The organism is Algihabitans albus (genome assembly GCF_003572205.1).
GTDB lineage: Bacteria > Pseudomonadota > Alphaproteobacteria > Kiloniellales > DSM-21159 > Algihabitans > Algihabitans albus.
In genome coordinates this window covers 727,253-784,020 of the sequence record NZ_QXNY01000004.1, presented here as the reverse complement: position 1 = coordinate 784,020, position 56,768 = coordinate 727,253, and the positions used below count along the sequence as shown (strand labels likewise).

Sequence of the window (56,768 nt, the reverse complement as noted above, 5' to 3'; positions counted from 1 at the left end):
GGCCTGCGCGAGCTTTCGGAAACCGAACCCGACACGGCCGGCCCGGCGGCCCAGGCCTTTTCCAGCGCCATGGCGCTCGGTCCTCACCAGGCGCTTTACGACGTGGCGCTGGCGCGTGACGCCCAAGCCGCGCGGGAACTCTTCAACGCCCATTCCAACCTGTCGATTCAAGCCTTCGAACATCTCGTGGCGCTGCTGCCGGATCAGGTCGGTGTCGCCCCGCAGCGCCCAAACCTGACGGAGGCCACCTTGTGACCAGAGCCTATGACTCCGCTGGCGACGGCGCCAAAACATCTTCTGCCAAGGGCATGAGCTATAGCGACTACCTATCGCTCGACCCGATCCTAGGGGCGCAGAACAGAAGATCGGATGCCCACGACGAGATGCTGTTCATCATCCAGCATCAAACGTCGGAGCTGTGGATGCGCCTGGCATTGCATGAGCTGTCAACCGCACGGGAGGAGCTCACTCAAGGCCAGTTCCCCGCGGCCTTCAAAATGTTGACCCGCGTGGCCCGCATATTCGAGCAGTTGAACAATGCTTGGGATGTGCTGCGAACGATGACGCCAAGCGAGTACACCGAGTTTCGCGCTGAACTCGGAACGTCGTCCGGGTTTCAGTCGCATCAGTATCGGTTGATCGAATTCATTCTCGGCAATCGCAACCGGGCGATGCTGAAGGTGCACGAGCACCGGCCGGAACTGCGGCATATGCTTGCCCAGGAGCTTGAGACGAAATCGCTTTATCACGTGGCGCTGGATAGCCTGGCCAAGCAGTTGAACACTCGCTTCGACCCCGCGATCTACCGGATGGATCGGCCGCATACCGCAAACGATCAGGTGATGGATGCCTGGACCCGCGTCTACCGGGCCCCACACGATTTCTGGACCCTTTACGAACTGGCGGAAAAGCTGGTGGATCTGGAAGATTACTTCCGCCGATGGCGCTTCAACCACGTCACGACCGTGGAACGCATCATCGGATTCAAACCCGGCACCGGCGGCACCTCAGGAGTGAAGTATCTGCGCAAGATGCTGGAGGTCGAACTGTTCCCCGAACTCTGGAACATGCGAGGCCAGCTGTGATGAAAGACAAGCCGTGACGCTCCCCATCAAGGATCGATTCGTTCTGCCCGAAGGCATGATCTATCTCGACGGCAACTCGCTGGGGCCGATGCCCAAATCCGTGGTCGGGCACCTGTCCGCGATGATCGAGGAGCAATGGGGCCAGCATCTGATCACCGGATGGAACGTCGACGACTGGATGGGGCAGCCCCTGCGCGTCGGCAATCTTGTGGCCCGTCTGATCGGCGCTCCCGAGGGCTCGGTCGTGCTGGGCGACACGCTGTCGATCAAGGTCTACCAGGCGCTCTCGGCCGCCCTGCAGATGCGCCCTCAGCGGAAGGTCGTCCTGTCCGATAGCGGGAATTTCCCCAGCGATCTCTACATGGCCGAAGGGTTGATCGCCCAACTGAATGAGGGTCATGAGCTGAGGATCGTGGCGCCGGAGGATGTGGCTGACGCTGTCACCGACGAGGTTGCGGCGGTGATGATCACGCAAGTGGACTACCGCACCGGCCGGATGCATGACATGACCGAGATCACCGAGCGCGCACGAGACGCAGGCGCGGTGACGATCTGGGACCTCGCCCATAGCGCTGGCGCGGTGCCGGTCGATCTGACCGCCGCGGGCTGCGAATTCGCGGTTGGCTGTACCTACAAATACCTCAATGGCGGCCCCGGCGCGCCCGCCTTCATTTATGCCCGGCCCGACATCACGGCGGATATCGTGCCTGCGCTCAGCGGCTGGCTGGGTCATGACGCGCCCTTCGCCTTTGAACAGTCCTATCGGCCCGCGAAGGACATCGAGCGGATGCGCGTGGGCACCCCGCCCGTTCTGCAAATGACCGCGCTGGAGGCTGCGATGCAGGTCTGGAGCGACGTCGACATGCAAGAACTGCGTGCCGCCAGCTTGGCGCTCTGCGATCTCTTCATCGCCGAGGTCGAGGCGCGTTGTCCCGACCTGACGCTCGCCAGCCCGCGCGAGAGCGCACGACGCGGCTCCCAGGTCTCGTTCGCCTTCGAGCATGGCTACGCCGCGATGCAGGCGCTGATCGCCCGCAACGTCATCGGCGATTTCCGCGCCCCCAACATCATGCGCTTCGGCTTTACGCCGCTTTACATTGACGAAGGCGACGTCCGCCGCGCAGTGGACGTGCTGACCGATGTATTGGACAATCGGCTATGGGACGATCCGGCCTTCCGGAGAACGAGCCGCGTGACCTAAGCGACGGTGTTGCCCGTTCCTCCAGCAGTGTGCCGGCCGACCTGGCGATAGTCTGGCGGCTCCCGCCACGAATGCGAAAAATTATCGATTTCAGCTAGTTAAGTGGTGGGCGCACAAGGACTCGAACCTTGGACCCGCTGATTAAGAGTCAGCTGCTCTACCAACTGAGCTATGCGCCCACCGTGCCCTCGAGCCCTGTCCCAGGCCCGGGAGGCCGCGTAGATAGCAACAGCCCCTCGGCTTGTCCAGCCCCCAGAGCCACCTGCCTGGCCACCTGCTGAGCCCATCCGGCGCGAGGGCACATCCGGGCCGGCTACCTCCTCCGGCCAGGCTTCGGAGACCAAGGGCAGCGGACACTTACCTGTGAGGTCGATCACGGCGGCAGAATTTATCTCGTATCATATGCAAAAGTGAGACTTCGGAAAGGAATGCCGGAGCAATATCGCGTATCACCTCCGCAGGATACTTCGGCCATGCAGACCGCCGCTGACAGACAGCAAACCCTCCCAGTTTCGACGCCGCTGGCGCCGACGGAGGCCGGCCTGCGGTTGCCGAGCAATGCGGCGCTGCGAGCATCTTTGCTGCGAGCCTTGCTCCTGACCTGCGCCGTCGTCCTGTGGTTGTTGCCGACGCTCTAGAATCAGATCGCCCCGGCGATCGGACTCAAGACGCGGCTCCGTCTTTCATCGAAACGGATGTGGAGAGGCAGGCAACCTCTAGGATCGCGAGATGAAACCTAGAGGTCACGACCTGCTTTCAGGGGTCCACCCGGTAGATTCCGCCCTCGAACTCGTCATTGAGAAGATAGAGCCGGCCATCGGGGCCTTGCCGCACGTCGCGTATGCGGCCGATTTGGCCATCCAGAACGTACTCGGTGCCGGCGACCGAGCCATCCGCGTTCAGCATTACGCGCAGAAGCGCAAGCTGACTCAGGGAGCCGGCGAAGAGATCGCCGGTCCAATCCGGAAAGTCCTCTCCGCTGTAAATCTCGAGGCCTGATAGGGAGAGCGTCGGGGCAACGCCCCATGTGAAGACAGGGTCCACGAAATCGCCTGTCGTCGCGGCGCCCGGTTCGCCGTTCAAATCGCCAAAGGTCCGCAGTGGCCAGCCATAGTTCGCTCCGACCGCAAGCAGGTTGAGTTCACCACCGCCGCGCGGCCCGTGATCGGTCAGCCAGACGGCGCCCGTCGCCGAATCGATGGCCAAACCCTGCGGATTCTTGAAACCGTAAGCCAGGATCGCCGGATGCAGGGCGCCGCCGGGATTGCCAGCCGCCGGCGTTCCATCGAGATTGAGCCGAACCAGAGTCCCCGCCTTGCTCTCCGGATTCTGAGCCTCCATCGGGACGGCATGGTCGCCAACGGTCACGAGCATCGTGTCTTGGCTGTCAAAGCGGATCCGCGCGCCGAATCCCTCCAGCTGGTCGACCTTCACCTCCGAGCTGAAAATCGTCTGGAGATCCTCGAAACCGGTTTCGCCGAGACGCGCCGCCGCAATCTCCAGCCAGCGCATTTCGACCTCGCCCTCCAGTTCGACCTTCGAGTAGGCGAGATAAACCGTTTGATCCTCGGCGAATTTCGGACTGACGCCAACGTCGAGAAGGCCATCACGGAAGCCGCTGCTGGTCTCGGGCGCACCGCTCAGCGGCTCCGAAACCGTTCCGTCCTGCTCGACGAGCCGCACGCGGCCGGGCCGCTCGGTCACGATGATCCGGCCGTCGGGCAACCAGTCCAGACCCCAGGGATTCTCCAAACCCGTGGCGACCGGTGTCAGCTTGAAGGCGTACTGGGCGGTGACGACATCGATCTGCCGCTCTTCGGCAGTCGCCAGCAAGGGCATTGCCAAAAGAACGCTCGCAAAGCTGGCTGCCTTGGCGATGGATTTCATCTGTGACTCCCATGAGCTGGAGGTTCGTCTTGCGCGAGCCCTGTGGCAGTGAAAAGAGACTCCTCCGCTTGTCCCCCGCGCGGGGACCTGCGACCGGCTCACAAAGCCTGCGTCGACCTTCGCGTAATTGCATGCCCTGCCTTTCGCCAACCTGCTGGCCCGGTCGGAAATTCATGTGATCCGCCGCAGAAGTTCAACCGCAGAAATTCAACTTGTGCCGTTCGCGATGATTTGTAAGCCCATTATCCGCCTCTTCGGCGGTACGCGCCCGTTCCGACCGGAATCCCGGAAGGGGGCTGACGAGCAAACTCGGGCGGCACCGTGCCACAGCTCAGGAGGCGACTAGAGACATGAGCGCCAGGACCTCTGGCCGCGGGACGGATACGAGTTGCTGCCGATCGGCGGACCCGACGCGGACAAGATTCGCACGGCGGCGGCGATGCCGAGCAGAGACCTGCCCTCGCGCCGGCCCACCGGCCGACTGGACGTTCTGGAGCTAGTCTTCTCGGGGTCCGCGGCGGGGGATGCGAAGGTCGCGGTGAATCGAGACACTGAGCAGGAGGCCGAGACCGATCAGCGTCGCCAGCATCACCGTTCCACCGTAGGACACCAGCGGGAGCGGGACGCCGACCACCGGCAGTAGACCCATCACCATCGCGATGTTGATGAAGACGTAGAGGAACAAATTGACGGTCAGACCCATCGCAAGCAGCCGGCCGAAGTGACTGCGGCTGCGGAGCGCGATGGCGAAACCATAGACGAAGACCAGCAGATAGAGCCCCAGCAGACCCAGCCCGCCGACCATTCCCCATTCCTCGGCCAGCATGGTGAAGATGAAGTCGGTCTGCTTCTCGGGCAGGAAGTTCAGATGGCTCTGCGTGCCCTGCAGGAAGCCCTTGCCGAAGATGCCGCCGGAGCCGAGGGCGATCTTGGATTGCAGGATGTGGTAGCCGGCGCCGAGCGGATCTGACTCCGGATCCAGGAAGGTCATCACGCGGTTCTTCTGATAGTCGTGCAGGAAGTTCCAGGCGACCGGCAAGGCCGCGCCCGCGGCGGCGATCACCAGAAGAAACTTCCACCAACGCACCCCGGCGACGAGGAAGAGCGCGCCGCCGACCGTCAGCAGCATCCCGGCTGTCCCGAGGTCGGGCTGCTTCAGCACCAGAAGCGCCGGCGCGCCCACCAGCAGAAGCGGCACGATCAGATAGGTCGGCCGGCCGATATCGGCATAGGTGATGCCGTGAAAATAGCGCGCCAGGGCCATCACCAGCGCGATCTTCATCAGCTCCGAGGGCTGCAGCTGCATGACGCCCAGATCGATCCAGCGCTGCGCCCCCATGCCGACGGTGCCCATCACCTCCACGGCACCCAGCAGCGCCAAGGCACAGAAGTAAATCGGATAGGCGACCCGAAACCAGAAGCGGATATCGATCAGGGCGACCACGAACATCAGAAGCAAACCGCCGCCGAAGCGAATGGCCTGGCGTACGGCCCAGGGATCCCAGCTTCCGCTCGCGGCGGAGTAGAGCATCGCGAAGCCGATGCCGGCGAGCAGAAGGACCAACAGGACGAGACCCCAGTTGAGCTGCCAGATCTTCTGTCCGAGCTGCAGCTCCGGATTGCGTCTGAGGGTGATTTCGCTGAGGACGGACATGACCCGTGGCGTCCCGGCTCAGGCCTGGTCGCCGCTGCGTGCGACCAGCGGCAAGGGAGAGGTGCCGAGGGGATCGCGCCGCTGGGCTTCGAGCAGAATGTCCTTGGCGATCGGTGCCGCCGCACTGGAACCGCCACCGCCGTGTTCGACCACGATGGAGACCGCATAGCGCGGGTCGGAGATCGGTGCATAGCCGACGAACAGACCGTGGTCGCGCCGGCGCCAGGGCAGGTCCTCGTTCTTGATGACGCCGGCCGCGCGCTCCGCCTTGGTGATGCGGCGCACCTGGCTGGTGCCGGTCTTGCCGCCCATCTCCCAGCCTTCCTCGGTGATCTTGGAGCCCCGGGCGGTGCCGCGCCGGCCGTTGACCACGGCATCCATGGCCACCCGCATGATCTCCAGTTCCGGCCCGCCGATCCTCATATCGGGCGCCGGGGCGACCAGCGGCTCGTCGCCGGCGCCGGACAGCTTGAAACCGCGGGTCATGCGCGGGGTCACGGCACGGCCGCCGTTGACCAGACGCGCCGTCATCACGGCGAGCTGCAGCGGTGTCGTCAGGACGAACCCCTGACCGATCGAAGTGACCAGTGTCTCGCCGCCCTGCCAGGGCTCGCCGATGTTCGCCAGCTTCCAGGCGCGGGTCGGAATCACACCGCCGCGTTCGCCGGGCAGATCGATCCCGGTCGGTAAGCCCAGGGCGAAGCGCTCCGACATCTCAGCGATTCGGTCGACGCCGAGCTTGCGCGCGACATCGTAGAAATAGACGTCGCAGGACTGGACGATGGCGTCGTGCATGTCCATCCAGCCATGGCCCGGCCGTTTCCAACAGTGGAAGCGATGGTTGCCGAGGGTGTAGTGGCCGGGACACCAAACGCGAAAATCGGGGTCGATGCCCTGCTCCAAGGCCGCCAGAGCCACCAGCATTTTGAAGGTCGATCCAGGGGCGTAGATGCCGGCGATCGACTTGTTGGACAGCGGACCGAGCGGGTCTTCCGTCAGACGCCGCCATTCCGCCGAGGAGATCCGATGGGTGAAGACATCGGGGTCGTAGGAAGGCACCGAGGCCATGGCCAGAACGTCGCCATTGGCCGTGTCCATCACCACGGCAGAGGCGCTGCGCTCGCCCATCAGACGCTGATGCACGTAGTTCTGCAGGCCGGCATCCAGGGTCAGCACGACGTCCTGACCCGGCGTTCCCTCTTCGCGCCGCAACTCCCGGATCACCCGCCCGTAGGCATTGACCTCGACGTGGCTGGTTCCGGCCTCGCCGCGCAGCCGTTCGTCATGCAGCCTCTCGATCCCATTCTTCCCGACACGGAAGCCCGGCAGTTCCAGCACCGGGTCGCCGGTCAGATCCTTTTCCGAGACCGCGCCGACGTAGCCCAGGACGTGCGACATGGCACCGCCGTAAGGGTAGGTGCGAATTTGCCCGACATCGATCGAGACACCGGGCAGATCCGGTGCGTTCACTTCGACGGCGCCGACCTGATCCCAGGTCAGGTTCTCCGCGACGGTCACCGGGACGAAATTGCGCTTGCGGGCAACCTCCCGATGGATCCGGGCGCGATCCGCAGCGGTCAGGGGCAGGATGTCGGCGAGCCGGTCGAGCGCGGCGTCCAGATCGCGCGCCTGCTCGGACACCAGCAACACCCTGTAGTTCTGGCGATTCGCGGCGACCGGAGCACCGAAGCGGTCGAGAATACGGCCGCGCAAGGGCGGCAGCAGACGCAGATTGATGCGATTGTCTTCCGCCAGCATGGCGAAGCGATCCGACTGCTCGACCTGCAGGACGTACATCCGTCCCGTCAGGGCGGCGAGCATCAGCGACATGCCTCCGCCCAGCAGCAGCGTGCGACGGGTGAAGCTGCGATGACGCATCTGTTCTTCGTGGCGGACTTTCTGCATCACGGCAGCCCTACTTCAGAAAGGCCTGCTGCGCCCGGCCGAACAGCCAGGCGAGACAGGGATAAGCGGCAACGGTGGCCGCATAGCGCAGCAGTGTCTCCAGAGGATCGACCAGACGCAGTTGAAGCAGCGAACCGAACAGCCACTCGACCGTGAGCGCCATGGCGGCGACCAACAGAAAGCCCGCCCAAAGCATAGCGAAGGTCGCATGGGCGAAGAAACGGCGTTGGGCGGCAACCGCAAGATAGGCCGTCAGAAACACGGCGGCGCCGAGACCGAGCGGAGCACCGGTCAGCAAATCGTGAACGATGCCGAGCAGGAAGACCAACCAGATTGGAAGCAGATCGGGACGGAAAATGGCCCAGTAATAGACGGCCGTCAGGACCAGGGCCGGCATCACGGGTGCGATCTCGGGCGTGCGCGTCGGCAGAACGGTGGCGATCATCAGGAGGAACGTGATGGAGAGCGGTGCAAGCCCGCGTGCCATCAAATCCAAACGCTGCCAAATACTGACCTGTTCCATCTGTAGCGTAGGTCCCACACCCTCGGGTGTCGCCGCAGTCCGGCCTCAGTTAGGCGGTCGGGCCGCAGTTGAGGAACAGACAGGCAAAGGCAAAGCCGCCGGTTCCTATGGATTCACAACCGCCGCGCCGTTGGTCAACGGCCCCAGCAAATCGGGCAGTTCATAGTCGATCAGCTGCAGGAACTCCATGTGCGACCAATCGGCGAAGGACCGTACGCGTACACCCTGCTCATCCACGGCCGCGACGATGCCGACCGATAAACCGGCCGGAAACACGCCACCGTGGCCCGACGTCACGACCCTGTCCCCGGGAGAGATCGACGTTCCGGGCGACAGATAGAGAAGTTCCGGATGCTCCGAGTTGTCGCCTGCAAGAACGGCGCGATCCCTGGCCTGTCCGACCAGAACGGGGATCCGGCTGTTGATATCGGTGATCAGGAGAATGCGAGAAGCACGCCACCCGACCTCGATCACGCGACCGGCCAATCCCGAACCGGTCAAGGCCGCTTGGTTCTTACGAACCCCCTCCTGCGAGCCGGCCGTCACCAGAACCGAGCGTACGTACGCGCTCCCCTGGTCACCGACCACGCGTGCGGCGATCGTACGGTGCTGCGGATCCGGCGCGAGATTGACCAGACTGCGCAAACTGCGGTTCTCGTCCGATAGGCGCTGGGCCTCTTGGTACCAGCCAGCGAGACGGCGGACTTCTTCCTGAAGCGCCGCATTCTGTTCGCGGACGGCCGCCAGACTCTGCGCCTCGTCGAAGGCATGATTGATGCTGGAGACCGGCCTTGAAGCCACGTCGAGGATCGGTGCGACGGCATCCAGAACAGCGATCCGGGCCCGCTCCACCACAACGGTGTCAACCTTACCGAGCATCATGAGGGAAAAGGTGGCGCCGATCAGAAGAAAGACCGCGAAGCGCTGCGCCCACGCCTTCAATGGCGTGGCTAAGCGCACCACCGTGCCGGGTCTTTGTTTCACGAACCCCCTCCGAGATCGCCGCACGACCAAAGGTCGAACCGCGAAGTCTTGAATCACCAAAGCAACCTAGATGCTAACCCAGAGAAGATAAAGAATTGCTTTCAGATTCGCTGGGATTTAGTACATCGTGATCAGAACATTTTTAAGCGTTTTCATTTCCTCGAGGCAGCGGCCGGTCCCGAGCGCGACGCAAGACAGCGGATCGTCGGCCAGCGAGACCGGCAAACCGGTGGCCGCACGCAAGACGAAATCGAGATTTCCCAGCAGCGCTCCACCGCCGGTCAGGACGATACCCTTATCGACGATGTCGGCGGCCAGTTCCGGCGCCGTGTGCTCCAATGCAACCTTGACCGCCTCGATGATCGCCGAGACGGGCTCGGCCAAGGCTTCGGCGATTTGGCGTTCCGAAATCACCAACTCCTTGGGAACGCCGTTCATCAGGTCGCGGCCCTTGATTTCCATCGTCGAGCCTTCGCCGTCTTCCGGCGGACAGGCCGAGCCGATTTCTTTCTTGATCCGCTCCGCCGACCCCTCGCCAACCAGGAGGTTATGGTTCCGGCGGATGAAAGCGATGATCGCCTCGTCCATCTTGTCACCGCCAACGCGCACCGAGCGCGAGTAGACGATACCCCCCAAGGACAGCACGGCCACTTCCGTGGTCCCGCCCCCGATGTCGACCACCATGGAGCCGGTCGGCTCCGTCACCGGCAGACCGGCACCGATCGCGGCCGCCATCGGCTCCTCGATCAGGAACACCCGGCGGGCGCCGGCCGCATCGGCCGACTCCTGGATCGCGCGGCGTTCGACCGCGGTCGAGCCGGAGGGAACGCAGACGATGACCTGCGGACTGGCGAAGGAGCGGCGATTGTGCACTTTGCGAATGAAGTGCTTGATCATCTCCTCAGCGACCTCGAAGTCGGCAATCACGCCGTCGCGCAGAGGCCGGATAGCCTGAATGTTGCCGGGCGTGCGGCCCAGCATCATCTTGGCTTCGTCGCCCACGGCGAGGACTTGCTTCTTGCCCTTCACTTCGGCAATGGCAACCACGGAGGGTTCGTTGAGAACGATGCCGCGACCTTTGACGTAGACCAGCGTATTCGCGGTCCCAAGGTCGATGGCCATGTCGGCGGAAAGTACGCCAAGAAGGCGAGACATCATATGGCGGGGATCCTCGACCCGAAGGCTTGTGGAAGGGACGCGACGACCGATTTCTAGTTTCGGTTCGACGCGCTGGACACGTGCGGACGAATAGGACCGACGCGCCCTGAGCGGATAGCGTCTGCGCTTTCTATTTGCAAGGCAGAGCCTAACGGCAATCTTTACCAAAATGGTTAACGCTTCGCGAGCGTTGCCGAAGAATTTGCATGCACACGTCCGCGACCGCCTGTCAGAGCCCGCCGTGACGGCTGCAGTGACTCCCGAACCGGAGCGAGCCACCCCGGATTGCTTTGGCGGTCGGGTGCTGTGGCTCCGCTCTAACGGCTATCGGACGGACCGATCGGACGCTCGCCCTTCGGACGGCTTCGCGTGCAGTCGTCCGACTCGTCGCAGGCCGATCCGAGCCAGTTGCCCAGCGTCGCTTGCCAGTTCCAAGTGGAGCAGCCGGTCAGCGACAGAAGCAATGTCAGCGAGATCACGAGGCGCATGCCCGTCCCTCCACTTCCTGTTGCTCCTCTCCAACCCGGCTCTCTGGCGACAGAGGAGGCGATCAGACTACTCCGCTGCCAGGCTACTCCGCGGCCGGGGCGCTGCGATCCACATCGTCGGGCGCGCTGCGTTCGCGCTTGACCAGCAGCTTGTTGAGCGCGTTGACGTAGGCGCGGGCCGAGGCGACGAGAGTGTCGTAGTCGGCGCCTTGGCCGTTGACCGTCTTGCCCTGCTCCTCCAGCCGCACGGTCACCTGAGCCTGAGCGTCAGTTCCGCCGGTCACCGCATGCACCTGATAGAGCTGGAGCTTGGCTTCGTGGGGCACGATCGCGCGAATCGCGGCGAAGAGCGCGTCGACCGGGCCGTTACCTTGGGCGGTGGCATGCCGCGAGGCCCCCTCGACCGTCAGCTCCAGGTCCGCCGACTGCGGGCCGTGACTGCCGCAGCGCACACCCAGAGCGACGAACTGCACATGATCGTTGTGACGGACCGCCGCGTCGTCGACCAGAGCCAGGATGTCTTCGTCATAGACGTCCTTCTTGTGGTCGGCGAGATCCTTGAAGCGTCCGAAAACGTCCATCAACTGGTTGTCGGACAGGTCGATGCCCAGTTCCTTGAGCTTGGTCTTGAAGGCGTGGCGCCCGGAATGCTTGCCCATGACCAGGTTGGACTTGGTCAGTCCGACCGACTCCGGGGTCATGATTTCGTAGGTCTGGGCGTTCTTCAGCATGCCGTCCTGATGGATGCCGGACTCATGCGCGAAGGCATTGGCACCGACGATCGCCTTGTTCGGCTGCACGGCGAAACCGGTGATGCCCGAGACCAGGCGCGACGCTCGGGTGATCTGAGTCGTATCCACGCCGGTGCCGTAGGGCATGGAGTCGTACCTTGTACGCAGCGCCATCACGACCTCTTCCATGGCGCAGTTGCCGGCCCGTTCGCCGATCCCGTTGACCGTGCATTCCACTTGGCGCGCTCCCGCCTGCACGGCCGCCAGGGAGTTGGCAACGGCGAGGCCCAGGTCGTTGTGGCAGTGGACCGAGAGAATCGCCTGATCGATGTTCGGCACCCGGTCGCGCAGCATGGCGATCAGTTCGGCGAACTCGCCGGGAATGGTGTAGCCGACCGTGTCGGCGATGTTGATCGTACCGGCGCCGGCCCGGATCGCCGTTTCGACCACGCGACAGAGGAAGTCATGGTCGGTGCGGGTCGCGTCCTCCGGCGACCACTCGACGTTGTCGCAGAGATTGCGCGCATGGCCGACACTGTCGGCGACCGCCTGGATCACATCCTCCGGATCCATCTGCAGCTTGTGCTTCATATGCAGTGGCGAGGTCGAGATGAAGGTGTGAATGCGCGGGCTGGCGGCATGTCGCAGCGCCTCCCAGGCACGGTCGATGTCCTTCCGGCTGGCGCGCGACAGACCGGCCACGGTGGCGGTCTTGACCGCCTTGGCAACCTCTCGCACCGCCTCGAAGTCACCGTTGGAGGCGATCGGGAAACCGGCCTCGATGACGTCCACCCCCATGGCCTCGAGCTGGGTCGCGACCGAGAGCTTCTCCTCCAGGTTCATCGAGCAGCCCGGCGACTGCTCGCCGTCGCGCAGGGTGGTATCGAAAACGATGACGCGGTTCGGGTCGGCGTCGACCTTGGCGCGTTCGCTATGAACGCTTGCGGTGCTGGCGGGGCCGGTCTGGCTGGTCATGGTCGGGATCTTCCTTGTCTATCCTTAGCGGGCCGCGCATCTGGTCTTGCGCTGGCCGTCGTTGCGTTCGGCTGGCTTCGATCCCCTGAGTGCGTGCCGCGCAGGCGGCTGTAGCGCTCAGGGGCGGCTAAGGAGGAGGCCGGCAAGAATAATCGGAGCAGAGACCGCGATAGACCGGCCGGCCGGCAGACGCATCTGGGCGCCGGTCGTCGGGTTTGCGGTGCTGGCGCGGGTCTCGCGCATCGTCTTTATGTCTCCGAAGACCGCCAGGAAAACATCTTCCAAGCTTGCCTTGGTCTTGCCATCCTGGGATTTAACTGTAACGAGCTTGGAATCACAAGCCCCGACATACCAGGGTCGTAACCGCCCAGGGTCCCTAGCAGCCATGCGTCGCAAAGCCTTCTTCGTCGCCTTGGTGGCGGTGGCCTTGACGGTCGCTTTCGCCAGCGGCACGCCTCAGCGCGCGTGGGAAGCGGCGCGTCTGGTCGCCGTCCTCGGCGGCGCCACCCCTCAATCGGCCGTGGTCGCCCTGCAGGAAACCGCGATCTGGTCGGAGGAAGGGGCGGCGCGCAGCGGTCTGCTCTACCGGCCCGCCAACCGCAGGGCCGAGGCCGCCCTCGTCTTGGTTCCCGGCGCAGACATGGCCGGTCAGCAGCATCCCCTGTTCATCGCTTTCGCCGAAACCCTGGCTTCGGCCGGCTTTCTGGTCCTGGTGCCGGATATCGAGTCCCTGCGGCAATTGCGACTTTCCGCCGCCGACGCCAAGCGCATCGCCGGCGCGGTTGCCCATATGGCCGAACGGCCGCTGGGCCGCGAGGGCGTTGTCCTGGCCGCCATCTCCTACGCCGTCGGGCCCGCCGTGCTGGCCGCCCTCGACCCCGATGTCTCCGACAGCGTGGCAGCCATCCTGGGCATCGGCGGTTATCACGACAGCCGGGCGGCCGTCACCTTCCTGACCACCGGATCCTACCGCGGTCCCCAGGGGGAATGGCAGGCCACCGAGGCCGCCAACCACGGACGCTGGGTGTTCCTGCGCGCCAACGTCGGCTTGCTGCCCAGCGCCAACGACCGCGCCCTGCTGCTGGAGATGGCGCGGGTGCGCCGCTCCGACCCCAACGCACCGATCTATCATCTGGTGGAACTGCTGGGACCGGAGGGCGAAGCGGTCTGGGCCGTGCTGACCAACGACTCGCCCGATCGGGTCGGTCCGCTAATCGACGCGCTGCCGCCGTCGATCCGGGAGGAACTGGCGGCCCTCAGTCTCGCGGAGCGCGACCTGTCGCGCCTTCAGGCCGAACTGATACTGGTGCACGGGCGGGACGACCCCATCTTGCCCTACACCGAAAGCCAAGCCTTGGCCGCCGCCGCGCCGGAGGCACGTTTCTATCTGCTCGACAGTCTCGCCCACGTCGAGCTGGATCTCTCGACCGTCACGGACGGCTGGCGTCTGTTCTCCGCGGCCTGGACGCTGCTGTCGGTCCGGGACCGGCTGGCTACTGGCTCTCGCGCGTGATTCGCTCTTCCGGCGGCAGTTGGGACTGCCAGGCCAAGGTGCCGAACCAGTAGTCGCGGCGGTCGCCCAGCCAACCGTCCAGGCTGCGGAAGACGATCCAGGAATCGAGATAAGCCTTCAGATCGTAGGCACCCCGGCTCAGTCCGAACCCCTCGCCGGTGGTGACCAAGGGCTGCTCGAAGGGTACGAACACCCGGTTCGGCTGTGCCAGGCGCCGCAACTCCGGAAACGGGGTCGTGGCAACGGCGGCGAGCACCCGCTTGGTCAGCACGGCAGTGGCCACTTCCTCCTCGTTGGCCAGCAGGAAGATCTCCGCCTCCGGGAAGAGCGAGCGCGCGACGTCCGACGCCGCGGTGTCGCGGACGACCGCGATGCGTGCGCTCGGATCGTTGAAGTCGCTGAGATTGCCGAGCGTCTCGCCGAGTTCCCGGTTGACCAGCATGTTGATACCGCTGGTGGCGTAAGGCTGGGAGAAGGAGATGACCAAGGCGCGGCGCGGCGTGATCGACAGGCCTGCCGCGATCATATCGATCGCGCCCTCCTCCAGTGCCGGGATCAACTGGTCGAAGGCCATCACGGCGGTTTCCAGTTCGACGCCCATGTCCTGAGCCAGCTTCGCCGCTACCTCCGCCTCGAAGCCGATCAGCGCCCCGTCCTCGGCCCGCATCGCCCAGGGTGAGAAGAGCGCCGTTCCGACACGCAGCGTGCCACGCTCCAGGACGTCGTCGAGATCGTTTGCGGCAGCCGGCCCGGCGAGGCAAATCGCCAGCAACCAGAACCAAATCACTGGCAAGAGCGCGCGAGAAGGCATGGCAGCCGTCCTTTTCAATCGATTCGGAAGAGGTCGCACGGGCACTCGAGAACGGGTTTCGAGCGCCCGGAACCACAGCAGGTCGCGGGGAATGTTAGGCGACCGCGACGGGTGCGCCCGGGGACCCGGTGGCGCCCTTGATCGGCAGTGGCGCGAAGATATAGGCGAACTGCCAGGCTTCCGCCTCGGCCAGAGCGTCCAGGTCCAGGTTTTCGTGCAGGTAGATGCCGTACTTCGTCAGCAGGATCTGATGCGCCGGAAAAGCCAGATCGGCATCCGGGTTCGGCACCACCTCGATGCCCCAGCAGTCGGCGCCGACCAGACAGACGTCCTTGGCGGCGAGCCATTCGGCAGCCTCGATGCCGATGCCCGGTTCGCCGGAATTGTAGCGCGCGTTGTCCTCCATCCAGAGATCGCCCCAGCCGGTGCGGATCACCACCGCGTCGCCCGCCGTGATGCTATCGCCGGACAGCCCCTGCCGCTCCAGCGCCGCTTCCAGGTCAGCGACGGTGACTTCGGTTCCGGCCTCCATCATGCCGCCCTTCAGACCCTTCACGTCGATCAGCACGCCCGGTGTGAAGAAGGGTGTGACATGCTCCATGCCCAGCTTATGCAGGCCATAGGGCCCCGCCATCTCCGAGAGAGGAACGCCGTTGTAGAAGCGCCGCTCGTTCTGGTCGCCCGCGTTGCCCGCCTCGACTCCGATATGGCCCAGGCCGTCGAACTGAGTGCCGACCTGCCCGATCTCCGTCGCCAGGAACTCGTCGTTCCAGATGATCTTGTTGCGACCGAAAACGCCGCCGGTCGGCGCACCGGGAATGCGCATGCCGAAAACGCGGCTGCCGAACAGCGGCATGCCGGCCTCGTAGACCCGCCCGATCGGATAGACCGTCCCGGTCGTGATGCGACTGACGGCCTCCAGAGTCTTGGCCGGCCCCATGTGATTCGCCGCGCCGGCTTGATCCTCCGCCCCCCATTTGGAGGGCCACCAGTCCTCGCCGAACAGTTCGGTCGCCGCCCTGCGGCGGTTCGGAGCGAAGCCGGCGTCCTCTGAGACGCCCCCCTCCAACGCGGCAGCCGGCGTCGCATGACTGAGCTCATGCATGATCACGCCGCCGGTGGCCGCCGCCGCCGCAGTGCCCTTCAGGAAGTTCCTTCGGCCACTGCCCTTGGAATCCAAGGAGCTGTCCTGCTTGTCACCGTCCCGCTGCTTGTCGTCACGCGAAGCCACGCTTCCGCCTCCCTCTCCGAAATCGCCCGAGGTTCGAAACGGCCACCCCAGCCGCTCGATTATGACGAGAGCTTCCGACGCCCCCGCGGGACTGTCAACGGGCAGGCTCGACAAGAGGCAGGCACGACGCCCCGGCTTGGACTACTCCGCCGCCTGTTTCCGGTCCGCCTGTTTCCCCTCCGCCGGCTCCGCGCGCTCGGCAGCCGGGCCGTAGCCGCCGCCGCCCGGCGTTTCGATGACGATGACGTCGCCGGGGCGCATCTCCGCCTTGTCGGTCCCCGACAATTCCTCGACCGTCCCGTCGGCCCGCTCCACGGCGTTGCGGCCGAGCGCGCCGGGTTCGCCGCCGGCGACGCCGAAGTTCGGCACCTTGCGGTGGCTCGAGAGGATCGAGGCGGTCATGGGCTCCAGGAAGCGCAGGCGCCGAACGGCGCCGTCACCGCCGCGCTGCCGCCCCGCGCCGCCGGAGCCGCGCCGGATCTCGAAGGAGTCCAGCAGCACCGGGAAGCGCCACTCCAGCACCTCCGGATCGGTCAGCCGCGAGTTGGTCATGTGCGTGTGAACGGCATCGGTCCCGTCGAAGTCCGGCCCGGCGCCCGAACCGCCGGCGATGGTTTCGTAATACTGATGGGTGGCGTTGCCGAAAGTCAGGTTGTTCATGGTGCCTTGGGCCCCGGCCAGGACCCCGGTGGCGCCGTAGAGGCAGTCGGTGATCGCCTGGCTGGTCTCGACGTTGCCGGCAACGACAGCCGCAGGGTAGGAGGGATTCAGCATGCAGCCCTCGGGGATCGTGATGTCGAGCGGCTTGAGCACGCCCTCGTTCATCGGAATCTCGTCGTCGACCAGGGTCCTGAAAACATAGAGGACGGCGGCGCGACAGACCGCCGAAGGCGCATTGAAGTTGTTGTCCTGCTGCGGGCTGGTGCCGGTGAAGTCGATCCGGGCGGAGCGCGCCTGCTTGTCGATCCGGACCTCGACCTCGATCTGACTGCCGTCGTCCAAGGGATAGACGAAGTGGCCGTCGGCGAGGCGATCGAGCACGCGGCGGACCTGCTCCTCGGCATTGTCCTGCACGTGGCGCATGTAGGCCTGCACCACCTCCAGGCCGAAGTGATCGGCGATGCGGCCCAATTCCTGCACGCCCTTGTTGCAGGCCGCGATCTGGGCCTGCAGATCGGCGACGTTCTGGTCGGGATTGCGCGCCGGATAGTCGCCGGAGGCCAGGAGGTCCCGCAGGGCCTGCTCGCGGAAGGCGCCGCGGTCGACCAGCTTGAAGTTGTCGATCAGCACGCCTTCTTCCGCAACGGTCTTGGAGTCCGGCGGCATGGACCCCGGCGTCAGTCCGCCGACGTCGGCATGATGGCCGCGGCTGGCGACGTAGAAAAGGACCGAGGCGCCGTCCGTGTCGAACACCGGCGTGATCACCGTAATGTCCGGCAGATGGGTGCCGCCGTTGTAGGGCGCGTTGAGCACGTAAACGTCGCCGGGCGCCATCCGGCCGTCGTTCTGGCGGATCACCGTGCGGATCGACTCGCTCATGGAGCCGAGGTGAACCGGCATGTGCGGGGCGTTGGCGACCAGATCGCCCGCCGGCGAAAAGATGGCGCAGGAGAAGTCGAGCCGCTCCTTGATATTCACGGAGTGGGCGGTGTTCTCCAGAACCGAGCCCATTTGCTCGGCGATCGACATGAAGAGATTGTTGAAGATCTCCAACATCACCGGGTCGACCTGGGTACCGACCGCCAGCTCGCGCTCGACCGGCACGCGGCGCTCCAGCACCAGATGATTGCGGTCGGTCAGCTCCGCCTGCCAGCCGGGCTCGATCACCGTGGTCGAGTTGGGCTCGATGATGATGGCGGGGCCGGACAGGCTATCGCCGACAGCGAGATCGGCGCGGTCGTAGACCGGCGCGTCGTGCCAGCGCCCACCGGCATAGAGCGGCCGAACCGCCTGCGGCGCGGGCGCGACCCCACCTGCCGTCTTCGCCAAAATAGGATCTTCGACCGTCTCCATGGCACCGATGGCCTCGACACTGACGGCCTCGACCAGCACGGGCTTGTCGGCCATCAGGAAACCGAAGCGCTGACTGTAGGCCGCCTCGAAGCGCTCCATCAGCTCGGCGCGGCTTCCGTTCTCGACGATCAGGGCGGTGTCGCTGCCCTCGTAGCGCAGATGCACCTTCTCCAGGACGGAGATGAGCGCGTCCTCGATCTCCTGTCCGCGCAGCTCGTCGCGCGCCTCCCTGCCCAGGCGCACGAAGATCGCCGGCAGATCGTCCAGCGCCGTCTCCAGGCGCGCCTCGACCGCCTGCTCCTTCATCAGGCGCAGGTCGGCCAGGCCCATTCCGTAGGCTGAGAGCACGCCGGCGAAGGGATGCACGAAGATGCGGGTCATGCCCAAGGTATCGGCGATGTCGCAGGCATGCTGGCCGCCCGCGCCGCCGAAGCACTGCAGGGCATACTCCGTGACGTCGTAACCGCGCTGGGTCGAGATCTTCTTGATGGCATTGGCCATGTTCTCGACCGCGATGCGGCGGAAGCCCTCGGCCACCTCTTCCGGCGCCCGGCTGTCGCCGCTCGCCTCGCCGATTTCGCGCGCCAGGACCTGGAACTTTTCCTGCACGACCTCGGCGTCCAGGCGGGCATCCGCCTCGGGTCCGAAGACGGCCGGGAAGAAGTCCGGTTGCACACGGCCCAGCATGACGTTGGCGTCCGTCACCGCCAGGGGTCCGCCACGCCGGTAGCAGGCGGGGCCGGGATTGGCGCCGGCGCTATCCGGCCCGACGCGGTAGCGCGCGCCGTCGAAATGCAGAATCGAACCGCCGCCGGCCGCCACCGTGTGAATCTGCATCATCGGCGCGCGCATCCGCACGCCGGCCACCTGAGTCTCGAAGGCCCGCTCGTAGGCGCCGTCGTAGTGGGCCACGTCGGTCGAGGTACCGCCCATGTCGAAGGTGATGATCTTTTCGAAGCCGCCCATGGCCGCGGTGCGCACCGCCCCGACGATGCCGCCGGCGGGACCCGAGAGGATCGAGTCCTTGCCCTGAAAGGTCTGGGCATCGGTCAGGCCGCCGTTCGACTGCATGAACATCAGCCGCACGGTCTCCGCCCCATCCGCATTCAGTTCGCCGGCCACCAGGTCGACATAGCGGCGCAGGATCGGCGAGAGATAGGCATCGACCACCGTCGTATCGCCGCGGCTGACGAGCTTCATCAGCGGGCTGGCCTCATGGCTGACGCTGATCTGGGTGAAGCCGATCTCGCGGGCGATCTCCGCCACCCGCGTCTCATGCTCCGGGTAGCGGTAGCCATGCATCAGCACGACGGCGCAGGCCCGGATGCCGGCATCGTAAGCCGCCTGCAGGCCCTGGCGCGCGACGGCCTCCTCCAGCGCGAGCAGGACCTCGCCGTCGGCCTTCAGGCGCTCCGGCACCTCGACCACGCGCTCGTAGAGCAGCTCCGGCAGTTCGATCCGCTGGGTAAAGAGATGCGGCCGGTTCTGGTAGGCGATGCGCAACGCATCGCGAAAACCACGGGTGATCGCCAGCACCGTGCGGTCGCCCTTGCGCTCCAGCAGCGCGTTGGTCGCGACGGTGGTACCCATCTTGACCGCTTCGATCGCCGCCGACGGAATCGTCGCCCCGGACTCGATCTCCAGCAGTCGGCGCACGCCGGCGATGGCGGCATCGGCATAGAGCTCCGGATTCTCCGACAGCAGCTTGGCACTCAGCAGCCCGCCGTCGGGCCGCCGCGCCACCACGTCGGTAAAGGTTCCGCCCCGGTCGACCCAGAACTGCCAGCCGCGCTTTCCCTCGGGCATCGAAGATCCTCTTTGTCGCTCTGCAGACCAGGCGCTAAAGCAGCAGCTTGGCGCGGGAAGGTCAACGGGCCTCGGCGAGGGTCGGCGCACGGCAGGAGTCGAGACCGGCCCGCAGGCTCGCAGTCTCCAAGTTCCGTCCGATGCAGACGAGACGGCTGTACGGCGGCGCGGCAGGCGGCCAAGCCTCCAGCCACTGCGGCTCGTGGAAGACATGCTGAACGCCCTGGACCAAGAGAGGACGCGCCTCGCCGGCAACCTGGATCAGTCCCTTGACCCGTAGCAGGTCCGCGCCGCTCCGCTCCAACAGCTCACCGAGCCACTTGGTAAAGCGCGTCCAGTCGAGCGGCTCCTCCACGCTCAGGCAATGGGCCGCGATGTCGGAATGGTGACGGTGGCGATGCGGATCCTTCGCGGCATCGAGCCAGCGGTCGAGATCCGCCAGGCGGTCCGCCTCCGGCCGGCGCGCCTGGTTGAGAACGAGCGCCGGATCCAGGTCTCCCTGCAGCACGCGTTGGCGCGGGGCACCGGGATTGAGCACCGCCAGACGCAGCTCCAAGGCCGCCGTGTCGGGCTGCAGGTCGGTCTTGGTCAGCAGCAGACGGTCGGCGACACCGGCCTGCTTGACGGACTCCGGATGGGCCTCCAGCGCCGCGAGGCCGGTGACGGCATCGACGCAGGTCACCACGGCATCGAGGACGAAGAAGCTGCCGACCAGCGGATCGGCAACAAGAGTCTGCAGCACCGGCGCCGGGTCGGCCAGCCCCGTGGTCTCCACCGCCACCCGCGCGAAACGCGGAATCTCTCCAGCCTCCCGCTTCAGGTAGAGATCGCGCAGGGTGCTCACGAGGTCCTGGCGCAGGGCACAACAGAGGCAGCCCGAGGTCAGCACCGTCACCTCGTCGGTCACCGTCTCGACCAGTTCGTGGTCAAGGCCGACGTCGCCCAGTTCATTGACGATGACAGCCGTGTCGGCCAGCTCCGGCCGGACCAGCAGCTTGCGCAGCAGGGTGGTCTTGCCGCTGCCGAGAAAGCCGGTGATCAGGGTGACCGGGATCCGCGCGTCGCTCATACTCTCGTTCGCGGTCCGGCCATCACGCGGCCTGCGCCCGCGCACGTTCGAGCGTGTCCAGCGTCAAATCCGCCAAGGCCAGTGAGGCCGTCAGGCCGGGACTCTCGATCCCGAAGAGATTGACGAGGCCGGGGACGCCGTGAGCTTCGGCTCCCTGGACCACGAAGTCCCTGGCCGGCTCGCCGGGCGCCTGCAGTTTTGGCCGGATGCCGGCATAGCCGGGCTGCAGGGCGCCGTCGGGCAGCTCCGGCCAGTAGCGGCGCACCGCGTCGTAGAAGGCCAGGGCGCGATCCGGGTCGACGTCGTAGTCGTCGGGCCGCGAGACCCACTCCACGTCAGGTCCGAAACGGGCCGCCCCGCCCAGGTCGACGGTGACGTGAACGCCCAGCCCGGCCGCCTCGGGCACCGGATAGATCAGCCGCGCGAAGGGCGAACGGCCGGCGAGGGTGTAGTAACTGCCCTTGGCGAAGTAAGCCGTCGGGATCGCCGACTTCGGCAGCCCCTCGATACGCAGGGCTGTCTCCACGGCGGATAGACCGGCGGCGTTGATCACCGTCTCCGCCAGCAGAGTCATGGGTGCTTGGCCGCCGACCTCCAGGCGCAGACCCTCGGGCGTGACGGCTGCAGCTTCCAGGGGCGCATGAAAGGCAACCATGGCGCCGGCCGCCTCGGCGTCGCCCAGGTAGGACAGCATCAGGCCGTGGCTATCCACGATGCCGGAGCTGGGCGACAGCAGGGCGGCGACGCAGCTCACCGCCGGCTCCAGATCCCGCACCTCTTCCGGCGTTTTCCAGACGAGATCGGACACGCCGTTGGCCGCTGCCTTCGTCTTCAATTCGGCGAGCGTCGGGATCTGCGCCGCGTCGGTCGCGACGATCAGCTTGCCGCAGCGGGCATGGCCGACGGCGTGTTCGGCGCAGTAGCGGTAGAGCGCCTGCTTGCCGTCAAGGCAAGTTCGTGCCTTCAGGCTGCCGGTCGGATAGTAGATACCGGCGTGGATGACCTCCGAGTTGCGCGAGGAGGTCTCGCTGCCGATCTCACCGGCCCGCTCCAGAACGACCACGTCCCGGCCGGCAAGAGCCAGCGCCCGCGCCACCGCCAGTCCGACCACGCCGGCCCCGATCACCACGGCATCGATGCGGTCGACCGCGCTCATCGGACCCTCAGGTCGAAGGGCGCGGCGTCTTCCCAAAGGAAGCTCCCGTCATCCTGCCGGATCAGTTCGGGGAAGTGGCCGGGGACGATGCGGTCGGCCATTTCCAGGATCCGCCGGATCGAAGCCGTGCCGCGCTCGACGGTGTCGAAGGCCATGTCGCAGCGCCGGGCGATGGCTTCCTTGGCGTACTTAATGGCATCGCCCGCCAGTACCACGGTGCCGCGTGCCGCCGTTTCCAGCCGCAGGGCATAGCAGCCGGGCGTATGACCCGGCGCCGGGAACCAGCCGATGCGGTTGGAAAGTTGCCCCTCGCCCTCGATCAGTTCCAGGTCGTGGCGTTCCAGCTGCGCGTGAATGCCCCAGGGCATGAAGAGGTCCTTGTCGTGCGGTGCGGCGGCATAATCCCACTCGGACTTGCTGACCAGCACCTTCGCCTTGCGGAAGAGATCGACGTTGTGGGCGTGATCGAAGTGCAGGTGAGAGAGGAAGACCAGACGAATATCGTCCGGCTCCAGGCCGCGCGCCGCCAGGGCCTTGACCAGGCCCAGGCGCGAGACGTAGCCGCCGGTATCGAACAGCAGCGGGCCCTCGCCCGTCTGGACCAGCGTGATGTTGGCGATGCCGAGGAAATCGTCCTTCAGGCGCAGATTGTTGCCCTGGACGAGGATGTCGTAATCCGGTGTCATGCTCCCGAGTCTAACAGGCCTTGCATCGTCGCGTCTTGCATGTTGACCTTTGGATCCACAGGGAAAAACAGTTTCTCGATAAGCGCAACCGGACTTGCAAAAGAGGTCACAGCGCACGGGAACTGCCGAACGACAGGGGAACTTCATCGATGCGCAAAACTCTTCGCGTCGCGCAGGCCGCAACGCTGACCGTCGGCCTGATGGCAGGCCTGGCCGTCGGCCCGGCTCTCGCCGAGACCTGGGATCTGCCGACGCCCTACCCGGAGGGCAATTTCCACACCCAGAACATCATGCGATTCGCCGAGGAGGTGAACGCGGCGGCGGGCGACGATCTGGAGGTCGTCGTGCATCCGGCGGGTTCGTTGATCAAGCATCCGGAGATCAAGAACGCGGTGCGCTCCGGCCAGGTGCCGGTCGGCGAATTCCTGCTCTCGCGCCTGTCGAACGAGAACCCCGTGTTCGGCGCCGACTCCGTGCCGTTTCTGGCGAACAGCTACGACGCGGCGGAAAGACTCTGGGATGCGTCGCGCGAGGTGACGGAGGCCCTGCTCGCCCGCCAGAACCTGATGATTCTCTTCGTGGTGCCCTGGCCGCCCCAGGGCATCTACGCCGACGGCGAGGTCGCCACGCTGGACGACATGTCCGGCCTGAAGTTCCGGACCTACAACGCCGCGACGGAGCGTCTGGCGCAACTCGCCGGCGCCGTGCCGACCCAGGTCGAGGTGCCCGACATCTCGCAGGCCTTCGCGACCGGTCGCGTCGAGGCCATGATCACCTCGCCCTCCACCGGCGTGAACATCAAGGCCTGGGACTTCCTGTCCCACTACTACGACACCCAGGCCTGGCTGCCGAAGAACGTCACGGTGGTCAATGTCGATGCCTTCGAAGCCCTGTCTCCGGAGCTGCAAGAGGCTGTAAAGACTGCCGCCGCCGCGGCCGAGCAACGCGGTTGGGAGGCCTCCAGGAACGAAACCGCCGAGAAGACCCAGATCCTCTTGGACAACGGCATCGCCGTAGCCGATCCCAGCGAGTCTCTCGCGGCCAGCCTGCGCGAGATCGGCGCGACCATGGCCGACGAATGGGCCGAGCAGGCCGGCGACGACGGCGCCGCGATCCTGGAGAACTACCGGAATTGAGGCGGGCGATCGAGGCGCTTGGGGGCGGATTCTGCCGACCCGTCTCTCATGCGCCGGGCTTCGCCGGACGAACCCTCCCTTCTCGATAGGTCGCCTCTGATGCTGCGCACCGCGCTCGACCGGCTCTATCTGGCGTCAGGCTGGATCGCCGCCGGTTTCCTGCTGGCCATCTTCGCCGTCGTGCTGGGCCAGGTCCTGCTCAACCTGATCGACGTTCTGCTGCGCTGGACTCTGGGCAAACCCATCGGCTTGCTGATTCCCTCCTACGCCGAGTTCGCCGGCTTCTTTCTGGCCGCCGCCTCCTTCTTCGCCCTGGCCTATACGCTGAAACAGGGGGGCCACATCCGGGTGACGCTGGTGATCCAGCATCTGCCTGCAGGATTGCGCCGGGCGATCGAGATCTGGTGCTGCGGCGTCGGCGTTGCTGTGTCGGGCTACTTCACCTTCTGGATCGCGCGGCTCACCGGAGAGTCCTGGCGTTTCGGCGACGTCTCCTACGGCCTGGTCCCGATTCCGCTCTGGCTGCCGCAGCTTGCGATGACCCTGGGCGCTCTCGTGCTCACGGTCGCCTTGCTCGACGAACTGCAGCGCGTCGCGCGCGGCAAGCCACCGGCCTACGACCAGGGTGAAGATCTGCTCGGCCCCAACAGCTAGACGACGTCGGCAACCGGACGGCCGCGTTTAGGGATCAAAATGGACGAACTGCTGCTCTCCGGCCTTCTCGCCGTCGCCCTGCTGGCCTTCCTGGCCAGCGGCGTCTGGGTCGCCTTCGCACTGATGGCCTGCGGCTGGGTCGCCATCGCGCTCTTCACCGGCCGGCCGGTCGGCCAGGTCCTGGCCTCCAGTGTCTGGGGCGCCTCGGCGGAATGGGCGCTCGCCGCGCTGCCGCTCTTCATCTGGATGGGCGAGATCCTGTTCCGCTCGCGGCTCTCCTCCGACCTCTTCACGGGATTGGTGCCTTGGATGGCGCGGCTGCCGGGACGGCTGCTGCACACCAACATCCTGGCCTGCGGCATCTTCGCCGCCGTGTCGGGCTCCTCGGCGGCGACGGCGGCCACCATCGGCAAGATGTCGCTGCCCGAGCTGCAGCGCCGCGGCTACCACGAGCGCATGACCATCGGCACCCTGGCGGGGTCCGCCACGCTCGGCTTGCTGATCCCGCCCTCGATCATCCTGATCGTCTATGGCGTCGCGATCGAGGAGTCGATCGCCCGCCTCTTCATGGCCGGCGTCGTGCCGGGCCTGATGCTGATGGCGCTCTTCATGCTCTTCGTCGGCGTCTGGTCGCTGCTCAATACCGACAAGGTGCCACCGGCCGAGAGGATCTACGGTTGGCGCGAGCGCTTCGTCGGTCTGAGGCGGCTGGCTCCCGTGGTGGGGCTGATCCTGGGCGTGATCGGCTCAATCTATTTCGGTATCGCCAGCCCGACCGACGCGGCGGCCGTCGGCGTGGCCCTCGCCCTGCTGCTGTCCTGGTCGTCCGGCACGCTGACGTGGGAGAGCTTCAAGGCCTCGTTGCTGGGGGCGACCCGCACGTCCTGCATGATCGCCTTCATCCTGGCCGGCGCCGCCTTCCTGACCACGGCCATGGGCTTCACCGGCCTGCCCCGCGAGCTGGCCGCCTGGATCGGCGAACTGGAGCTCAGCCGCTACGAACTGATCTTCGTCCTGACGCTCTTCTTTATCGTGCTCGGCTGTTTTCTCGACGGCATCTCGGTGGTGGTGCTGACCACGGCGATCGTCCTGCCGATGATCGACGCCGCCGGCATCGACCGGATCTGGTTCGGGATCTATGTCGTCGTGGTCGTCGAGATGAGCCAGATCACCCCGCCGGTCGGCTTCAATCTCTTCGTCATCCAGGGTCTGACGGGCCGCAACATCCTTCAGGTGGCCTACGCGGCTCTACCCTTCTTCCTGATCATGGTTCTGGCCGTCGTACTGCTGGTGATCTTCCCGGAACTGGCGACCTGGCTGCCCACCCAAATGGCGGCGCGTTAGATCTCCGCCGCGAAGCGCTTGGCCGCCGTCTCGTCCCAGGCGATGCCGATTCCGGGCGCCTCGCTCGGGCGCCCGACGCCATCGGTCACCGCGAAAGGCTCGGCCAGGACCGGGGCGGCCCAGTCGACGTATTCGAGCCAGTGGGCCGTGGGCGTGGCCGCCAGCAGATGGCTCGAAATCTCCGGGAAAAGGTGACTGGAAACCTGCACGCCGCGGGCTGCGGCAAGGCCGGCGGTCCGCTGCCAGCCGGTGACGCCGCCGATCTTCATGGCATCGGGCATGAAGACGGCATCCAGCCCCGCCTCCAGGGCCTTGTCGAAGTCGCCGGCGCCCCAGCAGTTCTCGCCCTGCTGGATCGGCAGAGCCGTCTCGGCCGCCACCGCCGCGTGGCCCCGGTAGTCATCCCAGGGCAGCGGCTCCTCGATCCATTCCAGGTCGAAGTCCTCAAGCGGCGGCACCCGGTGCTTGGCTTCCGCCAGCGTCAGCGTCTGATTGAAGTCCACGAAAAGGCGGGGGTTCGGCCCGATTGTCTTGCGCACGGCGGCGGCCACATCCAGGTCCTGGGCACGGGTCGGGTAGCCGAGGCGGAGCTTGATCGCCTGGAAGCCCTCGGCCAGCAGCGCCACGGCCTCTTCAGCCGCCATAACGGCGCCGATCATGCCCAGACCCTTGCTGTTGTAGGCCGGCAGGCGCCGCGCCTCGGCCCCCAAGAGCCGGTAGAGCGGCAGGCCCTGGGACTTGGCCAGGGCATCCCAGGCCGCCATGTCGAGCCCTGCCAGCGCCATGCCGACCAGACCCGGACGCCCGAGCAGCCGGAAGGCCGCTGCCAAGCGCTCCGCGAGGGCCAGGGGCGCGACCCGCTGGCCGGCAATCAGCGGTGTCAGCTCCTCGACCTGCCGGGCCGTCGCCGCCAAGGCGCGCGGCGTGTAGGTGAAGAGGTAGGCGCTGCCGGTCACACCCTCCTCGGTCTCCAGATCCACCAGTACCAGCGGCGCCTTGTCGACCGCGCCGCCGGCCGTCACGAGCGGCAGGGCGAGCGGGACCAGGACCGGCCGGGCGGTGATGCGATGGATCGTCAACTCGGCCGTGGCGACGGCAGGCGCGGTCGGCAACTGGGTCATGGCTGGTTGGTCATGGTTGGCTCGCGGGCTCCGGTTCCTAGCGGTTTGGGTTGAGGCCCCATATTGCAGTACCCTTGCCGCGGGGGAAATGCGGACCAACAGGAAAGATCGTGCCATGAGCATCGCCGAAAGCCACATCGAGCCACCGCGCAGCGACCCGGCGCCGGCCATCGCCGAGCTGCAGGCTCTGCTGGGCGAGCGGCTCTCGACCGCCGCCGCCGTCCGCGAACAGCATGGCAAGGACGTCAGCTATCACGAGGGCGCCGCGCCCGACGCGGTCGCCTTCGCCGAAACGACGGAGGAAGTGGCGGAGATCGTCAAGATCTGCGCCCGCCACAAGACGCCGATCATCCCCTTCGGCACCGGCACCTCCCTGGAGGGTCACATCGCGGCGCTGCGCGGCGGCGTCTCCCTCGATGTCAGCCGCATGACGGCGGTGCTGGAGGTCAATCGGGAGGATCTGGACTGCCGGGTTCAAGCCGGCGTCACGCGCAAGGGCCTCAACGAGTATCTGCGCGACAGCGGGCTGTTCTTCCCCATCGACCCCGGCGCCGACGCCTCGCTCGGCGGCATGGCGGCCACCCGCGCCAGCGGGACCAACGCGGTGCGCTACGGCACCATGCGCGAGAACGTGCTGGGGCTGACGGTGGTCACCGCCGACGGACGGGTCGTCAGGACCGGCGGTCGCGCGCGCAAGTCCTCGGCGGGTTACGACCTGACACGGCTGTTCGTCGGTTCGGAAGGTACGCTCGGCGTGATCACCGAGGTACAGTTGCGGCTCTACGGCATTCCGGAGGCGACCTCAGCCGCCGTCTGCGCCTTCGCCGACCTGGAAGGTGCGGTCAACACGGTGATTTCCACGATCCAGCTTGGGGTTCCCGTCGCGCGGATCGAACTGCTGGACGAAGTGCAGATGCGGGCCTGCAACCTCTACTCCAAGCTCGACTTTCCCGAGCAGCCGACTCTCTTCTTCGAGTTCCACGGCACCGAGGCCGGCGTGCAGGAGCAGGCCGAGACGGTCGGCGAGTTGGCCGGCGAGTTCGGCGGCGCCAACTTCCAGTGGGCAACGCGGCAGGAGGATCGCAGCCGCCTCTGGCAGGCCCGGCACGACGCCTACTGGGCGGCCAAGGCGCTGAAGCCGGGGTCGGAGGGCTGGGCGACCGATGTCTGCGTGCCGATCTCGCGGTTGGCCGAATGCATCCTGGAGACCAAGCAGGACGTCCAGGACAGCGGCCTGCTGGCCCCCATCGTCGGACATGTCGGCGACGGCAACTTTCACCTGGTCTACCTGCTGGATCCCGGCGACGCCGCGCAGCACGACAAGGCCGAGACGGTCAACGACCGCATGATCGCCCGGGCCCTCCGGATGGGCGGCACCTGCACCGGCGAGCACGGCATCGGCTACGGCAAGATGCACTTCCTGCAGGCCGAACACGGCGAGGCCGTCGCCTTGATGCGTCAGGTGAAGCTGGCGCTCGACCCCGACAACATCATGAATCCCGGCAAGGTGGTACGGGTCTAAGGGGTATTGGCCGGAAACGGACCTCATCAGCCGGCCGATATCCCAAACGAGCATGTCTCACTGATAGACTGGAGGGATGCCGTCGAAACGAACCCACCGGTCACCGGAACTACCCGCAGCGACGCAACGCGCAGCCGACGCGCGCGCCCGCCGTCCGGCCGGACGGCGCGAAAGCCTCTACGCGTTCACCTACGTCGATAGTCCGCTCGGCCAGCTGCTCATCGCCGGCGATGAGCGGAGCCTGCGGCTCATCGGCTTTCCCAGCGGCAGCAGAGCGACAACCCCCGGCCCCGGCTGGCGGCGTGACGACGGGCGCTTCGCGTCGGTCGCCGAGCAGCTTCGGAGCTACTTCGCCGGCGAGTTGAAGCAGTTCGACCTGACCTTGCGAACGTCCGGAACCGCCTTCCAGACCTCGGTCTGGAGCGCGCTACGCCGGATTCCGCATGGACAGACGGTCACCTACGCGGAGCTTGCCCTGAGCATCGGGCGGCCAAGCGCGGTTCGGGCCGTGGGTGCCGCCAACGGCGCCAATCCGCTGCCCATCGTGGTTCCCTGCCACCGCGTCATCGGCACCAACGGAAGCCTGACTGGCTTCGGAGGAGGACTGGACGCGAAGCGGTTCTTGCTTGATCATGAAAAACAGGTCGCGGGCAGGTAAGCGTTGCGGCACCGCTGGCCTTCAGGGCCGCTCGTCTTCACGCCTATGCTGTTCGAGTCTGCGCCGGGCCGCATCACGCTCCGCCAACGCGAGGGCCTTCTCGGCTTTGCTGAGGCCGTAAACCGCACGGTTCTCCGAAGCTTGGAGTTGCTTCCGGTCCCGGTCCTTGGTTTTACGCACTTGGCGCAGGGACACCACCTCGCCCATCTTTCATGGTCTCCTAGGGTGCTTTGCGGCCTTCAAGCGACGACGAACGACGCCATGATAGAGGTAAAAGCGGCCTGTGCCAGCCTTTAGTTGTTAATACCTGCAGGAGTTCTACGGTTGGTTAAAAGAAGTTTGATCGGGCTCGTGGTCCTGCTGGCGCTGCTGGTCGGCGCGGCACTGGTGGTGCCGTCCTTCGTCGACTGGAACGCCTACAAGGATCAGATCGCGCGCGAAATCGAGGCCGCGACCGGCCGCCAGCTCACCATCGCAGGAGATGTCGGCCTGTCTCTGCTGCCAACCCCCCGTCTGACCGCGGGGCAGGTCAGCCTGAGCAACGTGGCAGGCGGCCAGGCACCGCAAATGGCGAGTTTGGAAGCCCTGGAGGTGCGCGTTGCCTTGGCTCCGTTGCTGTCCGGCGACATCCAGGTGCAGTCGCTGGTCCTGGTCGCCCCGACGGTCAGCCTGGAGCGACTGGCCGATGGCCGCGCCAACTGGCAGTTCGGCACCGAAACGGCCCCAGAGACAGCGGCCCCAGAGACAGCGGCCGAAGACGTCACGACCCGAGACACTACAGCGAGCGACCAGCCGGCTCAGCCGAGCGAACCGTCAAGCCAGCCGCAACCGGCAGCGAGCTCGAGCCCGGCAATTCGGCTGGATTCCGTCTCCATCGAGGATGGAACCGTCATCTATCGCGACCTGGCGACCGGAACGGAAGAACGGCTCGAACAGCTCGACGCGGAGATTTCGGCCGACAGCCTTCAGGGCCCCTTCGAGGCCTCCGGCACCGCAATTGCCCGCGGCCAGGCCGTCGCCTTCGAAACACGCAGCGGCCGTCTGGGCGATGGCGCCGCTCCGATCGCGCTGGAGCTCGCCCTGCCGGAAGCGGGCACGGCCAGGGTCAATCTGCGCGGCAGCTTCGACCGGACAGCTCAGGCCTTTGAAGGCCGGCTAGAGGCAGGCGGCGAAAACCTCGCCCTGCTGGCCGAGGCGCTCGCCCCCGGCAGCGGACTGCCGGCCCAGTTGGCGGAGAGTTTTGCGCTCTCCAGCGATATCGCTCTGGCCGGCGAGACGCTGAATCTGAACGACTTGCAACTCACCCTCGGCGGCACCAACGCCACCGGCGACGCCGAGGTGATCCTGGCGTCGCAACTGGACGGGCAAGTCGCCTTGAACGTCGCTCGCCTCGACCTCGACGATCTGCTCGAGTCACCGCTCGACGGCGGCGGCGGCCAGGCACCCGCCGGAGGCTTCGTGCTGCCGCAAGATATCGCGCTGGGCTTCGAGCTGATCGTCGACGCGCTGGTCTACAAGGGTCAGGTCGTACGGCAGGTCCTGGTCAGCGGGCGCCTGGCAGAAGGGGCCGTCACGCTGGATCAGGCCTTGGCCCTGCTGCCGGCGGGTGGCGACCTCTCGGTCAGCGGTCGACTGACGGCGGAGGAAGGAATACCGCGCTTCGCCGGGACGCTGGAGGGAGCCAGCGACAACCTGCGTGGCCTCGCCCAATGGCTGGAATTGGAGCTCCCGCCGGCCCCGAACGACCGACTGCGCCGCGCCTCCCTTTCCACCGCAGTCGACGTCACGCCGGCGCGCGCGCAACTCAGCGGCCTGGTGCTGGAAATCGACTCCACCACAGTTCAGGGCGGCATCAACCTGGCCCTCGGACGGGCCAAACCGGCCTTCGGCGCCGGACTCAGCGTCGACCGGATCAACTTGGACGCCTACCTGACCGGGTCGGGCGGCGGCGGCGGACCGGATGACCTACAGGTCGCGCAGGCCGAGCAGGCGACCCCGGAAACGGGCGAAGCGCAGCCGCAAGCCGCGAACCCGCTCGAGAGCTTCGACGCCAATCTCAACATCCTGGTCGGCAATCTGACCTACGGCGGCCAACAGACCAACGACCTCACGCTCCAGGCCCAGGTGAAGGACGCCGACCTGACCGTTCAGTCCCTCACCGTGGGCGATCTGGTGGGCGGGTCCGCCAGCTTCGCCGGCGTGATCAGCGGTCTGCCGGACAACCCCGAGGTGGCGGACGGACAGTTTCGGCTCGAGGTGCCCGACACCGAGCGGCTTGCCAGGCTGTTGGAACAGCCCGCCTCCGGCGCGCTCGCCCAGCTCGGCAGCCTCTCGGTCGACGGGACGGCAAGCGGCAGCCTCGACGCCTTCGGCACCGATCTCCGCGCACGGATCCCCGAAGGCAGCTTCGCCTTCGCCGGGCAGGTGAGCCAGCCTGCTGGCAATCTTGCCGTGGAGAACGGGCGCCTGTCTCTCGAGCTTTCCGATACCCGGCGGCTGGCGCAGATCGCCGGGCTCGCCGATTCGCCCGTGGCCCGATTGGGCGCCTTGCAGATCTCGGGTCCCCTCTCCGGAAACGCCAACGATCTCACACTGGACCTGTCGGGGCAGGCGCTGGGCGGTAACATCGCCGCCGCCGGCCGGGTGCAGCAAGGCAAGACGCTGCGCCTGGAAAATCTACGCGTGACGGCGCGGGAGGTGACGGGGAGCAGAATCGCAGACCTGATCGGCCCGGCAGCCGATCGCTTGGCGGGACTCGGCGCTCTGAATCTCGCAACCACGATGAACGGCAGTCCCGACGGCGAACTGAGTTACGACACCACGCTCGGATTGCTCGGTGGAGAGATCCGGGGCAACGGAACGGCCAGCGGCGTGACCGGCTCGCAGATGAGCTACAGCTTCGACGCCGCCGTCGACCTTCCACAGCTTGGCCGACTGCTGACCACCCTGGGTATGGAGCAGACGCTGCGCGACGGCGTCGGGCTGAATGCGACGGCTCGGATCAGCGGCACGCCGCTGCAAATCCAGGTTGGCGGCCTGACCGGTCGGTTGGGTCCGACCGACCTGGCCGGAGAGACCGCCGTCACCCTGACCGGTGCCCGGCCGGCGATCCAGGCGACCCTGCAGCTCGGTCAGATCCCGCTCGATCGGTTGCTTGACGACGGCCTTTCGGGCGGTGGCGGGCAGTCGCCCGGCCGCTGGTCGAACGAGCCCTTGCCCCTCGACGCGCTCGCCGGGCTCAACGTCACGGCCGATGTCACCGCGGCCTCGATCAGTCAGGGGGATTTGGCTTTGTCCAACGCCACGATCCCGCTGCGTCTGGAGAACTCGCTTCTGCAAATCGACGCGCTGACGGGCCGGGCGCTCGGCGGCAACCTGCGCATGGCGCTCTCTCTAGACGCCCGCGACCCGCGCGCGGCCGGGCTCGACTTCGATGTGACGGGCACGCAACTCGACAGCGCGCAGCTGGCGCCATCGGAGGGGACGGCCGCCGGGCGCGTCAGCGGTCCGATCGATCTGCGGATCACCGGCAACAGCCTGGGAGCCAGCGAAGCGCAGCTGGTCGGCAACCTGGCCGGTCAGGGCACTGTCGGCGGCCAAATCACCGTCCGGGCCACCGCGGAGGAGGCCGTCGGCAACGTGCTGCTGGGCATCCTGGGTCAGCAGATCCGGGAGTTGCGGGGACTCAGCAATACGGTCAACGCGGTTTTCAGCGCCTTTGCCGGTACCCCGGCGCAGTTGAGCGGCAGCTTCGCGATCGAGAAGGGCGTCGTACGCACCAGCGATCTTACCCTGACCGGCCGCGATGCCGTAGCCCGCGGCCAGGGCATTGCCGCCGATCTGCCGGCCTGGACACTCGACCTGCGGACCGACCTCTATCGCGGACAGGAACGACAGCCCTACCTGACGGCTCTGCTGAGCGGATCGCTGGACGAACCCGACGTAAAGGTCTCCGGCCAGCCCTTCCAGCGCGGGCAGCAACGGCCAACGACCGAAGACCAGGCACCGTCGGCGCCGCAACAGGAGCCGTCGCCGGAAGACCAGCTGCGCGAGCAAGGCGAGGAAATTCTGAGGGGCTTGTTCCGAAATCTGCAGTAGGGCAGCCATGCCGGTACAACTCGACAGCCCCCTGAGCGACGCGCTGCGCGGTCCGCGCTTGTTCGCGGGCGAGGTGTTGATCTTTCGCCAGGTGCCCGCCGCCCAGGATCTCGTCGCCTTGGCTCTGCGGCGTTTGCGGAGCTGTTTTCCCGAAACGGAAGACCCGGCGACGGCACAGCGGGTTCTGGCCGAAGCCGAGTTCCTGAAGCGTGTGGTTGCGTTGACGGCCGCCTGGCGCAAGGACCCGGAGGTGACCGTCGCCTTCGCCCGGCTTCTGACGGCACTCGGCTGCGACCCCGCCGAGACCTACGTGGACGACTTCTACCTGAGAACGCAGCCCTCGCAGCTCGGCCGGACGCACCGCCGCACGAAGCCGCTGCACGCCCACCGCGATACCTGGGGCTCCAATCTGACGGCGCAGGTCAACTGGTGGCTGCCGGTCACGCCGTTGACCGCCGGCCGAACCCTGGCGCTCTTCCCGCGCTACTGGGCTGAGCCGATCGCCAACGACAGCGCCGATTGGGACTGGGAGGAACTGAAGGCCGCCCGCCGGCGCGCCCGCGACGCAGGCCGCGATCCCGATGCCGCCTACCCGACCTTGCCGCAACCGTTGGAACCGGTGGCCGAAGGCGAAGCGCTGCTCGTGCTGCCGGAGGTCGGCGATGTCGTGGCCTTCTCCGCCGCTCAACTCCACGCCAGCGTGCCCAACCACACGGGCGTCACCCGCTTCTCGCTCGAGACACGCACAGTCTGGACGGCAGATCTGGAGGCCAACCGAGGCGCGCCCAATCTCGACGGCCGGGCACCGCGCGTGCCGCGTGAATGGTTCCGGCGTCTCGCAGACGGCAGCAGCCTGGCCGACACTTGAAGTCGCTTACGACCGGTCCTCCTTCACGCGCCGAAACACCCAGACGCGCACCGCACTGGAGAGGTTGGTCTCGCCGGCCTCGGTGCGCCGCGCATCGATCGCTTCGACCAGCGCGCTGACCGTCGTGCCCTCCGCCAGGGCGATCTCCTTGAGCGCTTGCCAGAAAGGCTCCTCGAGTGTGAGAGAGGTGGCATGCCCGGCGATCACCACGGAGCGCTTTTTCATCGCGGCCGCTCTTTCGGCTCCGACGGTGTGCTGGCGGAGCGGCCCGACTCCACCCTCACGCTTCCTTCACCTAGGCTTTCGACGGCCCGACCATCATCTCCGGCCGAACCCAGTCATCGAACTGCTCTGCGGTCAGCAGGCCGAGCGCGATGCCGGCATCCTTCAAGGTCGAATTCTCGGCATAGGCCTTCTTGGCGATCTTGGCGGCGTTGTCGTAGCCGATGTGCGGGTTGAGCGCCGTGACCAGCATCAGCGACTCGTTCATCAGGCTGGTGATCCGCTCGACGTTCGGCTCGATTCCCGCGACGCAGTTCTCGAGGAAGGAGACGGCGGCATCGCCCAGAAGCTTCGCCGACTGGAGCAGGTTGTAGGCGATCACCGGCTTGAAGACATTCAGCTCGAAGTGGCCGTGGGAGCCGGCGACCGTGATCGCGGTGTGATTCCCCATCACTTGGGCGCAGACCATGGTGATGGCCTCGGCCTGGGTCGGATTGACCTTGCCCGGCATGATCGAGGAGCCGGGCTCGTTGGCCGGCAGCAGCAGTTCGCCGAGGCCGCAGCGCGGGCCGGACCCCAGCAGGCGGATGTCGTTGGCGATCTTCATCAGCGAAACGGCAACGCTGTTGAGCGCGCCGGAAGCCTGCACGGCAGCATCCTCGCTGGCCAGCGCCTCGAATTTGTTGGGGGCGGTGACAAACCGGAAACCGGTGATCTGGGCGACCTCCGCCGCAAAGGCTTCGGCAAAGCCCTCGACGGCATTGAGGCCGGTGCCGACCGCGGTGCCGCCCTGGGCCAGTTCGTGCAGCTTCGGCAGGGACTGCTCGATCCGCTCGATCCCGTTCTCAAGCTGCTTGGCGTAGCCCGAGAACTCCTGACCCAGGGTCAGGGGCGTGGCATCCATCAGGTGGGTCCGGCCGATCTTGATGATGTCGCCGTAGGCGTCGGCCTTCTCGGCCAGGCCGGCATGGAGACGACCGAGCTTCGGCACGGTCTCGCTGGCGATCTGGCTGACGAAGGCAATGTGCATCACGGTCGGAAAGGTATCGTTCGACGACTGACCCATGTTGCAGTGGTCGTTGGGATGCACGGGCGACTTGCCGCCTCGGGTCCCGGACAGGATCTCGTTGGCGCGCCCGGCGATCACCTCGTTGGCGTTCATATTGCTCTGGGTGCCGGATCCGGTCTGCCAGACCACCAGCGGGAACTGGTCGGAGAGCCGGCCCTCGATCACCTCGTTGGCGGCTTGGCAGATTGCCTTGCCGATCTCCTCGGGCAGGCGGCCCATGGCGAGATTGACCCGCGCGGCCGCCAGCTTCTGCACGCCCAGCGCCGTGACGATGGCCGGCGGCATGGTCTCGCCGCCGATCTTGAAGTTCTGCAGCGACCGTTGGGTTTGCGCGCCCCAGTAAGCCTCGGCAGGCACCTGGACCTCGCCCATGGTGTCGGATTCGCTGCGGGTGGCGGTCGCACCGGTCGATTGCGCGGACATGTCTGTTGCGGCCCCTCGTAGTGGCTTGAGAACTCAGAGCCGGTTTGTAGCATGCCCGCAGGCGACGGGAAGAGGGCTCCGAGCGCGGCGCTCCGAGCGCACCTGTCCTGTGCGGTTCCGAGACCGCACCGCGATGGCTCGATTGCGAACTTTACGCTCTTTTAAGCATGGCGCGCCAAGCTGGAGGTCTCACTCTAACGTTCAGGAGTAGAGCGGGAGTCCGGCGCTGCGGGGAATTGCAAGTGTCGCCACGCACCTCTGCCCCGCTCTAGGAGAGCCACGATGCAGGATGACCTGACCCAGCGCGACCTTTCCGGCAAGCGTGTGCAGGACATGACCCCGGCCGAACGGCTGGAGATGAAGCGTCGCTTCGAAGAATTCGTTCAGACGATGCGCAAAACCCGCCCGACCGCGGAGAAGGCACCGGCGAAGTCGGCCCAGCGGTGGGATCCGCGCACCTTCGGCGCCAGGACTCTCAACGGAAAGAGCGGACCGGCACGCTAGAACAGGCCGACCAGGCTCTAGCTCTTGCTTTTACGGAAGCGGTCGAGGGACACCACGGTCTGGTCGCCGGTGGCTGGGGCATCGTCAGCCTTGGCCTCGTCCGAAACATTTCCTCCCGATAGATCGTCAGCCGACATATCGTTCGGTGCCTCGCCGTGCGGGAGTCCGTCCGACGACGGCCGCTGGGCCTCGGCTTCCGGCGCTTCCGCGGCCTCGCCCTCCGACTCGAGGTCCGTGAGTTGCTGACCGGACGCGAAGGTGAAACCGAACCGCACGCTGGGATCGGCAAAGGCGGCAATCGCCACGTAAGGTACCTGCAACCGCGCCGGAATCTCGTTGAAACTGAGGGTGACGCCGAAGCCCTGCTCATCGACCTCCAGATCGCTGAAGCGATGCTGCAGAACGATCGTCATTTCATCCGGATAGCGTTCGCGCAACCAACCGGGGATCTCCACCTCGTCCTGACCGGTGCGGAAGGTGATGTAAAAGTGATGCTCGCCGGGCAGCCCTTCTTCGGCGGCGCGCTCCAGCGCGGCACGAACCACGCCGCGCATGGCCTCCTCGACCAGTTGGTCGTAACGCATCAGATCTTCAGACGTCGTCATGCGTGTCTCTGTAGCGGTCGATGATCCGGACTGTCTGGAGGGTCGAGCCGGCGAAAATAAAGTGGGGCGCTTCTTGTTGACGGGTGCGCCCCGAACCCCGCCTTGAGGGGCTTAGACCTCAAGGGCTTTAAATACGTGGTTCGTGAAACCGCTTACGCGGCAGCACGAGCCTCAGCGAAGTTGTCGTTCGCACGTATTGAACGGCCCGATAACGGCGGTACCATGCCGAGCGCCGAACCAGCCTTTACCACGCGTGTCGATCCTGTTTCGCCCCCGTAGACGGACCGGGAAGAACGGTTGCGGCTGCGTGCCACGCCCGCCCCTACCCGGGCCGGTGAATGGTGGAGGCGCCGGGTACTGCCCCCGGGTCCACTGCGCTTATTTCGTTAGCCCGTTTAGCGCCATAGCCGGTTACCCGGCAGTAAAAGAGTATAAGACCCTTGGCGGCGTGGCGAAAGGCCCCGTCCGACAAGGATTTACCCCTGCCTCCCACCTCGAGAGATCCCAGCTTATGCAGATTCCCTTGATCGACGCCGCAGCCGTCGAGGACCGGCTGACCTGGACCGCCGTGGCCGACGCCATCGCGGCCGGCCATCGCGGCCCCAAGGCGGAGATCGGCGACCTGCTGCTGCGGCGCGGCACCGACGCCTGCCTGAACCGGGCCGCCTGGCTCGACGGAGTCGGTCTGGCGCTCAAGTCGGTTACCGTCTTTCCCGGCAACGTCGCGCGTCACCCGCCGCTGCCCTCGGTTCAGGGCGTTGTGGTGCTGTTCGACGACGCGGACGGCAGCGTCACGGCGCTGATCGACGGCCCCCTGGTGACCAAGTGGAAGACGGCCGGCGATTCGGTGCTGGGCGCCCGCCTGCTCGCCCGGCCGGAGTCCCGGCGGTTGCTGATCCTGGGCTCCGGCGTGGTCGCGGCCTCGCTGATCGAGGCCTACCGCGAGATCTTTCCGGATTTGCGGGAGATTGCGATCTGGAGCCGCAAGCCGGCAAACGCCGCCAAACTGGCCGCCGCCTACCCGGACGACCCGGTCCGGGTCCGCGCGGTCGAGGATCTGGAGCGGACGGCGCGGCAGGCCGACATCATCGCCTGCGCCACCATGGCGACCGCGCCGATCCTGCGCGGGGACTGGGTCGGGCCCGGCTGCCACGTGGATCTGATCGGCGCCTTCCGGCCCGACATGCGCGAGGCCGACGATGCCCTGATCGCCAAGGCCGAGCTCTTCGTCGACAGCCGAGAGACCGCGATCCACGACATCGGCGAGTTGGCGATCCCCATTGCCGCCGGCGTCATTTCGGAGAGCGACTTGCGCGGCGACCTGCACGACCTGGCCGGCGGCGGTGCCGGACGCAGCGGCCCGCAGGCCGTCACCCTCTACAAGAACGGCGGCGGCGCGCATCTGGATCTCATGACGGCGAACCTGATCGCGCAGGTGTGGAAGAGCCGGCTCTAGCCGACTCGGGTCGGTCGCGCTAGGTTCCGCTCACCATGAGTTTGACACCCGACCAACAAGCTGAAATCGAAGAGGCGCGCAACGAGACGCGCCAGACCCTGCGACCTGTCGCGCCGGCGCTGGAAGAAGTGCTCTACCAGGCAATTCCGGTGCTCGATCGGGGCTTCGTCCGGGTCGTCGACTATATGGGCGACGATGCGGCCGTGGTGCAGTCGGCGCGCGTGTCCTACGGACGCGGCACCAAGTCGCTGCGCAACGACGAAGGCTTGCTCCGCTACCTGCTGCGCCATCGCCACACGACGCCCTTCGAGATGTGCGAGATCAAGTTCCACGTGAAGCTGCCGATCTTCGTGGCGCGGCAGTGGATCCGCCATCGCACCGCCAACGTCAACGAGTACTCCGCGCGCTATTCCATTCTCGACCGGGAATTCTATACGCCGGCGCCGGAGCACCTGGCCGCCCAGTCGACGGCCAACCGCCAGGGCCGCGGCGACGTCCTGGAGGGCGAGGAAGCAACCGAAGTGCTGGCCTGGCTGCGGGACGACGCGGAGCAGGCCTTCGGCCACTACGAAACCATGCTGAACGAGACGCCCGACGGCCAGCCGCGCGATCCGAATCGCCAGGGCCTGGCGCGCGAGTTGGCCCGCATGACCTTGCCTTTGTCGACCTATACCCAGTGGTATTGGAAGATCGACCTGCACAATCTGCTGCACTTCCTGTCGCTGCGCGCCGACAGCCACGCCCAATACGAGATCCGCGCCTACGCCGACGCCATGCTGGACGTTGTCCGCCGCTGGGTTCCGATCACCTATCAGGCCTTTCAGGACTATGCCGTGGGCGGTGCGCAGCTCTCGGCCGCCGGTCTGTCGGTGGTCAAGCGCCTGCTGGCGGGCGAGACCGTCGAGCAGGCGGACTCCGGCCTCTCGCCGCGCGAATGGCGCGAGCTGATGGCGCTCCTCGAACGCGACTGAGACACGGCCTTCCGGCGCTTTGCGACTGCCGCCGAACTGTCCTGTCGCTTTCACGAAAAAGCCGGTCGTCCCTGGGATTTGCGGGTCGCAGCCCCTCCAGGAGGCGTCGTTTCTCGGAAACTCGCCCCATCGGCTCGATAGCAGTCTTCCGGAGGGTCGTTCCGCATGCCCCGGTTCGGCCAGTCCAAGGACCGCCCGCCCAGAGACCGCTGCCCGAGAGGAGCATTGCAGATCATGGCCCAGACCACCGCCCGCATGCCCACCGGCGTCGACCAGTCCGATCGCAAGGTGCCCATCAACTTGCGTCAGTCCGGCCCGACGCCGGTCGAGATGCTGATTTCCACCCGTGTGCGCAAGTCGCCCTACTGGCATCTCTCCATGGAGGCCGGCTGCTGGCGCGCCACCGTCTACAACCGCATGTATCACCCGCGCGGCTACGTTCGGCCGGAAGACGGCGGGGCGATGGTCGAGTACGACGCGCTGGTCAATCACGTCACCATGTGGAACGTCGCCGTCGAGCGGCAGATCCAGGTCATCGGTCCCGACGCCGAGGCCTTCGTCAACTATGTCATCACCCGTGATGCCAAACGCATCAAGCCGATGCACGGCAAGTACGTCATCCTCTGCAACGATCAGGGCGGCATTCTCAACGACCCCGTCCTGCTGCGTCTCAGCGAGACCGAATTCTGGTTCTCCCTCTCCGACAGCGACCTGATGTTCTGGCTGCAGGGCGTCAACGTCGGCAGGAAGTTCGACGTGGAGATCAACGAGATCGACGTCTCTCCGGTGCAGATCCAGGGACCGAAGTCAGAGGCTTTGCTGGCCGATCTCGTCGGCGAGGCGATCAAGGAGGTGCCGGTCTACGGCCTTTTGGAGGCCAAGGTCGGCGGCCGTGACGTCGTCATCTCCCAGTCCGGATTCTCCGGCGAGAAAGGCTACGAGATCTACCTGCGCGACGCCACGCTCTACGCCGAGGACATGTGGTACGCCGTGCTGGAGGCGGGTAAGGCCCACAATCTGATGGTGATCGCCCCGGCGCACCACCGCCGCATCGCCGCCGGCATCCTCTCCTGGGGCCAGGATCTCGACGCCGAGACCCTGCCGTTCCAGTGCAACCTCGGCTACCAGGTGCCGCGGCTCAAGACGGCCGACTACATCGGGAAGGCGAAGTTGGAGGAGGTCCGCGCCGAACTGGAAGCCGGTAATCCGCCCTACAAGCAGACGCTGATCGGCCTCAGGCTGGGCGGCAAGCCGATCGAAGACTACGCCAACGATTTCTGGCTGATCTCCGGCGAGGGCGGCGGCGAGGCGCTGGGCTATGTCACCAGCCCCTGGTATTCGCCGGAACTCGGCAGCAACATCGCCATGGGGTACGTTCCGTTGGCGCAAGCTACCCTTGGCACCCGCTTGAAGGTCCATTTGCCGGACCTCTACGCCGAATCGCCCGGGCAAGCGGTCGAGGCGGAAGTGGTGGAAATGCCATTCCGCCCCTCGGTCAATCCCAACGCGCGCGAAATCGCCAAGGCCGAAGGCCGCGACGCGGCCTTCTAAACGTCGGGATTATCGAGACGGGAAACCCCCGCCGGCCAAGCCGGCGGGGGTTTCTTTTTTCGCTGTGAGAGGCGATCCCGCTTAGCGGCGTGCGACGCGGGCCAGCACGGCTTGCAAGGTCCTGCCGCCGGCCAGGAACGCACCGGCCTCGTCCAGCGCGTGGGCCACGCCGTTTTCACGGATATGCGCGCTGAAGCCGCCGTCGCGGCCAGGATTCCGATCCCGAAACACAAGGGTCGTCAGGCCCGGAGCACGACCGACGCCGGCATAGGCGAATCGAGGATGCTCGGCTGCGAAGCGATAGGCCTGGGCGAGCAAAGACTGAGTGCCGCCGCGGCAGCGCTCGGTCGGAAAGCGTAGAATATTTTCGCTCATTTACGACCTCCCGAACGTCGTTTTTACACTGAAGCACTATACCGGCTCGCGGCTTATGGTCAAATCACGACGCTTTTTTCGATTTCGCGACAGCGAATCCTCTCCGGAACCGGCCTCGACCCGGGCTTCGGATCTATCGAAATCGCGACTTTTCGCGTCACTAGCCGTCGATTTCAGGCAACCGCCCCGCCGCGCTTTCCGGCTAAATACGTTGCTTGAACAGGTCGTTTCGGTCGCCGATCCGCAGTGGTTCGCAGTGCTACGAGCGGAGCCCGCAGGGCCCGGGTGCGCCGAAACCGAGGAGAACAACGGAGATCCAGATGAGCAGTGAGAAGAGTCGCGCGTTCCTGAGCAGGTTGGAGAGTGACGACCCCGTCCTGCATGCCGGCGGCTACCTTTTCGAGATGGAGCGGCGCGGCTACCTGCAGGCCGGTGCCTACGTGCCGGAAGTGGTCCTGGAGCATCCCGAAGCTCTAGAAGAGCTCCACGCCGAGTTCGCCCGCGCCGGAACCGATATCATGCTGGCCTTCACCTATTACGGCCACCGCGAGAAACTGCGGCTGATCGGCAAGGAGGACCTGCTGGAGCCGCTCAACCGCGAAGCCGTGCGTATCGCCCGGCGCGTGGCGGACCGCCATCCGAACTGCTTCGTCGCCGGCAACATCTGCAACACCAACGTCTTCGAACCCGGCGACGCCAAGAGCGAGGCGGAGGTGCGCGGCATCTTCACCGAACAGCTCACCTGGGCCTCCGAAGAAGGCGTCGACCTGGTCGTTTGCGAAACCATCGCCTATCTGGGCGAGGCCAAGATCGCGGTCGAAGTGGCACAGGCCTTCGATCTGCCTCTCGTACTGGGTTTCGCCGTGCATCGCAGCGGCGCCCTGCGCGACTTCGACGGCTCGATCGCCGAGGCCTGCGAGGTCGTGCGCGATCACGGTGCCGACGTGGTCGGCGTCAATTGCCATCGCGGTCCGGCGACCATGATGCCGCTGGTCGAGGAGATTGTCGGCAGCGTCGCGGCGAACCGTGTCTGCGCCTTCCCGGTCGCCTACCGCACGACGCCCGACGAGCCGACCTTCGGGGCTTTGCGCGACCCCGCCATGCCCTATCCGGAGCAGGTGCCGGGCGGGATTCCCTTTCCGGTCGGTCTCGACCCCTTCGTCTGCACCCGTTTCGAGATGGGCGAGTTCGCGCGCCGGACGAAGGAACTGGGCCTGCGCTACGTCGGCGGATGCTGCGGAACCGGGCCACACCACATCCGCGCGATGGCCGAAGCCCTGGGCCGCGAGACGGAAGCCAGCAAGTACAGCCCGGACATGAGCAAGCACTATGCGCTTGGCGATCATGACTCCTTGAAGCAACATAATCGTCAGTATGCAGGCGATATGACCGCCGGCAGCCGACTGTAGACCGCGGTCGCTTTCGGACGGCGGTGCAGCCACCGAAACGAGCAGAATATCTGGCACCAGAGAAGGAGGCACAGTGACGAGATCGGTAAGGAGCTTGCAGGACAGGCTGGAGGCCGAGGGCGTGATCTGCGCCGAAGGCTATCTCTTCGAACTGGAGCGGCGCGGCTACGTTCAGGCTGGCCCCTTCGTTCCCGAAGTCGTCCTTGACCACCCGGAGGTGGTGCAGGGTTTGCATCGGGAGTTCGCCCACGCCGGCTCCGACGTCGTTCTTGCCTTCACCTACTACGGGCACCGCGAAAAAATGCGGCTGGTCGGCAAGGAACACCTGCTGGAGCCCCTCAACCGCGAAGCCCTGAAGCTCGCCAGTGAGGTGGCCGAGGAGTTCGGGTCACTGGTTGCCGGCAACGTCTGCAACACCAACCACTGGAGCCCGAACGACCCGCAGTCGCAACGCGACGTGCGCGCGATGTACGAGGAGCAGATCGGCTGGGCGGCGGAAGCCGGCGTCGACTTCATCGTCTCCGAAACCAACGACTACTTCGGCGAAACCGCGACGGCGCTTGAGGTCATCAAGGCACACGGCCTGCCGGCGGTCGTCACCCTCTCCGCCCACCGCGATCCGACGCTGTGGGACGGCGTACCGGTGTTGGAAGCGGCCAAACGCCTCGAACAAGCCGGCGCCGATGTGGTCGGGCTGAACTGCATGCGCGGCCCGGCGACCATGCTGTCCCTGGTGCAGGAGTTGCGGCTCGCCGTCTCCTGCCATATCGCCGCCTTGCCGGTCCCCTACCGCACCGACGCGGCGCACCCGACCTTCCAGTCGTTGGACGATCCGACCTGCGGCTGCATTCCCGGAGAGCGGCCCTTCCCGACAGCGCTCGATCCCTTCACCTGCAACCGCTACGAAGTCGGGGCCTTCGCCAGCGACTGCTGGGACTTGGGCCTTCGCTACATCGGCGTCTGTTGCGGCGGCGCACCCCACCACGTCCGCGCCATGGCCGAGGCCTGGGGACGGCAGCCCGCCGCCAGCCGCTACTCCCCGGACATGACGCGCCACGCCTTCTTCGGAACGTCCGGCGGCAGTTCGACGGATACGACCGAGCGCAACCGCGCCCATGCAGGCGAACTCTAGAACGTAAAACCTGCGCTCTCGCCCGGTTGGAGGGGGATCGGTCGCGGGAGGCGGCTATCCCAGCGGCAGTTCGGTCGTGTACTTGATCTCCTCCATGGCGAAGGAGGAGGAAACGTCGCTGAGTTCGATCGCCGCCACCAGGCGCTTGTAAAAGGCGTCGTAAGCCGCGATGTCCGGCACGACGACCTTGAGCAGGTAGTCGATCTCCCCCGAGAGGCGATAGAACTCGGTAATCTCCTCGAAGGCCGAGACGACGCGGGCGAAGCGGTCCAGCCAGTCGGCGGTGTGATGCCTCGTCTTCACCGCGACGAAGACCGTGGTGCCGAGGCCGAGCGCAGCCGGATCGAGCAAAGCCACCCGCCGCCGCAGCACGCCGCTGGCCTCCAACTGCTTGACTCGCCGCCAGCAGGGTGTGGGCGAAAGACCGACCCGCTCCGCCAAGTCGGTATTCGCCAAGGAGGCGTCGCGCTGCAGTTCGGCCAGAATCTTGCGGTCGATTGCGTCCAAGTTTCATAGCCTCGGCATGAATAAGGAAGAAAAATCTCAAAAACTTTGAGTTCTGAGAATAATTTCACCCCAAACCCTACCCGGACGCCATAGCTTTGCAAGCACATTCCAAGCGCGCTGGCCTAGACTCCCAGGCGTTAAGTCGAGGCAGCGAGCGAGCGAGCGCGATCATGCGGATCTTCACCGAACATCCCGAAGCGGTCGGCGAGAGCTACGGCACCCACGCCCGCCATGCGGCAAGCTTCGGGTTCGCCATGGTCCTGGCCGGTTTGGCTTGCCTGGTCCACGCCGTCCTCCCGTTTCTCTTCGTCACAACGGGGAGCCGGGTGGTCTGCGACCTGCAGGCCCGCATGGGCCCGCGCAGCGCGCGTGCCGCCGGAGGCGCACCGCAAGCGACGCCGTCGCACGTCGCCTCCCTGCCGGCCGAGTAGCGCCGTCGATCTTCGGACAGAAAGCGTCGGGCGGCCTGGATCGGCTCCGCATCGACGGATCGCTCCTTATTCGTGACGCTCTGACCCCAGACTCGCTCCTGCGTGATTTGCCGCGATAGACTGGGACGTCGATCGGGGTGGCGAAATGGGGGAGCGTGACAGTGGCCGGGAGCGTACCTCCAGCCCGCGTTGGGTTGGGTATCTTTTTGATCGTTAGTGCCGTCTTCACCATGGCGCTTCAGGACGCCGTGGTGAAGTTCGTCAGCGCCGATTTTCCGCTTTGGCAGATCTACACCTTGCGATCCTTCATCGCGATCCCGATGCTCGTTGCCGTGGTGTTTCTGTTCGGCGGCGCAACGACGCTGCGGCCGCGCGCCCTGTCGTGGGCCATGCTGCGCGGCGGGCTGTTGGTTGCGATGTACATCGCCTTCTATGCCAGCCTGCCTTTCCTGGACCTGTCCCTGGTCGCGGCGGCCTACTACACCGGCCCCTTGTTCATCACTCTCTTCGCGGCCCTTCTGCTCGGCGAACATGTCGGCCGCCGTGAGATTCTCGCCATTCTACTGGGCTTTGCCGGCGTGCTCGTGATTCTGCGGCCGGGTACGGAGGCCTTTTCACCGGCGATGCTGGTGCCGATTGCGGCGGCTGTCTTCTATGCACTGGCAAATATTCTGACACGCGGGAAATGCCTCGAGGAATCGCCTCTGTCGCTCTCGCTCGCCCTCAACTTCTGCTTCATTCTCTGCGGCGGCGGGCTCACGGCGCTGCTTGCCGTGCTTCAGCTCTCTCCGAAGACGGTGGCGGTCAATCCCTTCCTCCTTGGCGCGTGGGTGCCGGTCGCCTGGAGCGAATGGGCAGTCCTGGGCGGGCTTGCCGTCGCCAACGTCATCATTCACCTGGCGCTCGCCAAGGCCTACCAGTCCGCGCCGCCGCAAACGATCGCGGCCTTCGACTACAGCTATCTGGTCTTCGCGGCGATCTGGGGCTTTCTGCTGTTCCGTGAAATCCCCGACCTCGCGACGCTGCTGGGCATGGCCCTGATCGCCGGCGCCGGCCTTCTGTTGGTGCTCCTTCGCGACGGCTCCAGGTCTCCGGCGCGGTCCGGCGGCCTGGACCGACGGACCTCCGAGGATGCTTGACGGCGCGGCAGGCAGGGGGTAACGCCCAGCCTTATGCGTACCCTCTACCACCTGCCGCTCGATCCCGGCTGCCGCAAGGTCCGTCTCCTGCTGCACGAGAAGGGCGTGGAGGTCGAGCTTAAGCCTGAGAAGACCTGGGAACGGCGCGAGGGTTTCCTGCAGCTCAATCCGGCCGGCGAAGTTCCCGTCCTGATCGAGGAGGACGGCAGCAGCATCCCCGACGCCTGGGTCCTCGCCGAGTATCTCAACGACGCTTACGCCGAGGTCGGCGAGAACCTGATGGGCACCACCGCGCTGGATCGCGCCGAGGTGCGCCGGCTGGTCGCTTGGTTCGACCGGAAGTTCGCGCGAGAGGTCTCAGACCTCATGATCGACGAGAAGGTGATGAAGCGCTTTCTCGGCGTCGGTACGCCCGACTCCTCGGCGATCCGGGCCGCCAACCAGAACATCCACTATCATCTGGACTACATCGGCTGGCTGAGCGACCGGCGGAACTGGCTGGCCGGCGAGGACCTGAGCCTGGCCGACTTCGCGGCGGCGGCTCACCTGTCCTGCCTGGACTATCTGGACTGCGTGCCCTGGGACGAGCACGCCGGCGCACGCGACTGGTACGGACGCATCAAGTCGCGCCCCTCCATGCGGCCGATCCTCGCCGACCTGATTCCAGGCTTTCCGCCACCGGCCCACTACGCCGATCTGGATTTCTAGGCCGACCCGGATTTCCAGAAAGCGTTTCGACTTCGCTGGGCTTTCCGGGCCCTAACCGCCCGGCGTCGGCGAGGGCGCGCCGCCGTTTTCCGTCCGCCAGAGATTTTCCCGCGCGGCGACGGCCGCCGGCGTGTTGGGGGCGACATCGACGACCGCCTGCCAGTCCTGGCGCGCACCGGAGACGTTGCCGTTCTGGTAGCGCAGAATGCCGCGCTCCATCAGGCCTTCGGGATGACCCGGATCGAGTTGAAGCGCACGGCCGACATCCTCGAGCGCCAGGTCGTAGGCTTCGACGAAGCGATAGGCCGTGGCACGATAGACGTAGACATCGACACGGTCTTGCGCGAGGTCGCTGGCCCGGTTCAGGTCGTCGATCGACTCCCAGAAGCGACCCAGGCCGGCCAAGGTGATCGAGCGGTCGATCAGCAGTTCGACGTCGTTAGGCTGGTACTCCAAGGCCTGCGTCTGAGCGCCGTAGGCGCGGACGGCGTCGTCCGCCATCAGCCAGGCCTGTCCCGCCTGAATCAACAAGCCGGCCTTCATCGTCTCCGGCACGTCGCCGATCAACGCCTCCAGCATCTCCGCCGCCTCCGCGAAACGGCCGAGGCGAGCCAGGGCGACGGCGCGGCAGTGCCGGGCCGGACCGGCGCCGCCTTGCTCTTCCCAAGCTTCGGCACTGGCCTCCGCGTCGTTCGGCGCCGTGCGCGCGAGCTGCAGGCAGGCCATGTACTCTTGTTCCGCATTGATCTGCTGCGCGGCGACAGGCGTGGCCAGCGCGACCCAGACCAGGGCGCAGAAAGCGGCAAGGTGTCTCGTCATGGGCGCCGAGATAACATAGAGACCTTGGCCTTGGCGAGACGCCGAAGCAATCCCATTCTAGTCAAGGATGACGGATACCTCGACAGCCAAGCTTCCCGCCAAACGCCTCTTCTGCTTCGGCCTCGGCTACTCCGCCTTGACGCTTGCCCGCGGTCTGGTCGCGGAGGGATGGCAGATCGCCGGAACGGTCCGCTCGGCCGAGAAAGCGCGCGCCCTGGCCGACCACGATCTCTATCGGAAAGCCGAGGTTTTTCTGTTCGACCGAGGCCAGCCCTTGGAAGACGCGGCGAAAGCTCTCGCCGGCACCACGCATCTCTTGTCCTCCGTCCCACCCGACGCGGAGGGCGATCCCGTGCTTGCCGCGCACGTCGATGACATCGCCGCACTGACGGCGCTGCGATGGGCCGGCTACCTTTCGACGACCGGAGTCTACGGCGACCGCGGCGGCGATTGGGTCGAGGAGGCCTCGCCGCTGCAGCCGACCGGCCCGCGCGGGCAGCGCCGGGTCGATGCGGAACGCCAGTGGCTCCGCCTCCACGAAAGCAGCGGCTTGCCAGTGCACATCTTCCGGCTGGCCGGTATCTACGGACCGGGGCGCAGCCAGTTCCGCGCCCTGCGCGAGGGCAAGAGCCGCCGGATTGACAAGCCGGGTCAGGTCTTCAACCGCATCCATGTCGAGGATATCGCCCAGGTTCTGGCCGCCTCGATGGCCCGACCCGATCCCGGTAGCGCCTACAACCTTTGCGACGACGAAGCCGCGAATCCCGCCGAGGTCACCGCCTACGCGGCCGCGTTGCTCGGGATCGAACCGCCGCCGCTGGTCCCCTTCGAGGCTGCCGCACTCAGCGAGATGGGGCGCAGCTTCTACCGCGACAGCAAGCGGGTCTCGAATGCCCGGATCAAGGACGACCTGGGGGTGGCGCTGCTCTACCCCACCTATCGCGAGGGCTTCCGCGCCGTTCTGGAAGCGGAAGCGCGGGCTTCCGATATCTAGCGAGACAGCCGTTCCGAAAGCGCGCGCAGGGTCTCGCCGAGCCGCAGAAGATCCTCCGGTGCGCTCATCCGGTGGTCGCCGTCCTTGACCAGAGAGACTTCGACGTCTTCGCTCGCCAAGGCCTCCGCCAGCCGGAGAGACATCTGGTAGGGCACGTCCGGATCGGCCATGCCGTGCAGGAGGCGAACCGGGCAGGCCAGCGGGATCGCGCTGCCAAGCAGAAGATGATCTCGCCCCTCCTCGATCAGCCGCCGGGTGATGGTGTAGGGCTGATCGCCGTAGGGACTGGGCTCGCGATAGAGACCGTCCCGCGCCAGGGTGGCCCGGATCTCGGGGGAGAAACGCCGCCACATCAGTTCCTCGGTGAAGTCGGGCGCCGCGGCGATGCCCACCAGACCGGCAATGCGGTCCGGACGTGCGAGCGCGGCCAGCAACATCAGCCAACCGCCCATGGAAGAGCCGACCAGGATCTGCGGCCCCTTCGTCAAGGCGTCGAGCGCCGCCACCGTATCGGCCGTCCACCGTCCGATCGTGCCGTCCTCGAAAGCGCCGGAGGCCTGACCGTGCCCCAGATAGTCGAAGCGCAGAAAAGCCTGCCCGCGCGCCCGACACTGTCCTTCTAGCCAGGTCGCCTTGGTGCCGGTCATGTCAGACATATAGCCGCTGAGAAAGACGACACCTGGCGTCTCGCCGTCCGTCTTGTGGTAGGCAAGACGGTGGCCTCCCTTGCGCTCCAGGAACGAGGGGTTGGCGGATTCGCTCACTGGCGATTCGTTTACAGGGGTTTCACTCCCGGGTGTTTTACTCCCAGGTGTTTCAATCATGGCGACGAGCCTCTTTGAAGAATGACAAGAAATGACGGTTCACGTGCAGACGACTCACGCAGACGGTAGCACCGGCGCTATTCGGAACGAAAGCGGTCGGCCCGTGGTCCTCCAGGTGCTGCCGGCCTTGGAGACCGGAGGGGTCGAGCGCGGCACGGTCGACATCGCCGGGGCCATCGTCCAGGCCGGCGGCACGGCGCTTGTCGCTTCGGCGGGCGGCGCGATGGTGCATGCGTTGCAACGCACTGGCGCGCGCCACATCGAACTGCCGCTGGCCAGCAAGAACCCCATCACGCTTCGGCGCAACGCCTCGCGCCTGGCTTCGGTGATCGAGACCTTCGGGGTCGACCTGGTGCATGCGCGCAGCCGGGCACCGGCCTGGTCGGCTCTTTGGGCGGCGCGGCGCACCGGCCGGCCTTTCGTCACCACGTTTCATGCGCCTTACGCGCTCAATCTGCCCCTGAAGAGACTCTACAATTCGGTGATGGCGCGCGGCGCCCGCGTCATCTGCATCTCCGACTTCGTCCGTCAGCACGTACAACGCATTTATGGGATCGACCCGGCCCGCCTGCGGCTGGTTCACCGCGGCGTCGATCTGGAGGTCTTCGATCCGGCGCGAGTCTCGCCGGAGCGGGTGATCCAGCTCGCCCAGCGCTGGCGGCTGCCCGACGGCGTGCCGGTCATCCTGCTGCCGGGACGTCTGACCCGATGGAAAGGGCAGATCGACCTGCTGCGCGCCGCCGCCAAACTGACCGACCTGGACTTCCTGCTGGTTCTCGTCGGCGACGACCAGGGCCGAGCGGCCTACCGCGAGGAGCTGGAGCAGCTGGTCGGCCGCCTGAACTTGGACTCGAAGGCGATGATCGCCGGCCCCTGCAACGACATGGCCGCCGCCTACATGCTGAGCGACGTGGTGGTGTCGGCCTCGACCGATCCGGAGGGCTTCGGCCGTGTGGTCGGCGAAGCTCAGGCCATGGGCCGGCCGGTGGTGGCCAGCGATCACGGCGGCGCGCCCGAGCAACTGCTGGTCAACGAAACCGGGCTCGTCTACCCGCCGGGCGATCTGGACGCTCTGGCCGAGGCCTTGCGAGAAGCCCTGGCGCTCGACGAGACAGCGCGCAGCGCCCTGGCTGAGCGGGCGATAGCCCGGGTTCGGACGCACTTTTCCAAGGACGCCATGTGCAACGGAACGCTGGCGGTCTATCGCGAAGTGCTGAACGATCTTGAAATGCAGCGGATCGGCACCCGAGGCTAGAGCCGGATCCGGCGTCGAATTCAGGCCCCTCGAGCCCGGCAGGCGCGACCGCAACGGCACCGCCACCGCTGCGGCTTCCTTGACTGCCTTTCGATTCCTTCTAATGTGCGCCTCCCCGCCTTACCTGGGCAGGTGCAATAGTTGTAAGCTGACGTCAGACGAGAGCTAGGCAAATGGTTGCCATTACCCTGCCCGACGGATCGGTCAAACAGTTCGACGGCGCGGTCACCGGCCTTCAGGTGGCCGAGTCGATCGGCCCCGGCCTGGCCAAGGCCGCGCTTGCCGTGAAGGTGAACGGCGAGCTGCGTGATCTTCTGCGCGAGATAGAGGCCGATGCGGCTCTTGAGATCGTCACCCGCAAGTCGCAAGAGGCTCTGGACCTGCTGCGCCACGACGCGGCGCATGTCATGGCGCAGGCCGCGCAGGAGCTCTTTCCCGACACCCAGGTGACCTTCGGACCGGCGACCGAGACCGGCTTCTACTACGATTTCGCGCGTAAGGAGCCCTTCACGCCGGACGACCTGGAGAAGATCGAGCAGAGGATGCATGAGATCGTCGACAGCGAACTCGCCCTCCAACGGGAGGTTTGGGAACGCGACGCGGCGATCCGCTTCTTCATGGAGCAAGGCGAGAAATACAAGGCGGAGCATATCGAGACCCTGCCGCGCGATGAGATCATCACGATCTACCGCCAGGGCGAATGGCTCGATCTCTGCCTCGGCCCGCACCTGCCAACGACCAAGCACCTGGGACATGCCTTCAAGTTGATGAGGGTCTCGGGCGCCTACTGGCGCGGCGATGCCCGCAACGAGCAGCTCCAGCGCATCTACGGGACGGCTTGGCGCGACGAGAAGGAGCTGAAGGCGCACCTCCACATGCTGGAGGAGGCGGAGAAGCGCGACCACCGCCGGCTCGGCCGCGAGATGGACCTGTTCCATTTTCAGGAAGAGGCGCCGGGCGCCGTCTTCTGGCATCCCCACGGCTGGACCCTGTTCAGTGCGCTGATCGACTATATGAAGCGCCGAAACACCGAGGGCGGCTACCTGGAAGTCAACGCGCCGGAGATCATGGACCGCGCGCTGTGGGAAGCCTCCGGCCACTGGGAGGCCTACCACGAGCACATGTACACCTCCCAGACCGAGGACGGCCGCACTTTCGCGATCAAGCCGATGAACTGCCCCGGTCATGTGCAAATCTTCAACCAAGGTCTGCGCAGTTACCGCGAGCTGCCCCTGCGTCTCGCCGAGTTCGGCAAGGTGCATCGCTACGAGCCGTCCGGCGCGCTGCACGGCCTGATGCGCGTGCGCGCCTTCACCCAGGACGACGCCCACATCTTCTGCACGCCGGACCAGGTGAAGCAGGAGGTACAGGACTCGACCCGGCTGATTCTCGACATCTATCGGGACTTCGACTTCGGCACTGTGCGGATCAAGTTCTCCGACCGGCCCGAGAAGCGAATCGGATCGGACGCCGTCTGGGACCGGCTGGAAGCCGACCTGCGTGGCGCCCTGGAGGAGATGGATCAGCCTTACGAATTAAATCCCGGCGAGGGTGCCTTTTACGGGCCGAAGCTCGAGTTCGTGCTGCGCGACGCGATCGGCCGCGACTGGCAGTGCGGCACGGTGCAGGTCGACATGAATCTGCCCGAGCGGCTGGACGCCACTTATATCGGTCAGGACGGCGAGCGGCATCGCGCGGCGATGCTGCACATCGCCAAGCTCGGATCGCTGGAGCGCTTCACCGGCATCCTGATCGAACATTTCGCCGGCCGCATGCCACTTTGGCTGTCGCCGCTGCAGGTCTTGGTCGCCACCATCACCGGCGATGCCGACGACTATGCGATGGAGGTGCTGGCCGCGCTCCGCAAGGCGGGGCTGCGGGCCGAGGTCGATCTGCGCAACGAGAAGATCAACTACAAGGTCCGCGAGCACAGCCTGCGGAAAGTCCCGGTGATCGCGGTTGTCGGCGCGCGGGAGGCGGCCGAAGGCGCCGTCGCGCTGCGCCGGCTCGGCGGGCAATCGCAAGAGGTGCTTGCGCTGCCCGAGGCGATTCATAGACTTTGCCTGGAAGCGACCGCACCGGACTTGGCGGAACCCGAGGCGGAGGCCTCACCGGCCAGGGATATGGCCGTTGCAGGGAGTGCCGCCGTTGCGGGGTGAGAGGCGCCCGAACTTGACGGCGTTCGACGAGCTTCGGAAAAGACCGGCCCCGGCCGGCAGATATAAAGACCGCTGCAAGGCTCGGCGGTCTACACTCGGCATGTACGCCCTGATTCAATGACACGGAAGTAGGAGAAGTCTCCATACGCAGACCACCCATGGACAGCGGGCCCACCCGCGACGGACCGCGCGCCAACGAGCACATTCGGGTGCCGCAGGTGCGACTGGTCGATGAGCACGGAGAGAACGTCGGCGTCGTAACGATCGAGGATGCGCGCAGCCGCGCCGACAACGCGGGCTTGGATTTGGTCGAGGTCGCACCGCAGGCGGATCCGCCTGTTTGCAAGATTCTCGACTACGGCAAATACAAATACGAGGCGCAGAAACGGGCCAACGAGGCGCGCAAGAAGCAGAAGGTCATCGAGGTCAAAGAGATCAAGATGCGCCCGAACATCGACCAGCACGACTACGACGTGAAGCTGCGGGCGATCAACAAGTTCATCGCCGAGGGCGACAAGGTCAAGGTGACCTTGCGTTTCCGCGGCCGTGAGATCGCTCATCAGAACCTGGCCTTCGATCTGTTGAACAAGGTCAGGAACGAAGTCGAGGAAATCGCGAAGGTCGAACAGTTCCCCCGCATGGAGGGGCGCCAGATGATCATGATCCTGGCGCCGCGCTGAGCAAGAACGGCCGGCTCGGCCTTTCTTGACGACTGCCGGGGTCGCGGTCCGGGACCGAAGGGGCTCTCGAGCGAGTGCCGCCTCCTGGCACCGGCCCTTGCAACGCCAAAGGTGCGGAGCTATAACCCGCGCTCCCGACGGTCGTGCCGCAGTGCGGTGCGGCCGTGGGTTTTTGCGTGAGCGGCGCGGCTACGGCATGCCCAGTCGCTCGCCGGCCCGACTTTCCAGGCCACCCTCACCGGGGGCCCGGCGGCTCGAGGCCCAATCGACAACGACGACACAAGAGGACGAAATGCCGAAGATGAAGACCAAGAGCGGAGCCAAGAAGCGCTTCCGTCTCACTGCCTCGGGCAAGGTTCGGGCCAGTGCCGCTTTCCGGAGCCACAACAACCGAAAGCGGTCTCAGAAGATGCTGCGCAACTCTCGCGGCACCATCATTCTGGCCTCCGCGGACGCCAAGATCGTCCGCAAGAACTTCCTGCCGAACGACTGACCCGTTCAGGCACACCCGAGGAGTAGAAACAGATGGCACGCATCAAGCGCGGTGTGACCGCTCACGCGCGGCACCAGAAGGTCCGCAAGCTGGCCAAGGGGTACCGCGGCCGCGGTAAAAACGTCTATCGCGTCGCGATCGAGCGCGTCGAGAAGGCGCTGCAGTACCAGTATCGCGACCGCAAGGTGCGCAAGCGCAGCTTCCGCAGCCTGTGGATCCAGCGCATCAACGCAGCCGTGCGCTTGAACGACGAGGCCATGACTTACGCGACCTTCATGGACGGCATCAACAAGGCCGGCATCGAGGTCGACCGCAAGGTCCTGGCCGACCTGGCCGTGCACGAACCCGAGGCCTTCGCTTCATTGGTCACGCAAGCCAAGGCCGCCCGCGCCGCGGCTTAAGCAGCCAGGAACGCCCAAGCGCGCGAGAAAGCGGCCGGCATGCTCGACCAAACCAGTCTGGACGCACTGAAGGACGAGCTGCTCGCGGAGATCGCGACGGCGGCCGACAGCCGCGGGTTGGACGAAGCGCGCGTGGCGGCCCTGGGTAAGAAGGGCCGCGTCACGGAGCTGATGAAGGGCCTGGGCGGTCTTTCACCCGACGAACGCCGAGACGCCGGGCAAAGATTGAACGTCGTCAAGGAAGCCGTTTCCGCCGCGATCGAGGCGCGCAAGGCCGCGCTTGCCGAGGCCGAACTGGAAGCGCGTTTGGCAAGCGAGACGATCGACGTCACCTTGCCGCCCCGGCCTTTCTCGGTCGGTCGCATCCATCCCATCAGTCAGACCATCGAAGAACTGGTCGCGATCTTCGGCGAGATGGGCTTCTCGGTCGCGGAAGGTCCGCACATCGAGGACGACTTTCACAACTTCGATGCCCTGAACATTCCGCCCGAGCATCCGGCGCGGCAGGAGCACGATACCTTCTTTCTGCCGCCGCGCGCGGCGGGCGAGTCGCCGCTGGTGCTGCGCACCCATACCAGCCCGGTTCAGATCCGCACCATGCAGCAGGTGGCACCGCCGATCCGCATCATCTGCCCCGGCCGCACCTTCCGCGCCGATTCCGATGCCACCCACTCGCCGATGTTCCATCAGGTCGAGGGGCTGGTGATCGACAAGAAGACCCACATGGGTCACCTGAAGGGCACCCTGATCGAGTTTTGCCGAAGCTTCTTCGGGATCGACGATCTGCCGGTTCGCTTCCGGCCGAGCTACTTCCCCTTCACCGAACCTTCGGCGGAAGTGGACATCGGCTGCTCGCGCGAGGGCGGACGGCTGAAGATCGGGGCCGGGGGCGACTGGCTGGAGATCCTCGGCTCCGGCATGGTGCATCCCAAGGTCCTGGAAAACTGTGGCATCGACCCCGAGGTCTACCAGGGCTACGCCTTCGGCATGGGCATCGAGCGCATCGCCATGCTGAAGTACGGCATCCCGGACCTGCGCACCTTCTTCGACAGCGACCTGCGCTGGCTGCGGCACTACGGCTTCGTGCCGCTGGAAGCGCCGTCTCTGGTGCGCGGGCTCTAAGGTAGGGCGGAAAGCGCGGCCATGAAGTTCACCCTGTCCTGGCTGAAGGACCATCTGGAGACCGACGCCAGCCTCGAGACGATTGTCGAGAAGCTCTCCCTGATCGGCCTGGAGGTCGAAGGCGTCGAAGACCCTGCGGCGAAGCTGGCGCCCTTCACGGTGGCGCGCGTGCTCTCCGCCGAACAGCACCCCAACGCCGACCGCCTGAAGGTCTGCCAGGTCGAGACGGCCGACCACGGAACCGTGCAGGTCGTCTGCGGCGCACCCAACGCACGCAGCGGGATGATCGGCGTCTTCGCCCCTTCGGGCAGCTGGATCCCCGGCACCGAGATGGAACTGAAGCCGGGCAAGATCCGCGGCGCCGAGTCCAACGGAATGCTGGTCTCGGAGCGGGAGATGGGGCTGAGCGACGAGCACGCCGGCATCATCGATCTGACCCCGGCGGACGGCGAGGCCGCACCGGCGGTCGGCATGCCGCTCGCAGACCTGCTGGGCCTGAACGACCCGGTTGTCGAAATCGCCATCACTCCCAATCGCGGCGACTGCCTGGGCGTGCGCGGCGTCGCGCGCGACCTGGCGGCCGCCGGCCTGGGTCAGCTCAAGCCGCTGCAGGCACCGAAAGTCGCCGGCAGCTACGACTCACCGATGAGCTGGCAGATCGACCCCGACGCGACCAGCGCCTGTCCCTTCGTCGCCGGGCGGCATTTCCGGGGACTGACCAACGGCCCGGCCCCCGCCTGGATGCAGCGCCGCCTGACGGCCATCGGCCTGCGACCGATTTCGGCCCTGGTCGATATCACCAATTACGTCACTTACGATCTCGGCAGGCCGCTCCACGTCTTCGACGCGGCCAAGGTCAGCGGCAACCCGACCATGCGCTTCGCCCGTCGCGGCGAGGAGATCCTGGCGCTCGACGGCAAGACCTACGGCCTCGACGAGACCATGCTGATCATCGACGGCGGAGACGCTCCCGAGGGGATCGGCGGCATCATGGGCGGCGAGGAGTCGGGCTGTACCGGCGAGACCCGGGAGGTCTTCCTGGAGGTCGCGCTCTTCGACCCGGTCTCGGTCGCCATGACCGGCCGGAAACTCGGCATCCATTCCGACGCCCGCTATCGCTTCGAGCGCAAGCTCGATCCGGAAAGCGCCGTCTGGGGCGTCGAGGTCGCCAGTCGTCTGATCGCCGAGCTCTGCGGTGGCGAAGCCAGCCGCGCCGTAAGCGCCGGCAAACGCCCCGATCCG

51 protein-coding genes, 1 tRNA gene and 1 other RNA gene (2 of these 53 running past the window's edge) are annotated in these 56,768 nt (G+C 66.1%); 28 read left to right on the top strand and 25 right to left on the bottom strand.

The features are described 5' to 3' along the window. The 3 genes in view from DBZ32_RS13805 to kynU are tightly spaced (at most 13 nt apart) and all read left to right on the top strand, a layout consistent with a single transcriptional unit that may run on beyond the window. A protein-coding gene (locus DBZ32_RS13805; protein WP_119167688.1) for a GntR family transcriptional regulator crosses the window boundary here: on the top strand, positions 1–255 show its 3' end. 516 nt of this gene lie to the left of the window's left edge; 255 of the gene's 771 nt are visible here — the last part of the coding sequence; its start codon lies beyond the left edge, outside the window; it ends in the stop codon at positions 253–255. After that, a complete protein-coding gene (locus DBZ32_RS13800) occupies positions 252–1,085 on the top strand; it encodes a tryptophan 2,3-dioxygenase (protein ID WP_119167687.1) in 834 nt (277 codons plus the stop codon). The genes DBZ32_RS13805 and DBZ32_RS13800 overlap by 4 nt, the downstream gene beginning before the upstream one ends. A gap of 13 nt (positions 1,086–1,098) precedes the next feature. Next, entirely contained in the window at positions 1,099–2,286 is a 1,188-nt protein-coding gene (gene kynU, locus DBZ32_RS13795; RefSeq protein WP_235830192.1) for a kynureninase, read from the top strand. 103 nt (positions 2,287–2,389) lie between these two features. On the opposite strand, the gene DBZ32_RS13790 is transcribed toward kynU, so the two are convergent. From DBZ32_RS13790 to DBZ32_RS13755, 9 genes are all read right to left on the bottom strand, one after another. Continuing rightward, positions 2,390–2,465 (bottom strand) — tRNA-Lys (locus DBZ32_RS13790). Between the two features lie 577 nt (positions 2,466–3,042). Beyond that, positions 3,043–4,173 carry a PQQ-dependent sugar dehydrogenase gene (locus DBZ32_RS13785; protein WP_119167686.1) on the bottom strand — a complete coding sequence of 377 codons (1,131 nt, stop codon included), beginning with the start codon at positions 4,171–4,173 and terminating at the stop codon, positions 3,043–3,045. Between the two features lie 496 nt (positions 4,174–4,669). Further along, the gene (rodA, locus tag DBZ32_RS13780; RefSeq protein ID WP_119167685.1) at positions 4,670–5,827 is read right to left on the bottom strand and encodes a rod shape-determining protein RodA; all 1,158 of its coding nucleotides are present in this window, start codon (positions 5,825–5,827) and stop codon (positions 4,670–4,672) included. A gap of 18 nt (positions 5,828–5,845) precedes the next feature. Beyond that, entirely contained in the window at positions 5,846–7,732 is a 1,887-nt protein-coding gene (gene mrdA / locus DBZ32_RS13775) for a penicillin-binding protein 2 (protein WP_119167684.1), read from the bottom strand. 10 nt (positions 7,733–7,742) lie between these two features. Further along, positions 7,743–8,255, bottom strand: a complete 513-nt coding sequence (gene mreD, locus DBZ32_RS13770) for a rod shape-determining protein MreD (protein WP_119167683.1) — start codon at positions 8,253–8,255, stop codon at positions 7,743–7,745. A 105-nt stretch (positions 8,256–8,360) separates the two neighbouring features. Further along, positions 8,361–9,239 carry a rod shape-determining protein MreC gene (gene mreC / locus DBZ32_RS13765; protein ID WP_119167682.1) on the bottom strand — a complete coding sequence of 293 codons (879 nt, stop codon included), beginning with the start codon at positions 9,237–9,239 and terminating at the stop codon, positions 8,361–8,363. Between the two features lie 117 nt (positions 9,240–9,356). Beyond that, positions 9,357–10,397 carry a rod shape-determining protein gene (locus tag DBZ32_RS13760; protein WP_119167681.1) on the bottom strand — a complete coding sequence of 347 codons (1,041 nt, stop codon included), beginning with the start codon at positions 10,395–10,397 and terminating at the stop codon, positions 9,357–9,359. Positions 10,398–10,714: 317 nt separating this feature from the next. Further along, positions 10,715–10,885, bottom strand: coding sequence for a hypothetical protein (locus tag DBZ32_RS22130; RefSeq protein ID WP_162906750.1), 171 nt, complete (start codon positions 10,883–10,885; stop codon positions 10,715–10,717). A gap of 83 nt (positions 10,886–10,968) precedes the next feature. Next, on the bottom strand, positions 10,969–12,591 hold the full coding sequence (locus DBZ32_RS13755) for a 2-isopropylmalate synthase (protein WP_119167680.1): 1,623 nt from the start codon (positions 12,589–12,591) through the stop codon (positions 10,969–10,971). A 385-nt stretch (positions 12,592–12,976) separates the two neighbouring features. On the opposite strand from DBZ32_RS13755, the gene DBZ32_RS13745 reads away from it, so the two are divergent. Continuing rightward, complete coding sequence (locus DBZ32_RS13745) at positions 12,977–14,104, top strand: alpha/beta hydrolase family protein (protein ID WP_119167678.1); 1,128 nt, start codon at positions 12,977–12,979, stop codon at positions 14,102–14,104. Here DBZ32_RS13745 and DBZ32_RS13740 read toward each other — a convergent pair. The 6 genes from DBZ32_RS13740 to DBZ32_RS13715 form a co-directional block, all read right to left on the bottom strand. After that, positions 14,085–14,915, bottom strand: coding sequence for a transporter substrate-binding domain-containing protein (locus DBZ32_RS13740; protein WP_119167677.1), 831 nt, complete (start codon positions 14,913–14,915; stop codon positions 14,085–14,087). The two genes, DBZ32_RS13745 and DBZ32_RS13740, sit on opposite strands and share 20 nt — an antisense overlap. A 94-nt stretch (positions 14,916–15,009) precedes the next feature. Beyond that, positions 15,010–16,146, bottom strand: coding sequence for a cyclase family protein (locus DBZ32_RS13735; protein ID WP_162906749.1), 1,137 nt, complete (start codon positions 16,144–16,146; stop codon positions 15,010–15,012). A 141-nt stretch (positions 16,147–16,287) separates the two neighbouring features. Further along, positions 16,288–19,965, bottom strand: coding sequence for a hydantoinase B/oxoprolinase family protein (locus DBZ32_RS13730; protein WP_119167675.1), 3,678 nt, complete (start codon positions 19,963–19,965; stop codon positions 16,288–16,290). A 61-nt stretch (positions 19,966–20,026) separates the two neighbouring features. Then, a complete protein-coding gene (locus DBZ32_RS13725) occupies positions 20,027–21,034 on the bottom strand; it encodes a CobW family GTP-binding protein (protein WP_119167674.1) in 1,008 nt (335 codons plus the stop codon). Positions 21,035–21,056: 22 nt separating this feature from the next. Further along, the gene (locus DBZ32_RS13720) at positions 21,057–22,190 is read right to left on the bottom strand and encodes an NAD(P)/FAD-dependent oxidoreductase (protein WP_119167673.1); all 1,134 of its coding nucleotides are present in this window, start codon (positions 22,188–22,190) and stop codon (positions 21,057–21,059) included. Next, positions 22,187–22,876 (bottom strand): MBL fold metallo-hydrolase, encoded by a 690-nt coding sequence (locus tag DBZ32_RS13715; protein WP_119167672.1) that lies wholly within the window; start codon positions 22,874–22,876, stop codon positions 22,187–22,189. Before DBZ32_RS13715 ends, DBZ32_RS13720 begins: the two co-directional genes overlap by 4 nt. A gap of 149 nt (positions 22,877–23,025) precedes the next feature. Here DBZ32_RS13715 and DBZ32_RS13710 point away from each other — a divergent pair, with 149 nt between their 5' ends. The 3 genes from DBZ32_RS13710 (at position 23,026) to DBZ32_RS13700 (ending at position 26,010) form a co-directional block, all read left to right on the top strand. Further along, positions 23,026–24,012, top strand: coding sequence for a TRAP transporter substrate-binding protein (locus tag DBZ32_RS13710; RefSeq protein WP_119167671.1), 987 nt, complete (start codon positions 23,026–23,028; stop codon positions 24,010–24,012). Positions 24,013–24,111: 99 nt separating this feature from the next. After that, complete coding sequence (locus DBZ32_RS13705; protein WP_208539220.1) at positions 24,112–24,666, top strand: TRAP transporter small permease; 555 nt, start codon at positions 24,112–24,114, stop codon at positions 24,664–24,666. Between the two features lie 39 nt (positions 24,667–24,705). Next, entirely contained in the window at positions 24,706–26,010 is a 1,305-nt protein-coding gene (locus tag DBZ32_RS13700; protein ID WP_119167670.1) for a TRAP transporter large permease, read from the top strand. Here DBZ32_RS13700 and DBZ32_RS13695 read toward each other — a convergent pair. Beyond that, positions 26,007–27,131 (bottom strand): enolase C-terminal domain-like protein, encoded by a 1,125-nt coding sequence (locus DBZ32_RS13695; protein WP_119167669.1) that lies wholly within the window; start codon positions 27,129–27,131, stop codon positions 26,007–26,009. The two genes, DBZ32_RS13700 and DBZ32_RS13695, sit on opposite strands and share 4 nt — an antisense overlap. A gap of 115 nt (positions 27,132–27,246) precedes the next feature. On the opposite strand from DBZ32_RS13695, the gene DBZ32_RS13690 reads away from it, so the two are divergent. Together DBZ32_RS13690 and DBZ32_RS13685 are read left to right on the top strand one after the other, a co-directional pair. Further along, a complete protein-coding gene (locus tag DBZ32_RS13690) occupies positions 27,247–28,653 on the top strand; it encodes an FAD-binding oxidoreductase (protein ID WP_119167668.1) in 1,407 nt (468 codons plus the stop codon). Positions 28,654–28,729: 76 nt separating this feature from the next. Beyond that, positions 28,730–29,311, top strand: coding sequence for a methylated-DNA--[protein]-cysteine S-methyltransferase (locus DBZ32_RS13685; RefSeq protein WP_119167667.1), 582 nt, complete (start codon positions 28,730–28,732; stop codon positions 29,309–29,311). Positions 29,312–29,332: 21 nt separating this feature from the next. Here the strand turns inward: DBZ32_RS13685 and DBZ32_RS13680 are convergent, their stop codons facing one another. Further along, positions 29,333–29,518 carry a DUF4169 family protein gene (locus DBZ32_RS13680; RefSeq protein ID WP_119167666.1) on the bottom strand — a complete coding sequence of 62 codons (186 nt, stop codon included), beginning with the start codon at positions 29,516–29,518 and terminating at the stop codon, positions 29,333–29,335. A 117-nt stretch (positions 29,519–29,635) separates the two neighbouring features. Between DBZ32_RS13680 and DBZ32_RS13675 the strand changes: the two genes are divergently transcribed. Both DBZ32_RS13675 and DBZ32_RS13670 read left to right on the top strand, forming a co-directional pair. Next, positions 29,636–33,409, top strand: coding sequence for an AsmA family protein (locus DBZ32_RS13675; RefSeq protein WP_162906748.1), 3,774 nt, complete (start codon positions 29,636–29,638; stop codon positions 33,407–33,409). 7 nt (positions 33,410–33,416) lie between these two features. Further along, entirely contained in the window at positions 33,417–34,277 is an 861-nt protein-coding gene (locus DBZ32_RS13670; protein WP_119167664.1) for a hypothetical protein, read from the top strand. Positions 34,278–34,283: 6 nt separating this feature from the next. On the opposite strand, the gene DBZ32_RS13665 is transcribed toward DBZ32_RS13670, so the two are convergent. Together DBZ32_RS13665 and fumC are read right to left on the bottom strand one after the other, a co-directional pair. Then, entirely contained in the window at positions 34,284–34,502 is a 219-nt protein-coding gene (locus DBZ32_RS13665; RefSeq protein WP_119167663.1) for a ribbon-helix-helix domain-containing protein, read from the bottom strand. A gap of 70 nt (positions 34,503–34,572) precedes the next feature. Further along, positions 34,573–35,991 (bottom strand): class II fumarate hydratase, encoded by a 1,419-nt coding sequence (gene fumC, locus DBZ32_RS13660; RefSeq protein WP_119167662.1) that lies wholly within the window; start codon positions 35,989–35,991, stop codon positions 34,573–34,575. Positions 35,992–36,273: 282 nt separating this feature from the next. Between fumC and DBZ32_RS13655 the strand changes: the two genes are divergently transcribed. Next, entirely contained in the window at positions 36,274–36,495 is a 222-nt protein-coding gene (locus DBZ32_RS13655) for a hypothetical protein (protein ID WP_119167661.1), read from the top strand. 17 nt (positions 36,496–36,512) lie between these two features. On the opposite strand, the gene DBZ32_RS13650 is transcribed toward DBZ32_RS13655, so the two are convergent. Both DBZ32_RS13650 and ssrA read right to left on the bottom strand, forming a co-directional pair. Continuing rightward, the gene (locus DBZ32_RS13650) at positions 36,513–37,100 is read right to left on the bottom strand and encodes an SspB family protein (protein ID WP_119167660.1); all 588 of its coding nucleotides are present in this window, start codon (positions 37,098–37,100) and stop codon (positions 36,513–36,515) included. Between the two features lie 60 nt (positions 37,101–37,160). After that, positions 37,161–37,561, bottom strand: a transfer-messenger RNA (tmRNA) gene (gene ssrA / locus DBZ32_RS13645). Positions 37,562–37,611: 50 nt separating this feature from the next. Here ssrA and DBZ32_RS13640 point away from each other — a divergent pair. From DBZ32_RS13640 to DBZ32_RS13630, 3 genes are all read left to right on the top strand, one after another. Then, entirely contained in the window at positions 37,612–38,556 is a 945-nt protein-coding gene (locus tag DBZ32_RS13640) for an ornithine cyclodeaminase family protein (RefSeq protein ID WP_119167659.1), read from the top strand. A 35-nt stretch (positions 38,557–38,591) separates the two neighbouring features. Next, on the top strand, positions 38,592–39,527 hold the full coding sequence (thyX, locus tag DBZ32_RS13635) for an FAD-dependent thymidylate synthase (RefSeq protein ID WP_119167658.1): 936 nt from the start codon (positions 38,592–38,594) through the stop codon (positions 39,525–39,527). A gap of 234 nt (positions 39,528–39,761) precedes the next feature. After that, positions 39,762–41,078: a glycine cleavage T C-terminal barrel domain-containing protein gene (locus DBZ32_RS13630; RefSeq protein ID WP_119167657.1), complete on the top strand. Its 1,317-nt coding sequence runs from the start codon at positions 39,762–39,764 to the stop codon at positions 41,076–41,078. A gap of 81 nt (positions 41,079–41,159) precedes the next feature. Here the strand turns inward: DBZ32_RS13630 and DBZ32_RS13625 are convergent, their stop codons facing one another. Further along, entirely contained in the window at positions 41,160–41,453 is a 294-nt protein-coding gene (locus DBZ32_RS13625) for a hypothetical protein (RefSeq protein WP_119167656.1), read from the bottom strand. Between the two features lie 320 nt (positions 41,454–41,773). Between DBZ32_RS13625 and DBZ32_RS13620 the strand changes: the two genes are divergently transcribed. Continuing rightward, the gene (locus tag DBZ32_RS13620) at positions 41,774–42,862 is read left to right on the top strand and encodes a homocysteine S-methyltransferase family protein (protein ID WP_119167655.1); all 1,089 of its coding nucleotides are present in this window, start codon (positions 41,774–41,776) and stop codon (positions 42,860–42,862) included. 73 nt (positions 42,863–42,935) lie between these two features. Beyond that, entirely contained in the window at positions 42,936–43,994 is a 1,059-nt protein-coding gene (locus DBZ32_RS13615; RefSeq protein ID WP_119167654.1) for a homocysteine S-methyltransferase family protein, read from the top strand. Positions 43,995–44,048: 54 nt separating this feature from the next. On the opposite strand, the gene DBZ32_RS13610 is transcribed toward DBZ32_RS13615, so the two are convergent. Beyond that, positions 44,049–44,501, bottom strand: a complete 453-nt coding sequence (locus DBZ32_RS13610) for an Lrp/AsnC family transcriptional regulator (protein ID WP_119167653.1) — start codon at positions 44,499–44,501, stop codon at positions 44,049–44,051. Positions 44,502–44,671: 170 nt separating this feature from the next. Between DBZ32_RS13610 and DBZ32_RS13605 the strand changes: the two genes are divergently transcribed. The 3 genes from DBZ32_RS13605 (at position 44,672) to DBZ32_RS13595 (ending at position 46,779) form a co-directional block, all read left to right on the top strand. Beyond that, positions 44,672–44,932 carry a DUF6356 family protein gene (locus DBZ32_RS13605; RefSeq protein ID WP_208539218.1) on the top strand — a complete coding sequence of 87 codons (261 nt, stop codon included), beginning with the start codon at positions 44,672–44,674 and terminating at the stop codon, positions 44,930–44,932. Positions 44,933–45,138: 206 nt separating this feature from the next. Beyond that, positions 45,139–46,071, top strand: coding sequence for a DMT family transporter (locus DBZ32_RS13600; RefSeq protein ID WP_162906747.1), 933 nt, complete (start codon positions 45,139–45,141; stop codon positions 46,069–46,071). A gap of 33 nt (positions 46,072–46,104) precedes the next feature. Further along, positions 46,105–46,779, top strand: a complete 675-nt coding sequence (locus tag DBZ32_RS13595) for a glutathione S-transferase family protein (RefSeq protein WP_119167651.1) — start codon at positions 46,105–46,107, stop codon at positions 46,777–46,779. 51 nt (positions 46,780–46,830) lie between these two features. Here the strand turns inward: DBZ32_RS13595 and DBZ32_RS13590 are convergent, their stop codons facing one another. Further along, a complete protein-coding gene (locus DBZ32_RS13590) occupies positions 46,831–47,598 on the bottom strand; it encodes a tetratricopeptide repeat protein (protein WP_119167650.1) in 768 nt (255 codons plus the stop codon). A gap of 67 nt (positions 47,599–47,665) precedes the next feature. Between DBZ32_RS13590 and DBZ32_RS13585 the strand changes: the two genes are divergently transcribed. Beyond that, positions 47,666–48,592 carry an SDR family oxidoreductase gene (locus tag DBZ32_RS13585; RefSeq protein ID WP_119167649.1) on the top strand — a complete coding sequence of 309 codons (927 nt, stop codon included), beginning with the start codon at positions 47,666–47,668 and terminating at the stop codon, positions 48,590–48,592. Here DBZ32_RS13585 and DBZ32_RS13580 read toward each other — a convergent pair. Then, positions 48,589–49,356 (bottom strand): alpha/beta fold hydrolase, encoded by a 768-nt coding sequence (locus DBZ32_RS13580; RefSeq protein WP_235830191.1) that lies wholly within the window; start codon positions 49,354–49,356, stop codon positions 48,589–48,591. The two genes, DBZ32_RS13585 and DBZ32_RS13580, sit on opposite strands and share 4 nt — an antisense overlap. A 91-nt stretch (positions 49,357–49,447) precedes the next feature. Here DBZ32_RS13580 and DBZ32_RS13575 point away from each other — a divergent pair, with 91 nt between their 5' ends. From DBZ32_RS13575 to pheT, 7 genes are all read left to right on the top strand, one after another. Further along, the gene (locus tag DBZ32_RS13575) at positions 49,448–50,671 is read left to right on the top strand and encodes a glycosyltransferase family 4 protein (RefSeq protein ID WP_119167647.1); all 1,224 of its coding nucleotides are present in this window, start codon (positions 49,448–49,450) and stop codon (positions 50,669–50,671) included. Between the two features lie 173 nt (positions 50,672–50,844). Then, a complete protein-coding gene (gene thrS, locus DBZ32_RS13570) occupies positions 50,845–52,830 on the top strand; it encodes a threonine--tRNA ligase (RefSeq protein WP_119167646.1) in 1,986 nt (661 codons plus the stop codon). Positions 52,831–52,988: 158 nt separating this feature from the next. Next, positions 52,989–53,510 (top strand): translation initiation factor IF-3, encoded by a 522-nt coding sequence (gene infC / locus DBZ32_RS13565; RefSeq protein WP_119167645.1) that lies wholly within the window; start codon positions 52,989–52,991, stop codon positions 53,508–53,510. Between the two features lie 292 nt (positions 53,511–53,802). Continuing rightward, positions 53,803–54,003 (top strand): 50S ribosomal protein L35, encoded by a 201-nt coding sequence (gene rpmI / locus DBZ32_RS13560; protein WP_119167644.1) that lies wholly within the window; start codon positions 53,803–53,805, stop codon positions 54,001–54,003. Positions 54,004–54,035: 32 nt separating this feature from the next. After that, positions 54,036–54,404, top strand: coding sequence for a 50S ribosomal protein L20 (gene rplT, locus DBZ32_RS13555; protein WP_119167643.1), 369 nt, complete (start codon positions 54,036–54,038; stop codon positions 54,402–54,404). A 39-nt stretch (positions 54,405–54,443) separates the two neighbouring features. Next, positions 54,444–55,526: a phenylalanine--tRNA ligase subunit alpha gene (gene pheS / locus DBZ32_RS13550; protein ID WP_119167642.1), complete on the top strand. Its 1,083-nt coding sequence runs from the start codon at positions 54,444–54,446 to the stop codon at positions 55,524–55,526. Between the two features lie 21 nt (positions 55,527–55,547). Continuing rightward, a protein-coding gene (gene pheT / locus DBZ32_RS13545; protein WP_119167641.1) for a phenylalanine--tRNA ligase subunit beta crosses the window boundary here: on the top strand, positions 55,548–56,768 show its 5' portion. Its footprint extends 1,197 nt past the window's final position; the window shows 1,221 of its 2,418 coding nt (coding positions 1–1,221); its start codon is at positions 55,548–55,550; its stop codon lies beyond the right edge, outside the window.

Bases quoted from the DNA above. Each gene is read 5' to 3' on its own strand.
- DBZ32_RS13785 (WP_119167686.1), bottom strand. From the start codon at position 4,173: ATGAAATCCATCGCCAAGGCAGCCAGCTTTGCGAGCGTTCTTTTGGCA.
- rodA (WP_119167685.1), bottom strand. From the start codon at position 5,827: ATGTCCGTCCTCAGCGAAATCACCCTCAGACGCAATCCGGAGCTGCAG.
- mrdA (WP_119167684.1), bottom strand. From the start codon at position 7,732: ATGCAGAAAGTCCGCCACGAAGAACAGATGCGTCATCGCAGCTTCACC.
- mreD (WP_119167683.1), bottom strand. From the start codon at position 8,255: ATGGAACAGGTCAGTATTTGGCAGCGTTTGGATTTGATGGCACGCGGG.
- DBZ32_RS13760 (WP_119167681.1), bottom strand. From the start codon at position 10,397: ATGATGTCTCGCCTTCTTGGCGTACTTTCCGCCGACATGGCCATCGAC.
- DBZ32_RS22130 (WP_162906750.1), bottom strand. From the start codon at position 10,885: ATGCGCCTCGTGATCTCGCTGACATTGCTTCTGTCGCTGACCGGCTGC.
- DBZ32_RS13755 (WP_119167680.1), bottom strand. From the start codon at position 12,591: ATGACCAGCCAGACCGGCCCCGCCAGCACCGCAAGCGTTCATAGCGAA.
- DBZ32_RS13745 (WP_119167678.1), top strand. From the start codon at position 12,977: ATGCGTCGCAAAGCCTTCTTCGTCGCCTTGGTGGCGGTGGCCTTGACG.
- DBZ32_RS13740 (WP_119167677.1), bottom strand. From the start codon at position 14,915: ATGCCTTCTCGCGCGCTCTTGCCAGTGATTTGGTTCTGGTTGCTGGCG.
- DBZ32_RS13730 (WP_119167675.1), bottom strand. From the start codon at position 19,965: ATGCCCGAGGGAAAGCGCGGCTGGCAGTTCTGGGTCGACCGGGGCGGA.
- DBZ32_RS13725 (WP_119167674.1), bottom strand. From the start codon at position 21,034: ATGAGCGACGCGCGGATCCCGGTCACCCTGATCACCGGCTTTCTCGGC.
- DBZ32_RS13720 (WP_119167673.1), bottom strand. From the start codon at position 22,190: ATGAGCGCGGTCGACCGCATCGATGCCGTGGTGATCGGGGCCGGCGTG.
- DBZ32_RS13715 (WP_119167672.1), bottom strand. From the start codon at position 22,876: ATGACACCGGATTACGACATCCTCGTCCAGGGCAACAATCTGCGCCTG.
- DBZ32_RS13710 (WP_119167671.1), top strand. From the start codon at position 23,026: ATGCGCAAAACTCTTCGCGTCGCGCAGGCCGCAACGCTGACCGTCGGC.
- DBZ32_RS13705 (WP_208539220.1), top strand. From the start codon at position 24,112: ATGCTGCGCACCGCGCTCGACCGGCTCTATCTGGCGTCAGGCTGGATC.
- DBZ32_RS13700 (WP_119167670.1), top strand. From the start codon at position 24,706: ATGGACGAACTGCTGCTCTCCGGCCTTCTCGCCGTCGCCCTGCTGGCC.
- DBZ32_RS13695 (WP_119167669.1), bottom strand. From the start codon at position 27,131: ATGACCCAGTTGCCGACCGCGCCTGCCGTCGCCACGGCCGAGTTGACG.
- DBZ32_RS13690 (WP_119167668.1), top strand. From the start codon at position 27,247: ATGAGCATCGCCGAAAGCCACATCGAGCCACCGCGCAGCGACCCGGCG.
- DBZ32_RS13685 (WP_119167667.1), top strand. From the start codon at position 28,730: ATGCCGTCGAAACGAACCCACCGGTCACCGGAACTACCCGCAGCGACG.
- DBZ32_RS13680 (WP_119167666.1), bottom strand. From the start codon at position 29,518: ATGGGCGAGGTGGTGTCCCTGCGCCAAGTGCGTAAAACCAAGGACCGG.
- DBZ32_RS13670 (WP_119167664.1), top strand. From the start codon at position 33,417: ATGCCGGTACAACTCGACAGCCCCCTGAGCGACGCGCTGCGCGGTCCG.
- DBZ32_RS13665 (WP_119167663.1), bottom strand. From the start codon at position 34,502: ATGAAAAAGCGCTCCGTGGTGATCGCCGGGCATGCCACCTCTCTCACA.
- fumC (WP_119167662.1), bottom strand. From the start codon at position 35,991: ATGTCCGCGCAATCGACCGGTGCGACCGCCACCCGCAGCGAATCCGAC.
- DBZ32_RS13655 (WP_119167661.1), top strand. From the start codon at position 36,274: ATGCAGGATGACCTGACCCAGCGCGACCTTTCCGGCAAGCGTGTGCAG.
- DBZ32_RS13650 (WP_119167660.1), bottom strand. From the start codon at position 37,100: ATGACGACGTCTGAAGATCTGATGCGTTACGACCAACTGGTCGAGGAG.
- DBZ32_RS13640 (WP_119167659.1), top strand. From the start codon at position 37,612: ATGCAGATTCCCTTGATCGACGCCGCAGCCGTCGAGGACCGGCTGACC.
- thyX (WP_119167658.1), top strand. From the start codon at position 38,592: ATGAGTTTGACACCCGACCAACAAGCTGAAATCGAAGAGGCGCGCAAC.
- DBZ32_RS13630 (WP_119167657.1), top strand. From the start codon at position 39,762: ATGGCCCAGACCACCGCCCGCATGCCCACCGGCGTCGACCAGTCCGAT.
- DBZ32_RS13625 (WP_119167656.1), bottom strand. From the start codon at position 41,453: ATGAGCGAAAATATTCTACGCTTTCCGACCGAGCGCTGCCGCGGCGGC.
- DBZ32_RS13620 (WP_119167655.1), top strand. From the start codon at position 41,774: ATGAGCAGTGAGAAGAGTCGCGCGTTCCTGAGCAGGTTGGAGAGTGAC.
- DBZ32_RS13605 (WP_208539218.1), top strand. From the start codon at position 44,672: ATGCGGATCTTCACCGAACATCCCGAAGCGGTCGGCGAGAGCTACGGC.
- DBZ32_RS13595 (WP_119167651.1), top strand. From the start codon at position 46,105: ATGCGTACCCTCTACCACCTGCCGCTCGATCCCGGCTGCCGCAAGGTC.
- DBZ32_RS13590 (WP_119167650.1), bottom strand. From the start codon at position 47,598: ATGACGAGACACCTTGCCGCTTTCTGCGCCCTGGTCTGGGTCGCGCTG.
- DBZ32_RS13585 (WP_119167649.1), top strand. From the start codon at position 47,666: ATGACGGATACCTCGACAGCCAAGCTTCCCGCCAAACGCCTCTTCTGC.
- DBZ32_RS13575 (WP_119167647.1), top strand. From the start codon at position 49,448: ATGACGGTTCACGTGCAGACGACTCACGCAGACGGTAGCACCGGCGCT.
- thrS (WP_119167646.1), top strand. From the start codon at position 50,845: ATGGTTGCCATTACCCTGCCCGACGGATCGGTCAAACAGTTCGACGGC.
- infC (WP_119167645.1), top strand. From the start codon at position 52,989: ATGGACAGCGGGCCCACCCGCGACGGACCGCGCGCCAACGAGCACATT.
- rpmI (WP_119167644.1), top strand. From the start codon at position 53,803: ATGCCGAAGATGAAGACCAAGAGCGGAGCCAAGAAGCGCTTCCGTCTC.
- rplT (WP_119167643.1), top strand. From the start codon at position 54,036: ATGGCACGCATCAAGCGCGGTGTGACCGCTCACGCGCGGCACCAGAAG.
- pheS (WP_119167642.1), top strand. From the start codon at position 54,444: ATGCTCGACCAAACCAGTCTGGACGCACTGAAGGACGAGCTGCTCGCG.